General features: G+C 66.6%; 59 protein-coding genes (1 of these 59 only partly in view). 20 read left to right on the top strand and 39 right to left on the bottom strand.

The genetic code is table 11. The features are described 5' to 3' along the window. Positions 1–156: 156 nt before the first annotated feature. From BW996_RS01580 to BW996_RS01555, 6 genes are read right to left on the bottom strand one after another with little or no spacing between them, the layout of a single operon-like run. Positions 157–645, bottom strand: coding sequence for a hypothetical protein (locus tag BW996_RS01580; RefSeq protein ID WP_037482199.1), 489 nt, complete (start codon positions 643–645; stop codon positions 157–159). Further along, entirely contained in the window at positions 642–1,409 is a 768-nt protein-coding gene (locus BW996_RS01575) for a hypothetical protein (protein WP_051631944.1), read from the bottom strand. Before BW996_RS01575 ends, BW996_RS01580 begins: the two co-directional genes overlap by 4 nt. Beyond that, positions 1,406–2,287: a hypothetical protein gene (locus BW996_RS01570; RefSeq protein ID WP_051631943.1), complete on the bottom strand. Its 882-nt coding sequence runs from the start codon at positions 2,285–2,287 to the stop codon at positions 1,406–1,408. Before BW996_RS01570 ends, BW996_RS01575 begins: the two co-directional genes overlap by 4 nt. A gap of 10 nt (positions 2,288–2,297) precedes the next feature. Continuing rightward, positions 2,298–5,948 carry a glycoside hydrolase family 16 protein gene (locus BW996_RS21180; protein ID WP_139330695.1) on the bottom strand — a complete coding sequence of 1,217 codons (3,651 nt, stop codon included), beginning with the start codon at positions 5,946–5,948 and terminating at the stop codon, positions 2,298–2,300. Between the two features lies 1 nt (position 5,949). After that, positions 5,950–7,398, bottom strand: a complete 1,449-nt coding sequence (locus BW996_RS01560) for a hypothetical protein (protein WP_037482193.1) — start codon at positions 7,396–7,398, stop codon at positions 5,950–5,952. Then, a complete protein-coding gene (locus BW996_RS01555; RefSeq protein WP_051631942.1) occupies positions 7,398–7,685 on the bottom strand; it encodes a hypothetical protein in 288 nt (95 codons plus the stop codon). Before BW996_RS01555 ends, BW996_RS01560 begins: the two co-directional genes overlap by 1 nt. Before the next feature lie 272 nt (positions 7,686–7,957). On the opposite strand from BW996_RS01555, the gene BW996_RS21975 reads away from it, so the two are divergent. Next, positions 7,958–10,870: a class I SAM-dependent DNA methyltransferase gene (locus BW996_RS21975; RefSeq protein WP_037482190.1), complete on the top strand. Its 2,913-nt coding sequence runs from the start codon at positions 7,958–7,960 to the stop codon at positions 10,868–10,870. Positions 10,871–10,970: 100 nt separating this feature from the next. Here BW996_RS21975 and BW996_RS01545 read toward each other — a convergent pair whose 3' ends face one another. From BW996_RS01545 to BW996_RS01445, 22 genes are all read right to left on the bottom strand, one after another. After that, complete coding sequence (locus BW996_RS01545) at positions 10,971–11,339, bottom strand: hypothetical protein (protein ID WP_037482188.1); 369 nt, start codon at positions 11,337–11,339, stop codon at positions 10,971–10,973. A 1-nt stretch (position 11,340) separates the two neighbouring features. Further along, the gene (locus tag BW996_RS01540; protein WP_037482186.1) at positions 11,341–11,721 is read right to left on the bottom strand and encodes a hypothetical protein; all 381 of its coding nucleotides are present in this window, start codon (positions 11,719–11,721) and stop codon (positions 11,341–11,343) included. Positions 11,722–11,730: 9 nt separating this feature from the next. Next, the gene (locus BW996_RS01535; RefSeq protein WP_037482183.1) at positions 11,731–12,174 is read right to left on the bottom strand and encodes a hypothetical protein; all 444 of its coding nucleotides are present in this window, start codon (positions 12,172–12,174) and stop codon (positions 11,731–11,733) included. An 8-nt stretch (positions 12,175–12,182) separates the two neighbouring features. Beyond that, entirely contained in the window at positions 12,183–12,452 is a 270-nt protein-coding gene (locus BW996_RS01530) for a hypothetical protein (protein WP_037482182.1), read from the bottom strand. An 11-nt stretch (positions 12,453–12,463) separates the two neighbouring features. Beyond that, positions 12,464–13,108, bottom strand: coding sequence for a hypothetical protein (locus BW996_RS01525; protein ID WP_037482179.1), 645 nt, complete (start codon positions 13,106–13,108; stop codon positions 12,464–12,466). Beyond that, positions 13,105–13,476 (bottom strand): hypothetical protein, encoded by a 372-nt coding sequence (locus tag BW996_RS01520; RefSeq protein WP_037482176.1) that lies wholly within the window; start codon positions 13,474–13,476, stop codon positions 13,105–13,107. The genes BW996_RS01525 and BW996_RS01520 overlap by 4 nt, the downstream gene beginning before the upstream one ends. Then, complete coding sequence (locus tag BW996_RS01515; RefSeq protein ID WP_241461973.1) at positions 13,466–13,780, bottom strand: hypothetical protein; 315 nt, start codon at positions 13,778–13,780, stop codon at positions 13,466–13,468. The genes BW996_RS01520 and BW996_RS01515 overlap by 11 nt, the downstream gene beginning before the upstream one ends. Next, a complete protein-coding gene (locus BW996_RS01510; RefSeq protein WP_037482173.1) occupies positions 13,777–14,451 on the bottom strand; it encodes a hypothetical protein in 675 nt (224 codons plus the stop codon). Before BW996_RS01510 ends, BW996_RS01515 begins: the two co-directional genes overlap by 4 nt. Next, on the bottom strand, positions 14,451–14,993 hold the full coding sequence (locus BW996_RS01505; RefSeq protein WP_037482171.1) for a hypothetical protein: 543 nt from the start codon (positions 14,991–14,993) through the stop codon (positions 14,451–14,453). The genes BW996_RS01510 and BW996_RS01505 overlap by 1 nt, the downstream gene beginning before the upstream one ends. 39 nt (positions 14,994–15,032) lie before the next feature. Then, entirely contained in the window at positions 15,033–15,413 is a 381-nt protein-coding gene (locus tag BW996_RS01500) for a hypothetical protein (RefSeq protein ID WP_037482169.1), read from the bottom strand. Beyond that, positions 15,410–15,673: a hypothetical protein gene (locus BW996_RS01495; protein ID WP_037482166.1), complete on the bottom strand. Its 264-nt coding sequence runs from the start codon at positions 15,671–15,673 to the stop codon at positions 15,410–15,412. The genes BW996_RS01500 and BW996_RS01495 overlap by 4 nt, the downstream gene beginning before the upstream one ends. Positions 15,674–15,720: 47 nt before the next feature. Beyond that, the gene (locus tag BW996_RS01490; protein WP_051631941.1) at positions 15,721–16,443 is read right to left on the bottom strand and encodes a DUF6011 domain-containing protein; all 723 of its coding nucleotides are present in this window, start codon (positions 16,441–16,443) and stop codon (positions 15,721–15,723) included. Positions 16,444–16,547: 104 nt separating this feature from the next. Continuing rightward, positions 16,548–18,158 carry a hypothetical protein gene (locus BW996_RS01485; RefSeq protein ID WP_037482164.1) on the bottom strand — a complete coding sequence of 537 codons (1,611 nt, stop codon included), beginning with the start codon at positions 18,156–18,158 and terminating at the stop codon, positions 16,548–16,550. Next, a complete protein-coding gene (locus tag BW996_RS01480) occupies positions 18,151–19,047 on the bottom strand; it encodes a terminase small subunit (RefSeq protein WP_051631940.1) in 897 nt (298 codons plus the stop codon). Before BW996_RS01480 ends, BW996_RS01485 begins: the two co-directional genes overlap by 8 nt. 912 nt (positions 19,048–19,959) lie before the next feature. Then, positions 19,960–20,217, bottom strand: coding sequence for a hypothetical protein (locus tag BW996_RS21175; RefSeq protein WP_139330694.1), 258 nt, complete (start codon positions 20,215–20,217; stop codon positions 19,960–19,962). 54 nt (positions 20,218–20,271) lie between these two features. Next, a complete protein-coding gene (locus BW996_RS01475) occupies positions 20,272–20,922 on the bottom strand; it encodes a helix-turn-helix domain-containing protein (protein ID WP_037482163.1) in 651 nt (216 codons plus the stop codon). Then, on the bottom strand, positions 20,912–21,241 hold the full coding sequence (locus BW996_RS01470) for a hypothetical protein (protein WP_162177976.1): 330 nt from the start codon (positions 21,239–21,241) through the stop codon (positions 20,912–20,914). The genes BW996_RS01475 and BW996_RS01470 overlap by 11 nt, the downstream gene beginning before the upstream one ends. A 2-nt stretch (positions 21,242–21,243) precedes the next feature. After that, a complete protein-coding gene (locus tag BW996_RS01465) occupies positions 21,244–21,765 on the bottom strand; it encodes a DUF1367 family protein (RefSeq protein ID WP_037482159.1) in 522 nt (173 codons plus the stop codon). A gap of 159 nt (positions 21,766–21,924) precedes the next feature. Then, positions 21,925–22,251: a hypothetical protein gene (locus BW996_RS01460; protein WP_241461971.1), complete on the bottom strand. Its 327-nt coding sequence runs from the start codon at positions 22,249–22,251 to the stop codon at positions 21,925–21,927. Between the two features lie 153 nt (positions 22,252–22,404). Continuing rightward, positions 22,405–23,235 (bottom strand): hypothetical protein, encoded by an 831-nt coding sequence (locus BW996_RS01455; RefSeq protein ID WP_139330692.1) that lies wholly within the window; start codon positions 23,233–23,235, stop codon positions 22,405–22,407. Continuing rightward, positions 23,228–24,451 (bottom strand): helix-turn-helix domain-containing protein, encoded by a 1,224-nt coding sequence (locus BW996_RS21170; RefSeq protein WP_139330691.1) that lies wholly within the window; start codon positions 24,449–24,451, stop codon positions 23,228–23,230. The genes BW996_RS01455 and BW996_RS21170 overlap by 8 nt, the downstream gene beginning before the upstream one ends. Further along, positions 24,448–24,771: a hypothetical protein gene (locus BW996_RS01445; protein ID WP_139330690.1), complete on the bottom strand. Its 324-nt coding sequence runs from the start codon at positions 24,769–24,771 to the stop codon at positions 24,448–24,450. Before BW996_RS01445 ends, BW996_RS21170 begins: the two co-directional genes overlap by 4 nt. A gap of 288 nt (positions 24,772–25,059) precedes the next feature. On the opposite strand from BW996_RS01445, the gene BW996_RS01440 reads away from it, so the two are divergent. The 7 genes from BW996_RS01440 (at position 25,060) to BW996_RS01410 (ending at position 29,878) form a co-directional block, all read left to right on the top strand. After that, positions 25,060–25,512 carry a hypothetical protein gene (locus BW996_RS01440; RefSeq protein WP_037485354.1) on the top strand — a complete coding sequence of 151 codons (453 nt, stop codon included), beginning with the start codon at positions 25,060–25,062 and terminating at the stop codon, positions 25,510–25,512. 249 nt (positions 25,513–25,761) lie between these two features. Next, positions 25,762–26,670, top strand: coding sequence for a recombinase family protein (locus BW996_RS01435; protein WP_051632255.1), 909 nt, complete (start codon positions 25,762–25,764; stop codon positions 26,668–26,670). Beyond that, complete coding sequence (locus BW996_RS01430) at positions 26,664–27,254, top strand: hypothetical protein (RefSeq protein ID WP_037485358.1); 591 nt, start codon at positions 26,664–26,666, stop codon at positions 27,252–27,254. Before BW996_RS01435 ends, BW996_RS01430 begins: the two co-directional genes overlap by 7 nt. Beyond that, a complete protein-coding gene (locus BW996_RS01425) occupies positions 27,227–28,198 on the top strand; it encodes a coiled-coil domain-containing protein (protein ID WP_156027888.1) in 972 nt (323 codons plus the stop codon). The genes BW996_RS01430 and BW996_RS01425 overlap by 28 nt, the downstream gene beginning before the upstream one ends. Beyond that, positions 28,195–28,698, top strand: coding sequence for a hypothetical protein (locus tag BW996_RS21570; RefSeq protein WP_037485362.1), 504 nt, complete (start codon positions 28,195–28,197; stop codon positions 28,696–28,698). Before BW996_RS01425 ends, BW996_RS21570 begins: the two co-directional genes overlap by 4 nt. Next, a complete protein-coding gene (locus tag BW996_RS01415) occupies positions 28,695–29,612 on the top strand; it encodes a recombination-associated protein RdgC (protein WP_037485365.1) in 918 nt (305 codons plus the stop codon). The genes BW996_RS21570 and BW996_RS01415 overlap by 4 nt, the downstream gene beginning before the upstream one ends. Before the next feature lie 23 nt (positions 29,613–29,635). Then, a complete protein-coding gene (locus BW996_RS01410) occupies positions 29,636–29,878 on the top strand; it encodes a helix-turn-helix transcriptional regulator (protein ID WP_076458478.1) in 243 nt (80 codons plus the stop codon). Here BW996_RS01410 and BW996_RS01405 read toward each other — a convergent pair. Beyond that, a complete protein-coding gene (locus BW996_RS01405) occupies positions 29,875–30,054 on the bottom strand; it encodes a phage antirepressor N-terminal domain-containing protein (protein WP_076458476.1) in 180 nt (59 codons plus the stop codon). The genes BW996_RS01410 and BW996_RS01405 overlap by 4 nt on opposite strands. 376 nt (positions 30,055–30,430) lie before the next feature. Here BW996_RS01405 and BW996_RS21165 point away from each other — a divergent pair, with 376 nt between their 5' ends. Further along, positions 30,431–30,658: a hypothetical protein gene (locus BW996_RS21165; RefSeq protein WP_139330689.1), complete on the top strand. Its 228-nt coding sequence runs from the start codon at positions 30,431–30,433 to the stop codon at positions 30,656–30,658. Beyond that, on the top strand, positions 30,655–32,049 hold the full coding sequence (locus BW996_RS01400; protein WP_051632256.1) for a phage antirepressor N-terminal domain-containing protein: 1,395 nt from the start codon (positions 30,655–30,657) through the stop codon (positions 32,047–32,049). The genes BW996_RS21165 and BW996_RS01400 overlap by 4 nt, the downstream gene beginning before the upstream one ends. A gap of 56 nt (positions 32,050–32,105) precedes the next feature. On the opposite strand, the gene BW996_RS01395 is transcribed toward BW996_RS01400, so the two are convergent. Continuing rightward, positions 32,106–33,449, bottom strand: a complete 1,344-nt coding sequence (locus tag BW996_RS01395; RefSeq protein WP_037485371.1) for a tyrosine-type recombinase/integrase — start codon at positions 33,447–33,449, stop codon at positions 32,106–32,108. Positions 33,450–33,778: 329 nt separating this feature from the next. Here BW996_RS01395 and mutS point away from each other — a divergent pair, with 329 nt between their 5' ends. Genes mutS through BW996_RS01380 form a run of 3 tightly spaced genes read left to right on the top strand, consistent with a single transcriptional unit; the run spans position 33,779 to position 38,090 of the window. After that, positions 33,779–36,388: a DNA mismatch repair protein MutS gene (gene mutS / locus BW996_RS01390; RefSeq protein WP_139330688.1), complete on the top strand. Its 2,610-nt coding sequence runs from the start codon at positions 33,779–33,781 to the stop codon at positions 36,386–36,388. Continuing rightward, on the top strand, positions 36,385–37,218 hold the full coding sequence (locus tag BW996_RS01385; protein ID WP_037485377.1) for a proteasome-type protease: 834 nt from the start codon (positions 36,385–36,387) through the stop codon (positions 37,216–37,218). Before mutS ends, BW996_RS01385 begins: the two co-directional genes overlap by 4 nt. A gap of 5 nt (positions 37,219–37,223) precedes the next feature. After that, positions 37,224–38,090 (top strand): alpha/beta fold hydrolase, encoded by an 867-nt coding sequence (locus BW996_RS01380; RefSeq protein ID WP_051632257.1) that lies wholly within the window; start codon positions 37,224–37,226, stop codon positions 38,088–38,090. Here the strand turns inward: BW996_RS01380 and BW996_RS01375 are convergent. After that, positions 38,066–40,399, bottom strand: coding sequence for an HzsA-related protein (locus BW996_RS01375; RefSeq protein WP_139330687.1), 2,334 nt, complete (start codon positions 40,397–40,399; stop codon positions 38,066–38,068). The genes BW996_RS01380 and BW996_RS01375 overlap by 25 nt on opposite strands. A gap of 35 nt (positions 40,400–40,434) precedes the next feature. Here BW996_RS01375 and BW996_RS21160 point away from each other — a divergent pair, with 35 nt between their 5' ends. Beyond that, the gene (locus BW996_RS21160; protein ID WP_139330686.1) at positions 40,435–40,620 is read left to right on the top strand and encodes a hypothetical protein; all 186 of its coding nucleotides are present in this window, start codon (positions 40,435–40,437) and stop codon (positions 40,618–40,620) included. Positions 40,621–40,821: 201 nt separating this feature from the next. Here the strand turns inward: BW996_RS21160 and BW996_RS01370 are convergent, their stop codons facing one another. Further along, positions 40,822–41,439, bottom strand: a complete 618-nt coding sequence (locus BW996_RS01370) for a DUF938 domain-containing protein (RefSeq protein WP_037485383.1) — start codon at positions 41,437–41,439, stop codon at positions 40,822–40,824. 138 nt (positions 41,440–41,577) lie between these two features. On the opposite strand from BW996_RS01370, the gene panB reads away from it, so the two are divergent. The 6 genes from panB (at position 41,578) to ftsB (ending at position 47,744) form a co-directional block, all read left to right on the top strand. Next, positions 41,578–42,435 carry a 3-methyl-2-oxobutanoate hydroxymethyltransferase gene (gene panB, locus BW996_RS01365; protein WP_037485385.1) on the top strand — a complete coding sequence of 286 codons (858 nt, stop codon included), beginning with the start codon at positions 41,578–41,580 and terminating at the stop codon, positions 42,433–42,435. A 39-nt stretch (positions 42,436–42,474) separates the two neighbouring features. Then, positions 42,475–43,326, top strand: coding sequence for a pantoate--beta-alanine ligase (gene panC / locus BW996_RS01360; protein ID WP_037485388.1), 852 nt, complete (start codon positions 42,475–42,477; stop codon positions 43,324–43,326). A 160-nt stretch (positions 43,327–43,486) separates the two neighbouring features. After that, positions 43,487–45,139, top strand: a complete 1,653-nt coding sequence (gene pyrG / locus BW996_RS01355) for a CTP synthase (RefSeq protein ID WP_037485390.1) — start codon at positions 43,487–43,489, stop codon at positions 45,137–45,139. 35 nt (positions 45,140–45,174) lie between these two features. Then, on the top strand, positions 45,175–46,032 hold the full coding sequence (gene kdsA, locus BW996_RS01350) for a 3-deoxy-8-phosphooctulonate synthase (RefSeq protein WP_037485392.1): 858 nt from the start codon (positions 45,175–45,177) through the stop codon (positions 46,030–46,032). A gap of 118 nt (positions 46,033–46,150) precedes the next feature. After that, positions 46,151–47,434 (top strand): phosphopyruvate hydratase, encoded by a 1,284-nt coding sequence (gene eno, locus BW996_RS01345; RefSeq protein ID WP_037485395.1) that lies wholly within the window; start codon positions 46,151–46,153, stop codon positions 47,432–47,434. A 16-nt stretch (positions 47,435–47,450) separates the two neighbouring features. Then, positions 47,451–47,744 (top strand): cell division protein FtsB, encoded by a 294-nt coding sequence (gene ftsB, locus BW996_RS01340; RefSeq protein WP_037485397.1) that lies wholly within the window; start codon positions 47,451–47,453, stop codon positions 47,742–47,744. A gap of 44 nt (positions 47,745–47,788) precedes the next feature. On the opposite strand, the gene BW996_RS01335 is transcribed toward ftsB, so the two are convergent. The 7 genes from BW996_RS01335 to BW996_RS01305 all read right to left on the bottom strand — a co-directional run. After that, positions 47,789–47,998: a hypothetical protein gene (locus BW996_RS01335; protein WP_139330685.1), complete on the bottom strand. Its 210-nt coding sequence runs from the start codon at positions 47,996–47,998 to the stop codon at positions 47,789–47,791. Positions 47,999–48,081: 83 nt separating this feature from the next. Next, complete coding sequence (locus BW996_RS01330; protein WP_037485401.1) at positions 48,082–48,429, bottom strand: DUF190 domain-containing protein; 348 nt, start codon at positions 48,427–48,429, stop codon at positions 48,082–48,084. 32 nt (positions 48,430–48,461) lie between these two features. Then, positions 48,462–49,553: an HlyD family secretion protein gene (locus BW996_RS01325; RefSeq protein ID WP_037485403.1), complete on the bottom strand. Its 1,092-nt coding sequence runs from the start codon at positions 49,551–49,553 to the stop codon at positions 48,462–48,464. 56 nt (positions 49,554–49,609) lie between these two features. Continuing rightward, the gene (locus BW996_RS01320; RefSeq protein ID WP_081838287.1) at positions 49,610–51,184 is read right to left on the bottom strand and encodes an MFS transporter; all 1,575 of its coding nucleotides are present in this window, start codon (positions 51,182–51,184) and stop codon (positions 49,610–49,612) included. After that, on the bottom strand, positions 51,181–52,728 hold the full coding sequence (locus tag BW996_RS01315) for an efflux transporter outer membrane subunit (RefSeq protein WP_241462053.1): 1,548 nt from the start codon (positions 52,726–52,728) through the stop codon (positions 51,181–51,183). Before BW996_RS01315 ends, BW996_RS01320 begins: the two co-directional genes overlap by 4 nt. A gap of 50 nt (positions 52,729–52,778) precedes the next feature. Continuing rightward, complete coding sequence (locus BW996_RS01310) at positions 52,779–53,840, bottom strand: alkene reductase (protein WP_051632259.1); 1,062 nt, start codon at positions 53,838–53,840, stop codon at positions 52,779–52,781. A gap of 105 nt (positions 53,841–53,945) precedes the next feature. After that, positions 53,946–54,813, bottom strand: the 3' portion of a protein-coding gene (locus BW996_RS01305) for a LysR family transcriptional regulator (protein ID WP_037485407.1). The gene runs 32 nt beyond the window's last position; only the last 868 of its 900 coding nucleotides appear in the window; the start codon falls outside the window, past its right edge; its stop codon occupies positions 53,946–53,948.

Below are 54,813 nucleotides of genomic sequence, written 5' to 3'. Positions count from 1 at the left end.
AAGGACATCGCCAGGGGCGGGCAGAACGGGGGCGAGGATGGCGCCAGATGCGGCGCCTCTTGAGCGTTTTCTCATTCGTGCTTCAGCGTGCTTGTTTGGTCTTTTGCGATCTTATCGGCGCGACTGTCACAGGTCAACACGATGCACGAATAAGACTCACGCGATCACTGCATCAACTCCACCGCCGTCCCCCCAGGAATCCACGCCAGTCATGAAGGCGATCGAGTCTGAGACACTGACCTGCATCCGCGCGAACCAGCACGCGGCCAAGACTGCGATCTGCTTGTTTCCGCAGTCAGACTTGATGCGGTACTTGGTCCCCCTCTCGTCGATGCCGTCGGCCTCGATCTTCGAGCGCGGGTCAGCTCGCACCGCCTTGCTGGCCAGGCTGACCAGGCCGACCGAATCCATGTCGAAGAATGCTGCGATGGCATCCCGCAGCATGTCTCGCCGGAAGAAGGCATCCGCGCTCTCGTCAGACGAGCTGTTCGTGATCAGCAGCCACCCAGGACGCCCCCCAGGCTCAATCTCCCGATCGTCAGAAACGCGGAGCATCCCGGTTGCGGTATCGAGGGCGCACAGCAGTGACGCGGGCTCGCCCCCATAGCCGATGATGTTCACCCGGATGAAGGTCGGTGTGGTCATGCGCTGGACCTCACCCAGGTGGTCACGTCCCCCTGCCCTTGGACTCGGACCAAGTGGGCGTATCCGCTGGGGTCCATCAGGTCGTTCGTGCCCTGCCCGTCGGCATCGGCGTCACTCATCCGTGGCGCACGCAGGAGCGGGATGGTGGCCCGCAGTTGCATGTCGGCTGCCAGGATCGTGATGTTGCCGGCACCCGTCGGCGTGCGCACGGCGATGATGTCCGGCGACTCGATCTGCACTGGCCACGACTCGACCATGCCGGCCAGCATGTACTTCGCCCGGAAGTACCGGTTTGGCGTCTCAGACAGGAACAGGTGCAGCTGCATCGCCAGACTCTGCGCAGTCATCGGGTCGGCAGCGCAGATGGCGATCTGCGCACGCACGTCGGCCTGAACCGCGCGCAGCTCGAACACCCGGCGCTTCGGGTCGCTGGGGATGATGACTTCAACCGGATCGGCCACAGGGCGCCCACCTGCATCGGCAGACACAGGGGAGTAGTCCGCGCCGATCGCCACCACGAGCACAGGCAGGGAGTCGGCGCCACTGGTGCCGGTGCCAGAGTCGTTCGTGCGCCAGGCGCTCAGCATGGACTCGATCTGGTCGATCATCCGGCTGGGCGCGTAGAGCGCAGCGCGCCGGAACTCCCGGTCACGGAACTCGACCAGAGCGGGCGTGTCGGCCTGCAGTTGCCGGTGGAAGCGCCCGATGAACTCGCCCAGCGCGATCCGAATCGGCATGACCAGCGCATGCGGCAGCGCGATCATCGCGCACTCCAGACGTTGCGCCGAGACCGCCGCAGCGACTCTTCCGGCGAAAGTGGCCTGTCTGCCCCGTGGTCGCGAGCCGGAGCGAACACGGCCAGGTCGGCGGTGTTGACGTGCCGGAACTGATCAAGGCAGGCCTGTCGAAAGGTCCGCGTGCCGGACACGGAGTCCATCACCGGGACTGGGGCCGCGCCCATTGACTGCCGGGCGAGGCGATCGATCAGAGCATCGTTCTCTTCCCGAAGGGCCGCCATGGCTTCGGTCATCTGATCGACATGCCCGAGCATGGATCTGATCAGCTGGGATGCCTCGCGCGACTGCCGGGACGAGAACGCCGCGATGGAGTCCAGGACCATGATCGCCTCATCGGCATCTTCACCTTGGACAGAATCCAGCACGGCACGGGCATACCCGCGGTTCTCATCGTAGTTCGGCTCGGTCACGTAGTCGTACCCGAAGAAGCCGAGCGCGACGTATGGGAACGTGCGTGGCTTGGCGGTCATGAACGAAGAGAACCCGCCCACTCGAAGCCGGTCGGCGCGCTCAGCAACCTCGCCGGGCTCGGTGTCCAGGAACTCGGCTACATGGTGCACCGTGCCATCGCTGTCGGCCTTCAGCTTCAGCGTGCGAACAGCGTGATCGATGGTCACGTACTTGCCACCGACCAGACCGCCCATCACCGGCCGGCAGGTGTTGAACAGCGTCCGAGGCAGGTGCTCCAGATACCCCAGCATGTCCCCCTTCTCGACCATCTCCTGAGTCGCTGGCGAGTTGATGACTCGCACAGCGGACTGCATGTCCCAGTCTCGGCTGCTGCCGACCGCGGTGCGCCCGCGGTCGGCCAGGTTGTAGGTGATCTCTCCAGTCACGCGCCCCATGTCACTCTCACTACGGCATCAGTGCGCCGACATCTGCAACCGACGATCGGGCGGCGAGGCCATTCCCCGACACCAGCGGCTGCCGATCGATGACGGCAAGTTCTGGCTGGAAGGATGCTGGCAATCCCGAGACTGTCCGCACCGCTTTTCCGACCAGCGCGCTGGTCGCCAGTGGCCGGAAGTCCCCGGTGCTTGGCGCGACCAAGCCAAGCGAGCCGAGCCCGAGCAACGCAGCGTTCGTCACGCTGTAGCGCTCCGCGATCGCCGAGTCTCTGGCGTCATAGATCCGGTTGAACGAAACGCTCAAGCGAGATCCGCCCATGTGGTTGACGCGCCCAGCCCATTCGACCTTGCTGTAGCGCGTGGCGCCCTCGCAGTAGTAGGCGTTGTCCCACTCGAACACCTGCGTGGCGCCTTGCGTCGTGCCCAGGCCGGACAGACTCAGATCGAACAGGCTGATCCGGTACGCCAGCGTGGCGCTTGATCGATGGATGAAGGTGTTGCCGCGGGCGAAAAGCCGGCCGATGTAGACGCGCAGCATCTTGTCAGATGGTCCGGTCATCAGGGCGTCAGTCATGAGACCCCCGCCTTCGTCCTCGCCCATGTTGTCGCCGCCGACATGGATCGGCGCGATCGAGCCCAGCGCAGCAGGAGACCGCAGGAAGTCATTGATGATGACGCATCCGATCAGGTAGGCATCCCCGTAGCCTGGTGCGATCTGCACGCCGTACCAAGAGTCTTCCGAGTGGACGAAATCGACCGCGCGTGCGCTCGCCCAGATCGTGCTGAACCTGACCACCGGCCTCGATGCGCGGATCTTCAAGCTGCTGCCCAGCGCACCCTTGCGGGTCTGCCCGATGAAGCAGCCTTCGATGATCGGATCAATGCCTTGGATGTACAGGCAGTGCTCGGTGTAGCGGCCAACCATGCCGCAGTCCGCCACGTAGCACCCTTGGATGCGCAGTCGCGTCACAGCCCACTTCGGGCCGGCGTCCTTGGTCTGGGAGAAGATGCCGAAGTCGGAGAGCGTCACGCGACAGTTCCGGATCGTGATGTCTTCGCCCTCCTGAACGCGGATTCCGCTGGACTGATCCCACTTTCGCGCGACACCACGGGCATCTGTGAAGCCGTACCCAGCGCCAGTGTTCACCACCTCGATGTTCTGCACCCGAATCCAGCGCGGCCGGTACTCCGACCATGAGTCACGCAGGCCAGGCGCGATCACGATCAATCCGAGCGCCTCGTGGTACTGCCATGACTGGGAGTCGGTGCCATGGAAGACATCCGAACTCGATCCCGTAGGCATGCACCCGCCGGCCACGGAAGCGCCGTTGCCATCAAAGACCGGCCGACGGCCAGCGCTGTCAGTGACCCCGTTGATGACGATCGGACGATCCTGCGAGCCCTGCCCTCTCAGGCAGATCAGCCGCCGGTACGGCGTGCCGTCGGACTTGGCCAGGATGTTGACGACATCTCCACCGACGAGATCCTTGAACGGAACGGCATCAAGCTGCTCGTCCGTCCTGACAACCCAGGTTCGCACACCGAGGATTCCGTGGCACACGGGATTCGATGTCGGCTGCAGGTAGGCAGCAGGATCCGCGTCCAAGACATAGGTGAGCGACCCGTCGGGCACAGGACTTGGTGCAGGTGCAGGAGTCGGTGCCGGCGCAGGCGCGGGGGTCGGCGCGGGGGTCGGCGCGGGGGTCGGCGCAGGAGTCGGTGCCGGTGCCGGAGCCGGTTCGGGCGCAGGCGCGGGGGTCGGCGCCGGTGCGGGTGCTGGCGTCGGCGCAGGCGCAGGCTCAGGAGCCGGCGCAGGCTCGGGGGCAGGCGCAGGCTCGGGGGCAGGCGCAGGCGCAGGGGCCGGTGCGGGTGCGGGCTCAGGCGCTGGTGCTGGCGTCGGTGCCGGTGCCGGTGCCGGAGCCGGCGCGGGCTCAGGGGCCGGCGCAGGCGCAGGCGCAGGCGCAGGCGCAGGCGCAGGCGCGGGCTCTGGCGCCGGAGCGGGTGCAGGCGTTGGTTCTGGCGCAGGGGCTGGTGTAGGCGCAGGGGCCGGCGTGGGAGCAACGAGCCCTGTGAAACAGCGCCAGTGCCTGACCTCGAAGAAGTCGGATGCGCTGAAAGCGGCAGGGACAGCGGGCGACCCGACATTGAATGCGCCGTCGTACCAGAGGCTGAATGCCAGCATCAGCCGTTTCGTGGCGGTAGGCGTCACATGCGGGGCAGCGATCGATCGGCCATCGAAGAAGAATTCGACCGTCTGGGCATCGATGTCCACCATCGCGCCATAGTGGTGGAACCCGTCAGACAGATCTGTGCCGGCATCGTGCTTGGCCTGCACCATCGATCGACCGTACGGCAACGGCTCTCCGGCCAGGATGCCGGTATCGGCGTGAGTCGTCGCCATGTAGCTACGCCAGGCGTACCCGGTGCCGGCGCCAGTCTCCACGATGTCGATTTCCGGCCTGGTAGGCGGCACCGAGCCGGGGCCACTCCAGTTCATGAGCCATGCCGCGGGGAAAAGGCCATCGCCACGCGGCATGCGCGCCAGCACCTCAACGTAGTACCGCCCACTCTCGGGAGTGCGCCAGCTCGGCTCAGTGGTGATCGTCGTCCGGACCTTCTCCCCGGCGGCATTGACCGCAGGCCAGATCCTCAGCGCCCCATCCTCCAGCGAATACGTCGTGACGGAGCCGTCATGGCCGGTATCGACACCCCACCACGGATTGCGCTTGTACCGGGTCATGTCGAGACTGGATGCCCCGAAGTCGTCGCCATCCGAATAGGACCACGACCCGGAGATGCCGAACGGCACCAGTGGCGTCGGCGGCGGGGCGATGAACACGGCCCGTCCGTCGATCCAGTGCAGGCCAGAGAACCCTGCAGACACACCGATGCGCATCCGGCCGGCGGCCTGCCCCTGCGCGTAGGCGACACCAGAGCCGTCGAAGACCTGCAGGGCCGATGCGCCAGCCGCTGCAGCCATCCGGACACCCATGGCGCCATCCGATCGGCCGTAGAACACCCCGGTCCCGTCGAACACCTGGTAGCCGGCCGCCACCGCAGCCGCAGCGAGCTTCCACGCGATGTCCTGCGTCTTCGTCTCGACGTTGATGTCGAGCACGATCCGAGCGGGGACCACGGACATCAGGGCCGGGAGGATGCGCAGAACGTCGGTGTGGTCCATGTCGGACGCACGCAGGATGACCTCCACACGGGATGTCAGGTAGTGGTCCCCGCCATCTTCTCGCGTCAGTGCGGTCGGGTACGGCTTGCCCTTCTCGTGCCACAACTGCGTGCAGGACCAGTCGCCAGGCCACAGCAGCCGCAGGTACATGCGCAGCATGTGCAGCCCGCGGCGGGGGTTCCGACCAGCCCATGCACGGAAGAGGTGCCGCATCGCCTCTTCCTCGTGCCGCCGGTAGATGCCAAGGCCTGACCGCTTCACGGCCTGCTCGAACATCGGCAGCGATGCGATCTGCGGCATGCCCAGCCGCTCCAGATCCGTGAGCCCAGGCCGGAGCCGACTCTCGAACAGGCCAACAAACACAGCCTTCATGGCCGACTCGATCTCGTCGATCTCTTGGGACGAGATGAGCGGCGCCAGGCCCTGAATCGGCTGCTCGCACAGCAGACCCGCACCGCCTTGCGTGTGCCTCAGCATCTCAGACATTCCAGAGCCCCGGACGATGATCGTTCTTGGACACCCCGACAGTCAGGCTGTCATAGGTCACGTACAGGTAGTGCTCGGGCATGATCTCGTCAGGCAGCTCGATCGACACGGCGATGTCCGCGCTGTTGTCGCGCAGCTCCTGCACGGACTCACGCAGCAGCCGATGGATGACCGTCTCGCGGATCTGGTTGCGCAGGCCGACAGACACCATCTCGGCGCCGTCCCCGAACGCACCGAGGATGGTCTTGCGGATGAGCGCTCTCACAGCGTCTTCGTCGTGCACCGCCGGCACAGTGGCAGTGATCGCCATGCGCACTGGGGTGAGCACCGCACTGACATGCTTGATCCGGTATGAGTCGTCGGCACGCTTGATGATCGACTCGACACGCTGGCGCACCTCAGCCTGCGCCATGTCCTTGACCAGGCAGGCCACGAACAAGGTGTTGATGCTGTCCTCGCTCGGGCCGCGAACGGATTCCTCGATCTGCTCGTTCCAGCACGACAGGAAACGCACGCCCGTGCTCAGGTAGCGCCTGATCAGGTACTGGAAGTTCCCCAGATAGACGGCGTTGTGGTCATAGGTAGAGGGGTAGCGGGTCAGCACACGCAGATCACCCATCCCAGGAGCATCAGCGCCAACGTCATCCACCGAGTACAGCCGCATGCTGATGTAGGGATCGACCGTCTCGACCTCCGAATACTCGAACGTGAACACGTCGCCGGCCCTCGCTCCAGTCGCGGCCCCTTCGCAGTCGAAGACGCGGATCTCGAACTGGTCGCCAGGCTGGACCTGATACCCGACAGAGCCGGCCGCGCCGAACCGGATCCATGTGCGCCGCCGCTCATCCACCTCCACCGTGTAGCCGAAGTCGCCGACATCGGTGTTGCAGTAGTCCGGCCGGAACTCGAATGCGTCCCGGCCATCACTGCGCACCCGCCACACCTCCAGCCCGGCGAGCTGCTGCGCAGGCACAGTCGGCACTTCGATGCGCTGGTATCGAGTCGCCGACGATGCGGTGAACGTCACCACGCGCTCGGTGCGCTGTGTTGCCTCAACCAGCCCCGACGCGCCGACATCGATGCTCACCGAGCCCGTGACCACGAACGTGCGCCCCTTCTGGTCGATCAGCCGCCGGCCAGGCGACAGCATGTATCGAGCGCTGCTCCGGTTCGTGACCTCAAGCGTGACCGACGCCGGCCGCGCCAGAGGCAGGATTCCTCGCATGGCAGCGTCAGCCAGGACCGTCGTGTCGCGCGCGCGCTCCGCAGACTCGAACAGGCATAGGTCCATCTGCTGAGACAGCATCGCCAACATGATGGCGTTCGCCCGCATGCCAGCCAGGACTCGGGGATCTCCGACCTGAATGCGACGTGCCAGGCCGGGGTACTCCGCGGCGGCCTGCAGCGCAGCGGCCTCGAATTCTGTGTAGTGGATTGCCATCAGTAGGGGATCTCAAGCCGGCCACCAACATCAACGACCAGTACCCGGCCGGACGGCGGGAGGTCGTGCTGGTACAGGTCAACGGTCTCGGCATCGAAGTACGGGATGTCCCGGCGCAGCTTCGCAATCTGGTGGTTGGCCATCGTCCCGGCCAGCAGCATGGGCGCGTGCACCACTTCGGGCAGCGCATTGCCGTAGCGCTGCCCCAGGTATCCGTTCTCAGGAGTCCCCAGCCAGTGCTGCAGCATCTCCCGCACGTCGTCGTCCGTGATCTCGTCTTGTGCCATCGGCAGATTCTCGATTCCGCCCCCACGGGGCAAGGCCGGTCTTTCCGATGCACCCTGCGCGTAGAATCCGCCTCCCGCAGCGCCGCCCTTGTGCGTGCTTCCAGCTTCGCGCCGCGGACTCGCCCCGGTCCGACCTTTCGGACGGGGCTTTTTTTCGCCCCATGTCGGCCAGTAGCACCGGCAATCGTGCATATGTCACGAAAAGCACGGCTCAACCTCAGGACTGACCAGCGACCAAACCACAATTCGTCGCAGCAACAGGACTGAGAACCATGAACCCCAGGGACTTCATCACCAAGTGGTCGGCCGGCGGGCCAGCCTTCAAGCTCAACGAGCGCCAAGGCGCACAGGCGCACTTCATCGATCTGTGCCGCCTCCTTGACGTGGAAGAACCCGGCGATGCGGACCGCTACTGCTTCGAGCGCGGTCTGACCAAGACGGGCGCGGCCAAGCAGGGCTATGCGGATGTCTGGCTGCGTGGCCACTTCGCATGGGAGTACAAGGCGCCCGGCAAGGATCTGGGCGGCGCGCTGCAGCAGCTGATGATGTACGCGCTCCCTCTGGAGAATCCGCCCTTGCTGGTGGTCAGCGACCGGCTGCGCATCGAGGTGCACACGCACTTCACCGGCACGCCCAGCGAGCGCCACGTCTTCCCGATCGAGGATCTGGCGCGCGACGAGGTTCGGGCGCGGCTCAAGCAGCTCTGGAGCGCGCCGGAGCGCTTCAAGCCCGGCCGCACCAGCCGCGAGATCACCGAGGAGGCCGCGCAAGCCTTCGCCGGCACCGCCAAGCGCCTGCGCGATGCCGGGATCGAGCCGGCCAAGGTGAGCCACTTCCTGACGCAGTGCCTGTTCTGCTTCTTCTCGGAGGATGTGGGGCTGCTGCCCTCGCGGCTGTTCGAGCGCCTGGTGGGCGTGCGCATCGCGCCGGACCGGCTTCGCACGCAGCTTCAGTCGCTGCTGGAAACCATGCGCGACGGCGGCCTGTTCGGCGTCGATGACATCCCGTGGTTCAACGGTGGGCTGTTCAAGGATGTGGAGGTACCGCCCCTGTCCACCGAGGATGTCGCCGCGCTGCAGAAGGCCAGCAGCCTGGACTGGAGCGCGATCGACCCGAGCATCTTCGGCACGCTGTTCGAGCGCGGCCTGGACCCCAGCAAGCGCAGCCAGCTCGGCGCCCACTACACCGACCCGGCCACGATCCTGCGGCTGGTCGATCCGGTCGTGAAGCAGCCGCTGCTGTCCGAGTGGGGCACGGTGCGCGACACCATCGCCGCTGCGCTGGCGCGCAGCAAGAAGCACGGCGACAAGGCCTACCGTGACGCGCAGGCCGCCTTCATCGGCTTCCTGGAGCGCCTGCGCACCTTCCGCGCGCTCGATCCGGCCTGCGGCAGCGGCAACTTCCTGTACCTGACGCTGAAGACGCTCAAGGACGTGGAGCATCAGGTGAACCTGGAGGCCGAGGCGCTGGGCCTGGAGCGTCAGCACGACGTGACCGGCCCGCACAACGTGCTGGGCGTCGAGATCAACGAGTACGCGGCCGAGCTGGCGCGAGTCACGGTCTGGATCGGCGAGCTGCAGTGGCGCATCCAGCACGGCTATGCCTTCAACACCGACCCGGTGCTGCAGACGCTCCACCACATCGAATGCCGTGACGCGCTGATCAACGCCGACGGCAGCGAAACGGCGTGGCCGGCGGCCGAGGCCATCATCGGCAACCCGCCTTTCGTCGGCGACAAGAAGATGCGCGCCGAGCTGGGGGGCGAGTACACCGAGCGCCTGCGCGCGCTCTACAAGGGCCGCGTGCCGGGCGGCGCCGATCTGGTGTGCTACTGGTTCGAGAAGGCGCGCGCGCTGATCGAGGCGGGCACGCTGCAGCGCGCGGGCTTCGTCTCCACCAACTCGGTGCGCGGAGGCAAGAACCGCGAGGTGCTCGACCGCATCTGCACGACGACCCGCATCTTCGCCGCGTGGGCGGATGAGGAATGGGTGAACAACGGCGCGGCCGTGCGGGTGTCGCTGACGGCCTTCGGTCATGCTCAGGGCGAATGCCGGCTTGATGGCCAAGGGGTCGAGGCCATCACGGCAGACTTGTCGGCCAGCACGGGCAGCGCTGATGCCCTGGATTTGACTCAGGCCCGTGCCTTGGCAGAAAACACGCTCGGCGCTTTCAATGGCATCCAGAAGACGGGGCCGTTTGATGTGCCAGGGGAGCAGGCTCGGCAATGGCTTTCACTGCCATCCAATCCGAACGGCAAATCCAATGCTGCCGTTCTGGCGCCCTACCGTAATGGCATGGACACGACCCGTCGCAGCCGCGACATGTGGGTCATTGACTTCGGATGGGAGATGCCGGAAGCAGACGCTGCGCTGTTCGAGGCACCCTTTGAGTACGCCGAGCACACGATCAAGCCCGTTCGCCAGGAAAACACCGTGGAGGCGCTGCGCCGCGACTGGTGGCGCCTGTGGCGACCACGCCCTGAAATGCGCCGCCGCATTGACGGGTCGTCCCGCTACCTCGTGACGCCAGAAGTTTCAAAACATCGGGTCTTTGCTTGGCTGGTGCCGCCTGTTCTGCCGGACAAGAACTTGGTCGTCATGCCCCGCTCCGACGATGCCACCTTCGGCATCCTGCACAGCCGATTCCATGAGCTGTGGTCGCTCAAGCTCTGCACCTGGATGGGTAAGGGCAACGACCCGCGCTACACGCCCAGCACGACGTTCGAGACCTTCCCATTCCCCGCCGGCCTGACGCCTGCCGACACCGCGCACCAGCGCACCGAGACGCTGGCCGACGGCACGGTGATCCCGGCCGACCTGCCGGCCGAGGTGCGCCCGCGGGCCGAGGCCATCGCGCGCGCCGCCAAGCGGCTCAACGACCTGCGCGAGCGCTGGCTGAACCCGCCCGAGTGGTGCGACCGCGTGCCCGAGGTGACGCCGCTGGGCATGGCGCACTCGCCGTACCCCGACCGAATCGTCGCCAAGCCCGGCCACGAGAAGGAGCTGGCCAAGCGCACGCTGACCCACCTCTACAACGCCCCGCCGGCCTGGTTGACGAAGGCGCATGCGGATCTGGATGCGGCCGTGGCCACGGCCTACGGCTGGACGGATGGCGCGACGCTGACCGATGACGAGATCCTGCGCCGGCTGCTGGTGCTGAACCGCGAGCGCACCGCGAAGGTGTGAGGCTGAAACGGCACAGGGGGGTTTTCATTTTCTTTCATGAAAACCCCCCTGAGGCTCAGAAGCCACCGGGCAAGCCTAGACCTGCCCGACATCCATCGACTCAATCAGCGTCCGGCGGCGAAAAGTCCCACGGCACCGTAGTGCCAGGCGGCGGTGACTTCGTGGTGGCAGCGATGGCGTACCACGCATGACATGGTTCCCCGCGCTTGTCGTGCTGATGACAGAGGAACGGCACTCGCTCGATCAGAGCCTTCGTCAGGTCGGCCATCGTCACGAGACAACCGTTCGGCACCGTGCCGCGGCGCCCAGCGCAGCTCTTGCAGCGCTCGTCATCTGGCTCGCCCTGATCTGCCAGGATCGCCTGAGCCCGATCGAAGCGGTCGGCGATCATCTCGCCGATCTTGCGGCCCTCAGGCGACACCCGACTGTGATCCTTCGTCGGATCGACGTGATCGTGAAGCGCAGCCATGTCAGATCCGCATCATCGCCGCCCGCATCGCCGCCCGCATGTCCTCCCGCGTCTTGGCCATGCTGTAGTGATGCAGTGCAGATCCTGACGCCCTCAGGACTGCATCGATTCGCGCGTCTACCTCAGCGTCATCCGGAACCGCCGCAGGGCGGATGACCGCCTCAAGAGCCGCACGCTCGACAAACATCTCGGCCGATGCCAACGCACCATGGCTCGTCTCGCTGACGGGCTCGATTATGGCGGCCACCTCACGAACGCGGCCGGGCTTCAGGATGCCGGTGTCCTGCCATTCAACGACCTCCACTGCGCACTCGACCAGGTGCTGTGCAGCATGATCCTTGGCGGCCTGCAATGTCGCCTTGAGCTTGGATTGATAGGACATCACGCCTCCTCAATGCAGGGTTTCAGAGCCATCTCGGCCCATGGCTTCTGGAGCGGCGGCGTCGGGCGCGCTGAGAGGCCCAAGCGTGGCGCCGAACAGGGTGGCGAGCAGATGCCGTGCTTCATCGGATTCGACATCGATCTTTCCGTGATCGCGCTCCATGGCATCCGCTGCAGCCAGGAGAAAGCCTGTCTGAATCTGCCGCATGGCCTCGTTCGGGTAGCCGCCCAGCTCTCGCCTTCCAATCGCGACGGCGGCATTGACGATGGCCTGACGAATGGACGCGAACACGCGCAGGTTCAGCTCTTCGTAGATCCCTCGGCCGATGTCCACGGCGTTGTGCTGCCCATTCGGGGCGACTCGCAGTTGCTCCAGGCCAGTCACCACGACTGCACTTGTCGTATCGGCGCCAGCGGCACCGTCGGTCTTCTCTTCGGTCTTCTCGTTGCTCATGTTCGCTCTCACTCCGCAATGCCCAGCGCGCGGCGCAGGTTCTCTTTGCACAGGCTGTACCCGTGCACCTTTCCCGACTCGAAGCCGGCGCTGTAGGCGCGCACAGCAGCCAGGATCGTGTTCGCCGTCATCCCCTCGCCTGGGACGGTGGCGTAGACCACCTTCCCGTCACGGCTCACGATGTCCACGTCATCACCTCGGCGGATCAGGTACGCCTCACAGCCCAAGTCCTCGGCATCGGCCTCCAACCGGGCATCAGCCGCGATGACTGCATCCATTTCCGACTCACTCACTTGATGTCTCCGATCTCGGTCAAAAGCTCGTCTCGGGCTCGGCTCCAGTCCAGCGCACTCCAGCCGGATGAGCCCCGGCCACCGTCCCACTTCAGCATCTCCCTTGCGGCGCTCACGATGCGCTGGCACAGGCTGGATGACGCCGCCAGGGCGTCCTGACCAGCCACGACGGCGCGGCGCATCTGGTGCACCTCCGCGGCATGCCGACGACGCTCGATGCGCACCGCAGCGCCCTCGCAGAACCGCTGGCACGGAGCCGGGTGAATCCCGGCCTCTTGCATGGCCTGCCGGTCAGGCCGCGGCGAGACCATCTCATCCGACCAGGCGATGACCGATCCTGTCTGCACCAGCTCGCACTCGAAGGCGGGCAGCGGGGTGTCACCGGAGTACAGCCGTCGCGACACCTCCACCCACGGGATCCCCGGATAGCCCGGATGAGTCGGGTTCGAGACAGGCCCCGCGAAAAGCATCACCCACACCGATCGAGCGCTGTCGGGCATGGCCTCATGCCGGCCGTACCAGACAGGCGCAGCAACACCCTTCGGCGCAGGCACCGCACGCTGCGGCTGTCGGCCGTAGATCGCCGCGTTCAAGTCCGCCAGCTCTTCGCCGGCCAGCTTGGTATCCGGCCGCACGCTCATACATCCCCCCGAAGGGTGTTCCGGATCTCCACCAGCTCGCCCCGGACCTCGGCGACCAGATCCTTGGCGGGCAGCGCCAGGAACCCGTCAAGCTCCTCAGCCAGCATCCGCAGGTGCTCGGACACGACGCGACCACGCCGGGCTACATCGACCGGGATCAGCTCAGACGCCAGCACCCCGCGCTGGCGCCGCTTCGCGCGAGCCAACCGATCAAGCAGGTCATCAGCCTCATCACTCAGGTCGGACCCGCCGAACTCGCGCAAGCGAGTCACCATCCGCCGCAACATGCCGGCGAGTTCATCGACCCCGACGGGGGGATCGATCTCTGCGACACCCTTCCGGCGGCGCACCGCACGCTCAGTCGCCATGCCGCACCTCCTGACCAGCCTCGGCACGCATGACGCTGCGGCCGGTGAAGATGCATTCCAGCTTCTCGTTCACGTAGTCCACGCTGAAGCCCGGCATTGGCAGGGACACGCCGCTGTGGGTGTTGCACTCCGAGAAGTCGATGCCGGCGTCGTGCGCCTCATGGGCGCACTTGATGTACTCGTTCATGACCCCGGTGAACTCGATGAACGGGTGCACGCCGATCCTGATCGCATGCTGGTAGAAGGCGTCGCTCAGCTCTCGCATCTTCTGGAGCGCGACCTCACGCTCTGCTGCCGTCATCATCGCTGCGCCCTCCCCACACGGTCCCGGCGCTTCTGCAGCTCCACCATCAGCGTGTCGGTCCGACCGATCAGGCTCTCGCGGGCAGCGCGACGCCCCCCGTGCCGCAGCGCCGCGGCAGATCGAACCAGGGCAGACCAGACCACGTTTCGCGCCCGGAACCTCGCCAGGCCGATCACCATGTCTGCAGCGACCAGCGGATCAGCAGCAAGCGCATGACTCCACCGCATGCCCCCCTTGTGCATCGCCATCAGGGCATCAAGCGATCCGGTCAGCGCCCGATCGATGTCGGGCTCTTCTTCGGCTGAGACTTCCAGGCCCTCAGCACACGAGACGGCCAGGCCACACACACGCAGCATCTGCCCGACCAGGTAGTCATCTCGCTCGCCATCTGCAGTGCTCAAGGCACGGCACGCAGCCGTGACCGCGCAATCGACGGCGAAAGTGACAGGGCAGATCACGATGCGACCAGCCACAGACCGACCATGCCGGCGGACCGATCTGATCCGCAGGCGCAGGCGCTGCAGCCACTCCTTGCGCTGGCCAAAGTACCGAGCCTGAGCCACTTTCGCGGCAACCCATTCGGGCGTGCTCGGCCGCTGGTATGCCGACAGGCTGACAGGCACACGGCTCTGCCGCCGCAGCTGCTCGTGAGTCATGATCGACACCGACATCACGCAGCCCTCCGGTGATCGCCGACCAGCGTGGCCACGTCGTCAACGTCCCAGTACGCCATGACATCGGTGATCGGATGCGCCAGGCCAGCAGCCCAGGCGCAGGCCTCTTGCATGGCCTCACCACGACCGAGCGGGTTCAGGAGGTAGCGGCCGTTCCTGAAGACCGAATAGGTCTTGCCGAAGCGCGCGACACGCACACCCTGATCCAACAGCACGATCTCGGACTTGGCCCGGCTCACGACCGCCTCGCCGATGACCAGGCGCGGGTGAATCGTCAGGCGAGCACGATCGAGCTGGCGACTGCCGAAGTCGATGTGGTGGAAGACGGTGCCGCGGTGCCGCCCCTTGTCGTCATGCAGCAGGTCGGTCTGAGAGCGGAACGGGCCGGGCCGGATCGACCAGCCTGCGGGCGCTTCAACGGCGACGAACAGAGGGTCATCCCAGACCTCGCCGATCTTGAATCCGATCTTGGTCAGGTCTTGCAGGGCGCAGCCCAGGACGACCCGCGGGAGCTTCTTGATGGAGTTGAAACCGAACATGTGCGTGCTTCCTTTGTCTTGTTGGTGCTTAAACGGTCTTTATTGGGGCGCGCGAACTTGGAAGAGGACCGACACCTGATCGGGCGTCACCTCATCACCCAGGAGCGCGACAGCCTCGCCAGCGATGCGCTTCCACAGCTCATCCGGCAGCACAGCACGCGCGACCGAAGCGAACGACTCGAACGCACTCATGGCGGGCGCACCCGCATCCACGCGAATGGAGCGCCGCGCCAGCTCGGCCTCCAGCTTGTTCACCAGCATGCGGCTGTTGCGGTAGCGCGAACGGATCGCGTCACGCTCAGACTCAGGGGCGACCGTCAGGGCCACCGAATGCCGCGAGATCGCTTGGATGACGCGCTCACGCATGCGCACGATTGCAGCGGTGCTCATCTCAGCCGGGCTGATCTTCTGCTTGGTCACGCCAGCACCTCCAGCGCCATGTCAGCAGCCAAAGCAAGCCGATCCACAGCCTCCCTCACCTCGTCCGACTCGCCATAGGCCAGCACGGGCCAGGGCTTGATCGTCACGCGCGGCACCAGCACGCCGGCATCGATCGCCAGAACGCACAGGCTCGCCTCATCGACCGGACCGGCATCGCCGCGGCCATCCATCCTGCCGCGCATCGCACGCAGCACCATCGCGCCGAAACAGGCCAGAGCCTGATCGGTCTGCACATTCACAGGAGACATGGTGTCCTCTCATCAGGGTGCGCCAGCGGCGCACCGGGTCAAGCGCTGAAGCCGAACTTCTCAGCGCAGATAGGTCCGATACCGGCGTCGATCGATGCCGGGTCGGTCAACTGGAGGCCGCAGATCGAGCACCGGCCAGTGCGCATGCCGTAGGCGCGCGCCTCCTCAGCCGGGTTCGATGCAACCCGAATCACTTCCTCACGTTGCTCATCCGAGCAGTCACGGGACGCAGAGAACTTCCCGCCCAGCACCTTGCCGAGGTACGTGCCGTCCGAGGACTTCACATACAGGCCGCCCGCGTTGCGACTGTTCTCCCCCGCGGGAGAGAACTTGATGCCCTCCCCCAGCGTCATGCGAAGGCGGATGAGGCCAGCGCTGCGGGCAGACTCGAATGCAGCCTCAATCCGGCTCACGTCGATCGGTGCAGATCGATCCGGCGCCGGACTGGCCTGCCGCTGCATCGCCGACCGTGCTGCAGCGACCTGCCGCTCGGTCAGTGAGCCGTACCGCGCCAGGCCGGCACGCAGACTCGCAGCGAACTGGTTGTCCTCCGCAGCGGCATCGAGCCACGCGGCGACATCCGCATGATCCGCGCGCCACTCCTGCTCAGGCGTGAGCACCGCCGCGTACGTGACCAGCTCCGGCATCCGCTCGGCAACCGTCGGTTCCACGCCCTTCCGGATCATCTCGGCCAGCAGCCGGCGACCCGTCGGGGAGTCACGGCGGACGCGCAGTCCGTTCGGGGCAATGATTCGTTCCATGTCGAAAATCTTACCCCGCTTTTCGCATTAAAAGCAAGATTCAACATCATGAATTGTTCTTTATTGGTCTTGTTTGCGGCAAGCAAGAACCAAAAAGATCGCTGTCAGATCTCGACCATCTCGCCATCTTCGCCGGGCACTCGCGAGTCAGCAGCCGCCAGCAGCCGATCCAGCTCGTTGATCTGCTCCTGACGCCTCGCAGAGGCACCACAAGAATCTCGCGCGATGTAGACGGCATCCTCAAGGAACGCGAACGACATCGCGTCGATCACATCAGGGGACTTGATGCCTACCGCGGCCATGTCCTCTTTCGAGGCCATCTGGTACTTCAACCCGCCTCTCTCGACAAAGTGGTACGGGAGACGACTGCCCTGAGAAATGATCTTCTGCCGCATCTTCCGCGACAGCCCATGAGGGAACCGCACTCGACCAGAGCGCACCGCATCACGCATCCGGACCTGTGCGCAGGCACGCTGATTCACGTAGCGGTCCTGGTACTCGCGCTTGAAGCAGGGCTTGCCCCACATCACGTAGACGACCGGGATGCCCTCTCGCTCCAACAGCTTGCAGACCGCATGCCCAGCACCACCCGCATCGACGTAGAGCATCGGCCGATCGACAGACCGGAACAGCGCAGCTAGGTCGCCCGTGAAGTCGATTTCGTCCCTGCCGTTCGTGCACAGCGGGATCGCGTAGAACTCGACACGCCGAGCGTCTGGCCCATCGTCGTCATTGCCACAGACGCGAGCGAAGACAGCGACGGAATCGTCTCGGTACTCGCCGAGGCCAACGTCGCTCAGCAGCATGATGCCGTAGGGCTCGTCGTCGCCGATGATGCGCGACGGATCGAAGCATGCTTCCAGCTGCACGCTCGTCATCAGGTACTCGCTCTCATTGACGGCGAACTCGCCGCGGACCCGAACCCGGTACTCGACGCTATCCGGCCCGCCCGACTCATGCGCTCGGGCCGCCAGCCAGTCCCGCGTGACGAATGGGGATCGCTCCGACGAGAAGGTCAGCGCCTCCCACGTCCCGCCATCACCCCGCGAGATGTCGTGATGCGTCCGGTAGAAGTAGCCCGCGGCACGGACCCCCTGACTGGCCAACAGCGTGCAGTTCCACTCCTGGGTCTGAGTGCCCTCGATCACGTCAAAGTGCGCGTCATCGACGCCGGCCGCCTCGTCAACGATGATGAGCTGGTGCATCCGGTGCTTGCCCGCGATGCCGATCGACTGGCCTTTCTCCATCGCGACCTGAGCAACGAACCACTGAGCATCGAACCCGTTCACGAACATCCGTGTCTTGGTGATCGTGTAGTAGTCGCGCAGCCAGGAGAACGGCCCGGCGGCAATCGCGATGTCCGCATCGCTGGCCTCCTTCCAGACGCCATCCGCGACCTGCTGCAGCCGCGCGGCGCCGACGTATGCGTTGGAGCCGATCTCGACCTTGCCGTCGTAGTACGCATAGGGCCGGCACAGCAGATGCCAGAGCACGATGCGCCCGAAAGTCGCGGTCTTGCCAGTGCCGGTGCCCGACACCACCGAGACCTTGGAGCCTGGGCTTGCGATCTCGATCAGCAGGTCAGTCTGATCTTCGCTGGGGATCATCCCGCAGACCTCCACCGCGAACGCGAGTGCGTCCGCGTAGTAGCGCGCGACGAAGGCGTCATAGCGCGGGTCGCTGAGCAGCGTGGCCTTCGATCGCCGCTTAGCCATCTCGACCCTCGCGCAGCTTGCGCCGCTCTTCGCGCAACGCCTCCTGTCGTCGGACCGACTCGCTGATCGATGCAGCGAAGCGCGCATCAAGATCCGCAGCATCGAACGAGACCACAGGCCCCTGTTCGTTGTCCTCCTTGTAGAAGCCGACGTGCCGGGCCACATGGCTGAGCGCCACCATCCGATCGGCCATCAGGACTTCGATGCCGTCCTTCGAGACCTTCACGCCCTCATACAGGGCCGCCTCGTTGACGCCCAGCCCGTCGGTGTCGTGCACGACGACTCTGCCTCGCCCGTCCCCGAAGCACTCGGGACAGTCCGGATTCGGCTGGCGCTTCGGGTTGTAGCCGACACCGCCCTTGGGATCGAAGTCTGGCAGGGCCGGGTTCTTCTGCTGCTTGGCCTGGTGCTCAAGCTGCGCATCCTCGAACTCGGCCGGCGTGAACTGGTATCTGTGCCCCTTGCCGTAGCAGTGCCGACACGCGCCGCGCCGGTACGACACCAGCCTTCGCGGGTCAGCCTGGAGCACCCGCATGTACTGCCTGAGCACCCCCTCAGCGGTCGCGCCAGCGGCCCTCGCTGCCGCACTCATGATCTCAGACACCCTTAGTGCCACCTTAGCACTTGCCGCCAAGCGGGCCGCTGCAACGTGGATCGCCTGAGGGGTCCACCGGGACGCCTTGTCCGGGTATGCCGCCCTGTAGGCCTCCGACCGGTTCCCCGTCTCCGCGAGCTTCTGGGCGAACACCTCCATCGCCGATGTGAGCACTCCGCTCTCGTGCGCCGTCTCAATCACGCTCCCGCCGTACCCGCGCTTCGGCTTCGGCTTGACCTTCTTGGCCGGGGCATCGTTGGCGGTCTTCTTCCCGGTCTTCTGCTGCTTGCTCATGATGCAGCGATGTTCCCGCCTACCCCCGTGAGCACACCGCCAGTTTTCCGGCTCACAGAGCTACATGTCGAAACAACGCACCACCGGCTGCGGGGATTGATCAGCCTCAGGTCTGCGCTCACTCTGTCTCTGTCGCAGCTCAAGGAACTCAGCCGCCATGCCCCCGCGATCAGGGGGGCGAATCTTTGCCATGTCACCGCAGTGACAGCAAAGCAACCTACGCACATTTCGCGTAATGCGTGGCAATCAAGATTCGCCCACCAATGCACGGGCGAAAAAAAACGCCCCGACTAGGGGCGTCAAGTCACCGGACCGGCGACGCTCAACAACTGTTTCATGCTTCCATCTGGAGGGGACACGAGAATGCCACCTCCAGATGGCGGGATCTCTCCCGGTCTGGTCCGTCTCTCCGGATGCCACACCACTGCGCAGGTGTCTCGCCCCTCAAGCATCCCCGCAACCCATCCAAGCCGAGAAGAGAGTCGCCACTATAGCCGGGAAGTGCTTTTTCGTCGAATCAAGTCGGCTTTACGCCCAGAATCCTGCGAATGTCTGCGACACGCCAGCGACATCGCTTCTTCCCCACACCTTCCTTGACTGTCGGCACGATCGGCCCTACCCCTGCACGCGCCCAGTGTCGAAGCGCTGCAGCGGTCTTCCCGAAATACCTGGCTGCCACCTCAGTGCTCACGTCGATTCGACGATCGGCCGCCAGCTCTGCACGGATCCGCGTCTCGACGCAATCGGAACGCTCCCGCCGCTCTCCCTCCATTAGCGCCAACGCCTCGTTCAGCCCATGGATACGCCCAAGCTCGAATCGGTCCGCGGTGACGCCCGCGGCTCCAACCTCAAGAGAACCAACCAAGTCCCTCAGGCTGACGACCCTGGCCTTCAAGCTATGCCCGACGGACATCAGCCCTCCCGCTTGGCCGGCACGATCTTCCAGTGATCCCCGTCGGGGACGCGCACGCCCATGGTGCAGTCGGGCCGCACTTCGCAGCACGGTGCAAGCATGCGCAGATCGCAGCAGCATTCACCTGAAGCACTGAAAAGACCGTCCGCACCTGCGTTCCTGATCGCCAAAGAGATGACCCCATACGCACTCATCTCATGGAAAGATGCTGCATCTTTGTCAGAAAAACCACCCAGGCGGACATCATGTTGATTCATGTCAATTCGTCTTTTTTGTTCACGAAGAATGCGAATTTTATGTCTTTCATGCAATTATTGGCGAATCCTTAACACTGCAGCCTCTACGGCTTTCTTCATTTCTGGGTCTCCAGCAGCCCGCCTTGGCAGATCTGCAACCACATCCGCAATCCCCTCAATGGCGGCCACGAGTCGCGCGCCACCCCGCATGTCAATGAAAGATTCGGCATTCAGTTCTCGGAACCTCGCGGTCGCCTCAGTCAGCTCGACGAGCGCAGGCAGCATCGCCTCCCAGCCCTCGCGGATGGGCTGCGCAGCCTGGATCTCGACATAGACGGCATCGACGATCGAGTTCACGGCCGCATCGACACGCGAGAGCACGGATTTCGCCACCTGCATGCGCGCAGCGACTCGCGTGTCTCGGTCGGACTCCGCCGTCAGGCACAGCAGGTAGTCCGTCGGAACGTCATAGATCGCCGAGAGCATCACGATGGGCAGCAGCGGCGGCATGCGCGCCCCTCGCTCCCACAGAGACAGCTGAGTGCCGTTCGCGTGGCCGATCATTCGGGCGACAGTGGCACCGTCCATGCCGTTGATCTCGCGGGCCAGCTGCAGCCTCTGTCCCAGCACCACCCGGAGGTCTGCCGCGGTTTCGATGCCAGGCCCGTACATCAGCTTGAGTGCGGAACGCTGGCCGTCGGTCAAGGGGCGGTCATCATCGGCCACGAGCGATCCCCCGCACGCCGACCAGCAAGGCGAATCGGACCAGCGTCTCGCCCAGCAGGTCGATCTCATCGACGCCCCTCAGCGCCGCGAAGGCGCGAGTCCCCATGCCGTGAATCCCCTCAATGCCCTGGTGGCATGGCCGACACAGCGGAATCCCGCAGAGGTGCGGGGCACGCCGGCCAGCGCCGGCACCTTCACGGATGTGGTGCCACTCATCCGAAGGCGTGTCCAAGCCACGCTCGAAACACGACGCGCAGGAAAGGCGCATCGCGAGACTCACCCATGCCGATTCAACGGCATTCATCGGTTCTGCTGCCATGGTCAGGAGATGAAGTTGACGATCCGAAGTACCTGCTCATCCACGTCGTCAACCGTCATCCCCCTGAGTGCGGCTACTCGCGTCAGGGCAATGTCGATCACGCGGCCGTAGAGCTGCTCGAATTCCGCTTGGTCCATGCACTCATAGGAGAGGGATCCGGGCTCCAGAGTGAACGAGCCATCCGGCCGGAAGACTTGCCTGTAGTGGCCTGCCAGCACCGTCAGATGCTGCCGAAACGCTGTTCTGCTGCGCTTGATCGGCACACCGTCGTCGGTCTGGTCGGCGCCGGGCTCCCAGAGGTCGTACAGGTACCCGAACAGCGCGAACAGCTTTCGATGCGCAGCAAGAACACGCTCCTGCTTGACCTGAACCGCGACGATCCCGCGCAGCCGCATCTCCTGCAGCGCAGCGGCTTGAGTCGTGTCGGCAGGGATCAGTGCCGTCCTGGACGGGTGAACGCGCATCAGGATCACGCCAAGATCACTCATGAAGGCCTCCTTGCACACGGTCAGCGCACTGACCATCGGCAGAGATGTCCGGAGACAGCCAGGCAGCGGGATCAGCGGCTGGCGCACACCGACGCAGGGCACAGGTCACGCACTGGGGATGTGTCTTGAGCGAGCCTCGCCGCACAGAGACAACGCGCCCCCAGCAGCTCAGATCGACCGGGCTAGGCGGGGACTTCACGCGATCCGGCATGCAGCCTCCTCGACATCGAATCCGCCGCCGCTGGACTTGCTCCGCGAGAAGGCCACGAAGAAGTGGAACATCGGGAATGCCGAAGCAGCCACCTTGAACTTCACCTTGGCGTCATCCTCGAAGATGGCGCGCGAGCCTTTGACCTCGTGGAACTGGATCTCCCGATCACTCGTCATCACCATGAAGTCGGGCGTGTAGCGCACACCACCGCCAATGGCCAGCGTCACCGACTCAAACTGCCAGCTAAGGACATCCCCAGCCAGGCGGCGCTCTTCCAGTGATGCGGCATAGGCGGCTTCGGTCTTGTTCATCTCCCCAGCCTTGAGTCGCCCCAAGGCCTTCAGGCCCGATTGAGCGCTAAAATTTCGGTCTTTTCTGTGCATGAATCTTCCAGAGATCGACATTTTATACATTTTTGACTTTTTTGACGTTCTTTTTCCGTCTTTCTTCGGACGCGAAAAAACTCACGGTTCTTGCGCGGATCCGCTCCGCAGGTAGCTCTGAACCTTCTGATCCATGAGCCGCTTGCGCTCACGCATTCGCCTCGCCTCCAGCCGCGGTCTGAGCCGGGAGAGCCGCTCATCTCGCTCAGCCTGAGCACGCACACGCTTCAGGCTGGCCTCAAGCACCGGCCGCCACTTGGCAGGCGCCTTGGCCAACAGCCCCCCGACAGCATCAGCCACACCGGCACCCGCACTCCGCGGCCCCTCCAGCGCGAGCTGTGACGCAGCGCCAGGCAGCGGCGTGAGCCGAGACGGTGACGGCATCACCTGCAGCGCCGCATTGCGCCCAATGAGGCGCGCAGACTGCCTCAGCACCGCTTCACGCCGAGCGGGATCAGTCCCAGCAGACACCACCCAGACCACGGGCAGGCAGCGGGATCGCGCATCGGTGACGATTCGGTTGTAGGTGTCGCGGAAGACCATGCGCGCACCAACGGGATCACGCCGGTAGACGGTCTTGGCCGCTCCCCAGGCTTCCGCCGTCTCGGTGGACCACACGAAGGTGCTGGTCTCGTCACCCGCGAACTTCGATGCCGTCGCCCATGCCTCTTCAGCCGTCGGCCGGCCGTCCATCCGATCGATGTGGCGTTTGATGTCTGCCGGCGTGACCGGGTAGTTGCCGCGCTCCGAATCCAGCGTGTGCGCACGAATGGCCGCGGTGACGACCTCCACCGGGTACGGGCGAAAGATGTCGAACACCGCACGGACACGATGCTCAGTCGGAACCTTGTCGAGGAAGTCCAGTGCCTCGCAGTACGCATCCGCGAACGCGATCAGGTCATCATCAGTCACAGAGGCCTCCATCTCGCGCTTCCCCCTCAATCACATCGCCCATGTGCTTGGCCGGCACGGAGCCGGACAGCTTCGCCATCAGCTCAGCACGGCGATCCACGCTGCCACCAGCACCGCGGCGCCCCTCGGGCCGCACAGGGTCTTCACGTCTTTCACGTTCGATCCATGAGGCCTTGAACCCGCACCAGGAGCGCGAGTTGCACTCTCGGACGACCTGCCCAGCATCCATGCCCAGCTTTGCGCCATCTGCCTTGATCGAGTTCCATGCCGATGCAGTGAGCGGCAGTCTGCGAGTGGCCCTCAGCATCAGCCAGTCCGCGGCCTGCTGCCGATCAACGCCGTCTGCGACCAACCCGTCCGTGTCGATGACAACGCCCTTGCCCTTCGGAGCCGGCGGCTCATCCTTCGGATCGGCGGGATTCAGCTTGTCCTTCGCCTTCGCCTTGGCCTTGGTCTTGCCCTTGGCCTTGTCCTTGGCCTTGTCCTCTGGATCCGGCTTGGAGTCCTGCGCACCCGCTTTGTCCTCGGGATCCGGCTTGACCCCTGGATCGTTTTTCTGAAGTTGCCTGTACTGCTGACGGTTCAACTGGTGGATATATGGTGGATATATGGTGTATTGACTCCCACCCATGGGAGGGGTAGAGGGACATCCATGGGAGGGGTAGAGGGACATCCATGGGAGGGGTAGAGGGACACCCATGGGAGGGGTGACACCGGCGGGAGGGGTGACATCCACGGGAGGGGTGACACCGGCGGGAGGGGTGACATCCACGGGAGGGGTGACACCGGCGGGAGGGGTGACATCCACGGGAGGGGTGACACCGGCGAGGGCATCTAAGTCCGAGGTCGAGTCGAATTCATCGGTCTCGCCCGCGTCATCATCGACCGGGCGCTGATGGACCGTGGGCCGCTTGATCTCCGACAGGCGGCGGGCAGCCATGCCCTGCAGCATCTCGACATCCAACCGCCAGCGTCTCGTGCCACTGCCGCCCGTCGCCCTGCTGACGCACTGGATGAGGCCTCGCTCGGCGAGCTTGTGCAGCGTCCGACGCGCCTGTTTTTCACTACAGCGGATCTTCAGCGCCACTGTCCTGATGGACGGGAACAAGCTGCCGCCCGTGTCATCACACCAGTCGGCGAGCGCCAGAAGGCAGAGCATTTCTGTACCACCAACGTCCATCCCATCCCAGACCAGAGACATGACGCGAATGCTCATGCAGCACCACCCTTCGGTGCCACGAGGCCTGCCTGCTCGGGAGAGACGGTGCGGTAGACACAGCGCCGCTTGCTCATGTCAGAGCCGCTGGGCGAGACCCGGCCGTAGAGCGACTCCGCCAGCAGGCCGAAGTTGCGCAGGCGCGCGATGGCGGTGCGAATCGCGTGATGGGTCAGGTACGGCATGGTGCCCTGAAGGCTGTCGATGTTCGGGTGGAACCAGGCGCCGCCACTCTGCAGGCGCAGGTGCTCGAAGACCACAGCCTCGCTAAGACCGACGCGGTGCGCCACGCGAACGTCTATCGTGATCTTGTCAGTCATTGATGATCCCTTGGATGAAGAACAAACAAGAACAATCTTATGCGAAACATTGGAACATGTCGCTATGTTTTTCGCTTTCGCGTGCTTGTTTGTAGCCGAACACCCCCATTGGTACCATGCACAGGCATCGACAAGGCATGCCTCCAAAAGACATCAAAGCTCAAATAGGGGGTGTCTTTTACAGTCGCTTATGTGGTATGACGGTCTTTTTTATGCGAAACTTCGCATTCTCGCGGGCGTAGGGCATGACTCATGCCCATAGCGCTTCGCAAACATGACGAGGCAGCAATGAACAAGATCGAGGCGATCCGCCGAGCCAACCTGCAGCACCTGGTCTGGACTGAGGCCGAGGGCAACGCGACGAAGTTCGCATCGAAGTACGGCATGCATCAGTCGCATGTCAACCGATACGCAGCCGAGCACTGCGAGTCATCCAAGCCGATGGGCAACCTGGCCGCCCGGAACTTCGAGCGGCGCATCGGGCTTGAACAGGGAGCCCTGGACAGGCTCCTGCCCGGCGCCAAGCTGGGCAACGACAACACTGACGCTGTGCGCACAGTGCTGTCTGACCCTGAGCTGATCGCCCAAGTCATCGGGCGGGCGATCGTCGTGATCCCTGATCACCAGATGGAGATGTTCGAGGCACTGCTGCGAATGATCCGAGCCAACCCGAAGGACGGCAGCTCGATGGGTTTCCTGAGCAGCATGATTCGCAACGCGCCATCCCCGGCGCTGCCGTGATGCCTCTCCGCCGGCCTGGGCGGACCTGATCCGTTCGAGCCGCGCGCGCCCCTTGCCCGCTCCATGCCGGGTGAGCCCACGGGGCTGATGTTCTGTTCGGCCAGCTGCGCCATTCGCAGATGTGCGAAAAGCTATTGCACAAGCACGAACAAGAACATAAGATCTCTACATCTTGCACAAGGCAGGCAGATCATGCGGTCTGCCGCTTTTTCTCGCCCTCAAAAAGACCTTTTAAGAAGGAAAATTCACATGGAAGCACGCCAACAACCCAATCAAACGCTTGCCGCTGCGATGCGCCGCTCTGGGCACGTCGTCACCGAGGAGGAGGCGGTCGCGCTGCTGACTGCAGCCATGGGGCCGGCATCGGTGGAAGAGCTGGTGCGCGCGGCCGATCTGGCTGTGCGCGTGGGCGTCCCGCCCGACTCCGGCCTGGTGCGGATCGGGGCAGATGGTGCCCCCTACATCCCGCTGGATGGCTGGATGGACATCATCAACAGGAACCCGTCTCTCGACGGCATCGAGTTCGACTACTCCGACAGCCGGATCATGGTCGGCAGCAGGCAGGCGCATGAGTGGATCTCCTGCACGATCTGGCGCAAAGATCGCACTCGACCGACGGTAATCCGGGAGTACATCGAAGACTGCTATGAGGCCGGCGGTGCCGGGTGGTCGATGCCGAACCGGATGCTGCGTCATCGTGCGCTGGTGCAATGCGCTCGCGTGGCTCTGGGCCTGCCCTGCGGTGTTGATGAGGTCGCACGGTCTGCCGCGGAAGGCGATGCGCAGCCGGCGGCGCCTCAGATGCCGGCTCCGACCTCAGATCGCGATTACCGCGCGGCACACCAGCCGCAGGCAGAGACTCCGCCGGCAGAGCAGCGCCCGCGCCGTCGTCGCGCCGCCGCCGCTGCAGCGCCGGGCGAGGATCAGCCCGCGCAGGCACCCGCCGCACCGCATGAGCCGGTGACGATCGTCCGAACTGACGACGGGCCTGCCGCCTCCGATCGCGCAGTGCAGATGCTGCAGGCGAAGCTCGACGCCATGGTGGAGGACGAAGCAGAGCGCGCAGCGATCCTGGTGCGTTGCGGCGTTCAGGTGGTGGAGATCGGCATGAGCGCGGCAGCGGTTGATCGGATCAACGATGCGCTGATGTCGTGCTGACGCTCAACCCCAGTGGGCTGGTCTTCGACGAAGACCAGCACGAGTACAGGATGGATGGCCGCCTGGTCGAAAGCGTGACGCGAGTCCTGTCGGTTGCTCACAGCTTCGACGGCGTGCCGAAGTCGATTCTGGAGCCCGCCCAGCAGCGCGGAACGGCGGCGCACCTCGCATGCGAGTTCGACGATCAGGGCGACCTCGACGAGGAATCCCTGTCGCCGCAGATCGATGCGCTGCTGCAGGGGTGGCGCAAGTTCCGAAAGGACTTCCGCCCCAGGTGGCTGGGAATCGAATCCCGCCTATACCACCGCACCCTCGGCTATGCCGGGACAGCCGACAGATTCGCGGACATCGGCGGGAAGGTCTGGTGCATCGACATCAAGACCTCCAAGGTGGCACACCCCAGCTGGGGGATGCAGACAGCCGCGTACTCGCATGCCGCAGGCGTGCCGGACGCAGCACGGATGACGGTCAGGCTGACCCCCGGCGGCTATCACGTAGACCAATGGTCGGACCCTGACGACTGGGATGCCTTCAGAGGGCTTCTGGCGTACGGGCGATGGGAACGAAAGAGAAGGAAATCATGAGTGCAGTCAAGAAGGTTCAGGCGCAACAGCAGCAGCCGATGCAGTACCCCGAAGCGGACGCCACACTCAAGCGCGTGCAGGGCCTGCTGAAGCTGGTCAACACGGCATCGATCTCGTCGGACGAGGATCTGTCGTACTGGCAAGCCGAGCTTGTCGCGGTCCGTCGCGCAGGCAAGCAGCTCACCACGACCCTCAAGGGCTACACCGATCCGCTCCGAGCGGCCGAGAAGCAGGTGCGCGAGCGATTCAAGCCGGCATCGACGACGCTCGAACAGATCGACCAGTCGCTGACCAAGCTGATCGAGTCGTACATGACGGCTCGCCGGCAGGCCCAGATGGCTCTGGAGGCAGAACAGAAGCGTCTGGCTGACATCCGCCAGGCCGCGGCACGATCTGTCGAAGAGAAGGCAGCAAGCGAAGCGCGAGCCTCATCTGAGGCGATCACGGCCAAGGCCGATGACGAAGCTGCAGCCGCTCAGCGAGACGCTGAAGACGAGTCGCGGCGCGCAACCCAACTGACGATCGCCGCCGAAACAGCGTCACGCGAGGGGCGCGCAGACGACGCGACCGAACTGGCCCGCCAAGCCCAGGAGGCACTGCAGCGCCAGGCCGAGCACATGGCTCGCTCGGCTGCAGTGCGCCAGGCAGCGACAGATCGCGCCCAGCAGATCGAAGAGTCCGCAGGACTGGCATCAATGGGGATCGCAGTCACTGCAACGGCAGCACCTGATCCGGTGAAAGGCGTTTCGAGCCGAGAAGGCTGGGACTTCACCGTTCACGATGTCGTCGCCCTGTGCAAGTTCGTGTCGGAGAACCCCAGCATGGCGGATCTGATCGCCCCTGTCCGGGGAGAAATCAAGCGCTTGGTTGACCAGTACGGCGAGAAGACGGAACTCCCCGGTGTGACCGTCTACCCCGTCACGAAGCTCTACGTCCGGACATGACGCACCTGCAGCCGAAGGATGCAACGCGAGACGAAGCCGGTCGGCTGAATCTGTCGGAAGTGCAGGCAATCCTCGGCTGCCACTCGCTCAGCACGCCGGCTGCGTACTTCGCGACGAACGGGGGCCGCCGCGCAGCTCATGTGGCGTTCGAGCGGGCACTGGCCGCCGGAACGCCGCCGCCAGTGCAGAAAGATGACTTTGGCGTGCTGTGGGCCGATGAGGCGGTGGCCATCGGCTACGCGATGTGGGCGAGCCAGGATTTCGCACTGCACGTCATCCGGATCTATCAGGGCCACTGCGCACGGGTCGGATGCGAAGGCATGGACCTGTGGGAGCTGATCTCGACCGAGATCCGGGCGCTGAACGAGATCAGCGACGTGGCCAGCACCAGCGGACGGCACCTGGTCAGAGTCAGAGAACTGAAGAAGGCCGCTCGAATGCGCATGGAGCGCATGACGAGCGAGCTACAGCAAGAACTACTTGGAAGCACGGAATCATGAAGAACCCGAAGTTCAACCCCAAGGCCATCACGGTGTGGATGCTCGACAGCCTGCCGAGCATCGAGCAGATCAACGCGGCGGCGCAAGAGTTCGTCGCCAAAGGGTGCCAGGGGCTTGCGACGGAATCGATCGGCCTGACGAAAGTGCCAGGGGTGGTCTGCAACCTGGTCGAAGACATCTCGGGCGTGTGGCTGATGCACGCACGCAAGGAACGCCGGATCCTGCCGGGCTCGGTGGTGCAGGCGCGGGCAGACGAGATGGCTGAGAAGTTCGAGCGCGAGACCGGAATGAAGCCGGGCAAGAAGATGCGCAAGAGCCTGAAAGACGATGCGCTCGCGGAACTCATCCCCAAGGCGTTCGTGCGCGCTTCGGTGATCCCGATGTGGATCTCCGTCAAGCATCGGATGCTGTTCATCGCAACGACATCCTCCAAGCTCTCTGATGAGCTGCTGACGATCCTGTCGGGCTGCATGCCTGGGGTGCGGATGAAGCAGATGAGTCACGCTGTCGCCCCGCACAAGGTCGCAGCACTCATGGCCGACATGATGGGAGGCGAATCCCCCGCCAACCTGGTCGCGGATCGCTGCTGCCAGTTGTCGGGCACGGTCGGCGACAAGGTGAGCGTCGTGACGATCAAGGACGCAGCCCTTTCGAGCGAGCCGATCACCGACCTGCTCTCCGCTGGGCAGCACCCCACCAGACTGAAGATGACGTGGAACGAGCGCCTGACGTTCACGCTGACGAACGACCTGAAGCTCACCGGGTTGAAGATGTCCGGCGTCATCCCTTCGGACATCGATCCGAAGGACATCGCCGGGTACCTGACCATCATCAACGCAGAGCTGGCGCAGGCCGTAGCGGATCTCTCTGCAGCGCTCGGGTTCGAGCTGGACAGCATCTATCCGGAGGCCTGACATAGCCGCCAGGGCCTCTCAACATGAGCACAAAGAAAAGCCAGAACAAGCAGACTCGCCCGATCACTCCGCTGTCGGTGCGCCGGGAAGAAGCTGCCGCGATGATCGGGGTCGGCCTCAGTTCCTTCGAGCGGTATGTGGCCGCCGGCCTGCTGCCTCAGGCGCGACAGCTTGGCGGCAGCGCCCTGTGGCTGGTCGAAGAGCTGGCAGACTGCCTGCGCAACCTGCCGACCAGCAGCCTCCTGCCCCCGCCGACAGGCTCCTAGCACTCGCGCCGGCACCAGACCAGCCGCTCGCGCAGCTCTTCGCAAACACGGGCCACGTCCACGCCGAACAGCCAGCCGTTCAGGCGGTCGAGGGGAAGGCACGGCATCCGGTACTGCTTGCCGTCGGAGCCAGTCGAGTGCATGACACGCGCGATGATGCCGCCCGGCGTCAGCATCACGATCAAAAAAGACTATCCCAACATTCTTTTATGGCGAAAATTCGCCTAAACTGCCCGTCGGCATCGCGTTGCAAGTTCCAACGAAGATCGTTGACACATCTGCGCCAATCGGGCTAAATTCTCGCCGTCACTGCAAAAAACAGTGATACGGGATTGGCGTCCCGGTAGAAATGGCGCAGCAGCCGCGCCCGACGCGGCTTTTTCACGTCCTGATGGCGTGATGCTGTGCTGCATGGTTCCGTCTATGGCGGGCCGTGTGGGGGCATCTTCGGATGCGCCGGTCCCATTTCCCGGTACGCCAACCCCACACGGTCTGCCGCCCCTCATTGGCGTGAGTGGCGGCAGGTTCAACACCCGTAGAAATGGAACCGTCATGGCTGACACCACCACCGCGCCCGCATCGGGCCGCATCACGCTGCGCCTTCCTGCGCAACCCACCCCCCGCCCTGCCCCTGTTGCCGAGTACGCTCGTGCCTATGCCCTGCGGCTGGCTCGCAAGCTTGCCGAGCGCAACGCTGCCCGCCGGGCTGCACGTCGTGCCGAGCTGAAGGCCCGCGCCTTCGAGCTGATCACCTCTGACCGTACCGGGGGTGCGCAATGAACGGCGTCATCCAGACCATCCCCTTCCACGACATGAGCCTGTCGGCCGTCCTGGTCAACGGGGCGCCCTTCGTGGCGATCCGTCCCATCTGCGAGGCGCTGGGCTTGGACTGGCCCAGTCAGCGCAAGCGCATTCACCGTGACCCCGAGCTGATGAGCTGCGTGGTCATGATGACCACGCAGCTCCCCAGTGACGCCCAAACTCGCAGGATTGTTTTTCTTCCCCTCGACCGCCTGAACGGCTGGCTGTTCGGCGTGGACGTGGCCCGTGTTCGCGAAGAGCTGCGCGAGCGGATGAACTGGTACAGGCGCGAGTGCTACGCGGTGCTGGCGCGTCACTTCGGCCTGAGCCGGCCCGAGGCCGAACAGGGCGTCCTGCAGCTGGTCCCGCCAGAACAGACGGTGGAGGGATCGGAGCGCACCGCGCACGCCGATTCGCCGGCCATCACGATCATTGGCATCAGCGTCCGCCAGGACGGGCACGGCCGCTACTCCCTGAACGACCTGCACAAGGTCGCCATGGCTGACGGATGCGCCACCGAGGCACACCGGCCCAGCAGCTTTCTTCGTGCTGCAGAGACTCAGGCGTTTGTCGCGGCTCTGGACCGCGGAGCGCGTGGTGAGCCCCAAGCGATCTGCGCAGTTCACACTCAGCAGGGCCGAGCCGGCGGGTCATACGGTTCCCGTCTCGTTGCCCTGCGCTACGCGGCGTGGATTGACCTTCGCTTCGGGGCGCAGGTCCACAAGTTGTTCGGCGACATGGATGCCGCGATGGCGCACGAGGCCGTCATGCAGGCCAGTCCGGCGCCTGAGGGCACGACGCAGTACATCGCCACCCTGTCCAAGGTGTTCGGCTCGGGCCAGGCCACCATGTCCAGCGTGGAGATCCGCGACCTGACGGGCAAGCGTCACGACTACATCATGCGGGACATCCGGCTGATGCTGATCGAGCTGTACGGGCCGCTGGCCCCCTCCAGATTCGAGGACACCCACTACTACCCGGAGAACAGCCAGGTTCACAAGATCTACCGGCTGCCCCAGCGCGAGTGCATGATCCTGTTCGCGGGCTACGACACCAAGGCCCGTGCAGAGATCGTTGACCGTTGGATGGGTCGGGGGCAGTCTGCAGTGAACCCGCCGAGCCCTGCACCGGCAGCGCCGCCATCTGTGGCGCTGCCCCCGGCTGCGCGGCCGTCCAAGGGCATCAACCATGGGGAGGCGATCAACTTGTCCCTGGGGTACCTGCGGGATGCTGTGACGCTGCTGTCCGCTGCAACGCGCCCCGACATGCCGGCCGGGATCACGCACGACCTCGCGGCGATGGCGCACTCGGCGGTCATCTCTGGTGCCGACGAGATTGAGCGGCTGGCCGCGAACCAGACCCGCAGCTAAGCGGATCACGGGATGGGGGCGCTGCCGGCGCCCCCACCACCCTCAAGCGAGGGCGATCAGGCCGCAGGCCGCGCCATCACGGCATCTGGGTCTGCCTCGTGCCGCTCGAACTCGGCGACGAGCTTGGTGAGCCACTCTCGACGACTCTCGCTGTAGTCGTGCCGATCGTAGACCGCCTCATCACCGCCGGGCAGGTGGCCAAGGACCGCCTCTGCAACATCACTGCTGCATCCGATCGATGACAGGCAGGTCCGGACGGTGCGCCTGAGATCGTGGGGCGCCCAGTCGTCAACCGACCACCGCATGCGCTCCAGCTCAGGCCTGATCCTGCAGCGCTTGGCGTGGTTGTAGACCGCGACACCCACGTTCTTCTGGGCGACGTGCCCGATCCGAGCCCCTGGGCGGGCCGGGAACAGGTAGCCCTGCCCGTACTGCTCAACGCGCGCCACGACGATTTCGCACGCGCGCCCGATCAGCGGCACGCGAAGGTCCATCGCCAGCGGGTTCCGGGCCATCTTGATCTTGGCCCGCGGGATGACCCACCACAGCGCCCCGCGCTCATCGCGGGAGATCTCTGCGCCCTCCATCTGGACGATCTCTGCGCCCCGACACCCTGTCCACAGGTAGAGCGTCAGCAGGTCGCGGATGACTGGGGAGATGAATCGCATTTCGCGCAGGATGGTCCCGACCTCGCGGAACGAAAGCGCCCGCTTCACTGGTGCGCCTTGGTGCACGCCGTCGATCACCCTGCCCTTGCTTGAGATCTTCCCTTTCAGGACGATGCGCCACCAGTTCGGCGTGTCTTCGGGAAGCCTGCCGCTGTCGATGGCCCACTCCCAGGTTGACCCGAGTTCGCGGCGCAGCGACATGGCCAACACCGGCCGCTCCTTGGAGTGCCGATCGATCAGATCGAAGGCAATGCCGCGAGTGACTTCGGTCGGCTCAAGCATCCCGACATCACCAAGCAGGCTGTTCACGAGCCTGACCAGCTCCTTGTAGCCCTTCTCCTTGCGCCGCGGCTTGGCGTACAGCTCGGCGTACTGCAAGGCCAGTCCCAGCACGGTCACAGCTACGCCAGGCCGCGCAGGAGTGCCAGGCTGTCGGGCAGACTGGCGAGCCAGCTTCTCTTGGGCGCGCGCCTCCTTGCGGCGCTTCGCCAGGTCGATTCCTGCCTCGCGCTGCTGGCGGGCATCGTCCCACAGTGCCATGGCGCGTGCGATCGGCATTGCCGGCCACTCGCCCAGCTTGATCTGCCGCATCCGCCCGTCCTCAGGCGAGCGGTAGCGGTAGATCCAGCTCTTGCGACTCTCAGTCGCAACCAGTCGCAGACCCGGACACTCCGGGACTACGATGTGCTCTCCGTGCGCAAGCATCTTCGCGGCACGGGCGTCGAACACCATAATCGTCCTCCTTCAATCGGCGTGAAGTTTCGCGGTCGATTGTAGGACGCCGAAAAGCTACGCACCGGCAAGAACGAGCCGCGTAGCTTCCAAATTCATCGCATCCATTACCTACGCAGAGGCCAAAGGCGCAGTGAGGCGCATTGGTGGATTTTTGTTCTTATGCATGCTGATTTGTTCTTTGACGACCCTAGAGGCAAAGCCACAGATCGCCACCATCGCACAGCTATGCGATTGGGGTGTTCTCCAATGAGATTGTCAGAACAGCTCGAAAAATCTACGCAATAAGAAAAACGACGATGAATGTTCTTTCAAATTCTCATACTCCTATGATGCAGCAGTACCTGCGCATCAAGGCCGATTTCCCCGACACGCTGGTGTTCTACCGCATGGGGGACTTCTACGAGCTGTTCTACGACGACGCGCGCCGCGCCAACCAGCTGCTGGACGTGACGCTCACCACCCGCGGCCAGAGCGCGGGCGAGCCGGTGGTGATGGCCGGCGTGCCGGTGCATGCGGTCGAGAACTATCTGGCGCGGCTGATCCGCCTGGGCGAGGCGGTGGCGATCGCCGAGCAGGTCGGCGAGGTGGGCGCGAGCAAGGGGCCGGTCGAGCGCAAGGTGGTGCGCGTGGTCACGCCGGGCACGGTGACCGACACCGAGCTGCTCGACGAGCGCCGCGACACCCGGCTGCTGGCGCTGGCGGTGCGCGGACCGGCCGCGCAGCCGGTCTACGGCCTGGCATGGCTGGCGCTGGCCAGCGGCCAGCTCGGCCTGACCGAATGCGGCGAGCGCGAGCTGGCGGCCTGGCTGTCGCGGCTGGCGCCGGCCGAGGTGCTCGTCAGCGGCGAGCTGCACGAGGAGCGCCAGCCGCTGGCGCTGCGCCAGGCCGGCGTGCCGCTGACCTCGCGGCCGCACTGGCAGTTCGATCCGGCGCTGGGCGAGCGCAAGCTGCGCGAGCAGCTCAAGGTCGCGCACCTGGCCGGCTTCAACGCGCAGGACCTGCACGCCGCGCACGCCGCCGCCTCCGCGCTGCTGGGCTATGCCGAGCACACCCAGGGCCGGGCGCTGTCGCATGTCAGCACGCTGACGGTCGAGCGCGCGCACGCGCTGCTGGAGCTGCCGCCAGCGACGCTGCGCAACCTCGAGATCCTCCAGACGCTCAAAGGCGAGACCGCACCAACGCTGCTGAGCCTGCTCGACAGCTGCCGCACCGGCATGGGCAGCCGCATGCTGCGCCAGTGGCTGACGCACCCGCCGCGCGAGCGCGAGCCGGCGCGCCGGCGCCATGAGGCCATCGAGGTGCTGCAGGCCACGCACGCGGTCGAGCCGCTGCGCGAGGCGCTGCGCCAGGTCAGCGACGTGCAGCGCACCAGCGCGCGCGCCGCGCTGCGCCAGGTGCGCCCGCGCGAGCTCGCCGGCCTGCGCGAGACGCTGGCGGTGCTGCCCGAGCTGCGCCGCCAGGTGCCCGAGGACGGCGCGCTGCTGGCCGAGCTGCACGCCGCGCTCACGCCCGACGCGGCCATCGCCGAGCTGCTGCACCGCGCCGTCGCGCCGGAGCCGGCGGTGCTGCTGCGCGACGGCGGCGTGATCGCCGCCGGCTTCGACCCGGACCTGGACGAGCTGCGCGCCATCTCGTCCAACTGCGACGCCTTCCTGCTGGAGATGGAGGCGCGCGAGCGGCTGCGCACCGGCATCCCGAACCTGCGCGTGCAGTACAACAAGGTGCACGGCTTCTACATCGAGGTCACCACCGGGCAGGTGGACAAGGTGCCGCTGAACTACCAGCGCCGCCAGACGCTGAAGAACGCCGAGCGCTACATCACGCCCGAGCTCAAGGCCTTCGAGGACAAGGCGCTCTCGGCGCAGGAGCGGGCGCTGGCGCGCGAGAAGTGGCTGTGGGAGCAGCTGCTCGACGCGCTGCAGCCGCACCTGGCGGCGCTAGCCGAGCTGGGCCGCGCGCTGGCCTCGCTGGACGTGCTCGCCGCCCTGGCCGAGCGCGCGCGCACGCTCGACTGGTGCCGGCCGGACTTCGTGCCGCAGCCCTGCATCGAGATCGAGCGCGGCCGCCATCCGGTGGTCGAGGCGCGGCTGGCCGAGTCGGGCGCGGGCAGCTTCATCCCCAACGACTGCCGGCTCGACGCGGCGCGGCGCATGCTGGTCATCACCGGGCCGAACATGGGCGGCAAGAGCACCTTCATGCGCCAGGTGGCGCTGACGGTGCTGCTGGCGGCGATCGGCTCCTTCGTGCCGGCCGCGCGCTGCCGGCTCGGGCCGGTGGACGCGATCCACACCCGCATCGGCGCCGCCGACGACCTGGCCAACGCCCAGTCCACCTTCATGATGGAGATGACCGAGGCCGCCGCCATCCTGCACGGCGCCACCGAGCACTCGCTGGTGCTGATGGACGAGATCGGCCGCGGCACCTCGACCTTCGACGGTCTGGCGCTGGCCGGCGCGATCGCCAGCCACCTGCACGACCGCAACCGCGCCTTCGCGCTGTTCGCCACCCATTACTTCGAGCTGACCGAGTTCCCGGCCACGCACCGCCAGGCGCTGAACATGCACGTCTCGGCGGCCGAGTCGGGCGACGACATCGTCTTCCTGCACGCGATCGAGCCGGGGCCGGCGAGCCGCAGCTACGGCGTGCAGGTGGCGCGGCTGGCGGGCATGCCGCCGGCGGTGCTGCGCCAGGCGCGCCAGACGCTGGAGCAGCTCGAAGCGCAGAAGCACGCCCACGAGACGCAGATCGATCTGTTCGCCACCCCGCCGGAGCCCGAGCCGGAGCCTGCGCCGGCGGCCACCGCCCCGCCCCCGGACCCGCTCGCGGCCGAGGTGCTGCAGGCGCTGCGCGCGCTCGACCCTGATACCCTCACTCCCCGTTCCGCGCTCGACGCGCTCTATCAACTCCGGGCCCTGGCCGCCCGCACCCCGTCATGACCTACTGTGTCGGCATCCGGCTCAACGCCGGCCTCGTCTTCCTCTCCGATTCGCGCACCAACGCCGGACTCGACGCGATCAGCACCTTCCGCAAGATGATGGTCTACGAGAAGGCCGGCGACCGCTGCATGGTGCTGCTGTCGGCAGGCAACCTGTCGATCTCGCAGTCGGTGCGAGAGATCCTGCAGGTCGAGAAGATCCCGGCGGCCGACGGCGGCGAGCCGATCACCATCTGGAACGCCAAGAGCATGTTCGACGCCACCCGGGTGCTGGGCGCGGCGGTGCGCCGGGTCTACGAGACCGACGGCCCGGCGCTGCGCGCGGCCGGCATCGACTTCAACTGCTCGATGATCTTCGGCGGCCAGATCGGCGAGGAAGGCATGCGCCTGTTCCTGGTCTACTCGGCCGGCAACTTCATCGAGGCCACCCGCGAGACCTGCTTCTTCCAGGTGGGCGAATCGAAGTACGGCAAGCCGATCCTGGACCGCGTGCTCACGCCCAGCACGCCGCTGGACGAGGCGGCCAAGTGCGCGCTGGTGTCGATGGACTCGACGCTGAAGTCCAACCTGTCGGTCGGCCTGCCGCTGGACCTGCTGGTCTACCGCAACGGCGACCTGAAGGCCGAGCGCATCGTCTGCATCGACGAGAAGAATCCGTACTTCAAGATGATCCACGACACCTGGGGCCAGCGCCTGCGCGAGGTGTTCGAGGGCATCGAGCACCCGGCCTGGAACGGCGACGGCACCACGGCCGAGTTCCCGCTGATGGTCGAGTCCGAGCGCTACGAGACGATGCGCAAGATCACCCACCCGGGCGAGAAGATCGTCTGAGCGCGATGGAAGCGCCCGGCACGATCATCTTCAGCCACGGCAACGGCTTTCCCGCCGGCACCTACCGCCAGATGCTCGAGGTCTGGCGCGAGGCCGGCTGGCGGGTCGAGGCGCTGCCGATGTACGGCCACGATCCGGCGCATCCGGTCAGCAGCAACTGGCCGCGGCTGCGCGACCAGCTGATCGGCTTCGCCAGCGGCCTGCCGGTCACGCCAGGACCGCGGGTGCTGATCGGGCACTCGATGGGCGGGCTGCTCAGCCTGAAGGCCGCCCTGCATCGCCCGGATCTGGCCGACGCGGTGCTGCTGCTGGACGCGCCGGTGGTCGGCGGCTGGCGCGCGCAGAGCGTGCGGCTGGCCAAGGCGACCCGGCTGATCGCGCGGGTCTCGCCGGGGCGCATCGCCGCACGACGGCGCATGCACTGGCCCTCGGTGGATGCCGCGCGGGCGCATTTCGGCGCCAAGTCGATCTTCGCGCGCTGGGCGCCGGGCGTGCTCGACGACTACCTGGCCTGCGGCCTGGTGGCGGCCGGCCGCACCGACGCGGACGGCGTGCGGCTGGCCTTCGACCGCCAGATCGAGGCGCGCATCTACGACACGCTGCCCCACACGCTGGAGCGGCTGCTGTCGCGCCACCCGCCGCGCTGCCCGATCGCCTTCCTGGCCGGCACCGAATCGCGCGAGCTGCGCCAGGCCGGACTGGCCGCCACCCGCCGGCTGGTGGGCGAGCGGCTGCAGTGGATCGAGGGCAGCCATCTATTCCCCATGGAAAAGCCGGGCGAGGCCGCCCGGCGGGTGCTGGAGATGCTGGCGGGCCTGCCGGGCCGGCAGGCCACGGCCGCGGACGCTCACTTGGGCAGCGTGTTCCAGTAGCGCACCAGCGCACGCAGCGCCTCGGGCTTGTTGACCGGCGCGGCCAGACCAGCCTGGTCGGCCTTGTTGACGCCGTGGCAGGAGGCGCAGACCCGCACCTCGCCCGGCTGGAAGGTGATCCAGACCCGCTCGCGAACCACCGGCGTGCCGACGGTGTCGGTCGTCTGCCAGGTCACCGCGCGGTTGGCCGGCACGAAGGCCGCGGTCGAGCCATCGGCGGCGATCTTCACGCTGCCGCTCGGGCCGGAGGTGTTGGGCACGTTCTTGCCGGTCACCGTCGCGGGAATCGGCTGCGCGATCGGACGACGCCCCGAGCGGCTGGTGTAGCCACGCACCGAATCGGCCTGCAGGATCTGGTAATGCGCGATGTCGTAGACCTTGCCGGTGTTGCCGACCCGCTTCGTGCCGCCGGGCACCTGCAGGTTGTAGGGCTGCTGCTTGTCGGCGCGGTCGCGCGAGGTCTGGTTGCGGGTGACGATCAGCGCCAGGTTGTTGGTCTTCATCCAGGCGCGCAGCGCGGTCTCGCTGATGCCCTCCTCGGCCAGGATGGCCTTCTCGGGCGCCGACAGGGCCGACTCGGTGCGCATCGTCGGGCGGGTGCGGGCGACGACCTCGACCGGATCGAGCTCCCACAGCGGACCGCTGTAGCTCTTCTTGGTGTCCGGATCCCACCAGCTCACCGTCTTGCTGATGCCGCCGGTCAGCGAGGTGCCCGAGGTGTACTGGGCCGTGGTGGCGTTGTAGCCCAGCAGCCGCACGGTGAAGCGGGCGTTCTGGAAGGCACCCACCGTCACGCTCGGCGCATAGCTGGCCACCATCTGGCCGTCGGCCAGCGGCGTGGGCGAGCGGTAGCGGCCGGTCGCCAGCGTGGAATCGCTGGCATCGGTGAACACCATCTGCTCGGCATTCATGCCGACGCCGCCGGTGAAGCGCACGATCTGGCTCGCGCCCAGCTCGTTGAACTCGCGGCCGTAGATGCCGTAGAAGGTGCCGGGATTGCGCAGATCCTCGCGGATCTGGTAGACGCCGCCGTCATGGCGGATGGTCTTCTTGTTGGCCGCGTAGCCGTCGCTGTAGTAGTCGCGCAGCGCGCTGTCGCTGGAGAAGCTGCGGGTGAACAGCGTCGGCGTCAGCTCGTGGCGGCCGATGTGGTTGAGGGTCTCTTCGCCGGTGCCGTCCTCGTTCATCTGCCAGGGCGAGAACAGATTGAAGTCATGGCCGTTGACCGGGCCGTAGCTGCTGGCGCTGCTGCCCAGCGGCTCGGGGAAGACCTCGCTGGCGCTGGCCAGCTTCGCGGCACCCGAGGCCTCGCTGGCGTAGTTCACCGCACCCAGGCCGCTGGTGTTCTGGTCGCGCTTGAGGTGATCCCAGCGGGTGAAGACGATGCGCCCGGCGCTGTCGATGAAGGGCGTGAAGGCGCCGCTGACCGAGTGGCTCAGCAGCTTGAGCTCCGCCGTGGTGGGGTTCAGGCGCCACACGCCGGTGTTGGTCGGCGTGCTCTCGTACTCGTCGAGCTGCGGATACAGATGCGCCTCGCCACCGCGCGGACGGTCGGAGGTGAACAGGATGCGGTCGTCGGTGCCGTACAGCGGCGAGACATTGTTGTAGGCGGCCGGCTGGTTGGCGACCTTGGTGATCTTGACGGTCGCGCCCTTGGCCAGACCGGTGACCTCGTAGATCTGCCACTTCACGTCGACGTCGTAGTACTGGCGGGTCGGCGCGCCGACCACCATGCTGATCAGCGCCTTGGTGCCGCTCCAGTGCACGCTGGGCTCGCGCACCGCGATCGCCTTGTCGCCCTGCAGGCCGTCCATGCCAAAGCCGGCCTCCTTGGTCAGGTTGCGCAGCGTGCCGTCGGGGTAGCGGATCATCAGGTCGCCGCCACGGGGCGCACGCTGGATCTGCGGGATGTGGTTGGCGAAGGTGCCCAGCCGGGTCGCCATGTCGACCGTGGTGGTGAACGGCACCTGGGTGACGAACAGGATCGGGTTGGTCAGCGTGCCAGTGGCCGCGGCAGCGACCGTGGTGGAGGTGGTCGCCGCAGGCGTGGTGGCGGCAGGCGTCGTCACCGTGGTGCTGGTGCTGACCGGCGTGAGCGTCACGGTGCTGGTGCGGGTCGAGACCGTGCGCACCGCCTGCGCCTGCGCCTCGGGCGCAGCCAGGGTCTCGGCCGTGGCGCTCGACGCGCTGGCCAGGGGGATCTCGTCATCGCCGCTGCCGCCGCCACAGGCGCTCAGCACCGCGATCTGGCAGAGGGTCAGCGCCAGCACGGCAGGACGACGTTGGGACGGGAAAAGAAGGGTGGACATTTCGGGCCTCAGCTCAACTACTGCTGCATGCACGCATGCAATTCCTGCAATCCCGCACCTGGGTGGACAGCGGGCGACAGGGCATCTTCCAGCCGATTGATTTATCGAATCCGGTGAAATTACCGGTGTTTCGGCGCGCCCCATCGGAACTGGAGGGCCGCCGTGATCAGCGAGGCCGGATTCTGGAAAGCATCTGTATCAGCGCTGTAGGCCACTGGTGAGCAGGCAGCGGCAGGTGTGACCGCACGTCTCGACACCGGCGGTAAGCAGTGGCAAGCGGCGTTTCGAGGCGAGAGCGATTCTCACCAGTGCGCCTCAAGTCGAGGACGGTGGCGTGAATTCCTGCGCGTTTGATGTGGATCAGACCGATTCGGCGCAGATCATTGCGGAGGACTTCAGAAATCCCTCAGAAACAGGAAATCTCACAGATCCGTGGCGGCGGGGACGCTGCGCCGCCAGGTGATGCAGCGGTTGTGGGCCGGCATCGCGCGGTCCTCGAGCAGTTCGAGGCCAGCCTCGCGGGCCAGCGCGGCCACCGCCTCGAAGTCGCGCACGCCCCGCAGCGGATCGGCCGCGCGCAGCGCCGCGTCGAAGGCGGCATTGCTGTCGCTGGTGTGCGCGCCGTCATAACGAAACGGGCCGTACACCGTGAAGAGGCCGTCGGCCTCGAGGACAGCCGGCAGATGCTCGAACAGCGCCTGCACCTGGGCCCAGGACAGGATGTGCAGCGTGTTGGCGGTGTAGACCGCGTCGAAGCGGCGCGCCGGCCAGAGGCTGTCGACATCGAGACAGATCGGCGGCGGCGTGTTGGGCAGCATCCGGTCGGCCAGCCACAGGCAGATGCCGGGCAGCTGAGCCTTCAGGTCGGAGGTCTGCCAGCGCAGGTGCGGCAGCGCGGCGGCAAAATGCACCGCGTGCTGTCCGGTGCCGCTGCCGATCTCCAGCACCGAGCGGCGGTCGGCGTACAGGGCGCGCAGCACCGCCAGAATGGGCTCGCGATTGCGGTCGCAGGCGGGCGCATGGGGCTTGTCCACGGTCATGATGGCGGTATCGGTCGGCGGTGATGATCGGTACGGGCCCGGAAAGGTACCACTGCTGCAGCGCAGCACGCCTGACTAGAATGCCGCGGTCCTCGAAAAAGAGGGCCGGTTCTCGCACAATTTCGTCTGGAGACAGATTTGAGTTCCCATGTCCAGCCCACCGCGAACCCCGGTCAGCGCAAGCCGGTGACGCTGCATTCACTGCGCGCGATGCATGCCCGCCGTGAAAAGATCACGATGCTGACCGCCTACGATGCCACTTTCGCGCGTCTGGCCGATGAATCCGGCCTGGACACGCTGCTGGTCGGCGATTCGCTGGGCATGTTGCTGCAGGGCCACAGCAGCACGCTGCCGGTCACGCTGGCCGAGATGGCCTACCACACCCGCTGCGTGGCACGCGGCCTGCAGCACGGCGGCGCGGCCTGGCTGATCGCCGACCTGCCCTTCGGCAGCTACCAGCAGGGCCCGTCGCAGGCCATGGCCTCGGCCGAGATGCTGATGCAGGCCGGCGCGCAGATGGTCAAGCTCGAAGGCGGCGGCTGGACCGCCGAGACGACCCGCTTCCTGGTCGAGCGCGGCGTGCCGGTGTGCGCGCACCTGGGCCTGACGCCGCAGAGCGTGCATGCGCTGGGCGGCTACCGGGTGCAGGGCCGCGACGCCGACGGCGCGGCGGTGCTGCGTCGCCAGGCCAAGGAGCTGGCCGACGCCGGCGCCGCGATGATGGTGCTGGAGCTGATGCCCACCGAGGTCGCCGCCGCGGTGCAGGCCGACAGCCCCGGCCTGATGACCATCGGCATCGGCGCCGGCCCCGACACCGCCGGCCAGGTGCTGGTGATGCACGACATGCTCGGCGCCACCCGTGGCAGACTGCCGCGCTTCGTGCGCAACTTCATGCTCGAGGGCGGCAGCATCGGCGACGCGATGCGGCGCTATGTCGCCGCGGTCAAGGACGGCACCTTCCCCGACCGGGTCGCGCACGCGTATTCCGCCGACTGAAGTCCGGCGCTTCCACCGGCCCACCGAGAACACCGCCCGATGCGCGTCATCCACACCCTCGCCGAGCTGCGCGCCGCGCTGGCCGGCCCCACCGCCCGCCCCGCCTTCGTGCCGACGATGGGCAATCTGCACGACGGCCACCTGAGCCTGATCCGGCAGGCGCGTGCGCAGGTCGGCCCGGCCGTGCCGGTCGTGGCCAGCATCTTCGTCAACCGGCTGCAGTTCGGTCCGAACGAGGACTTCGACCGCTACCCGCGCACGCTGGCGCGCGACTGCGAGCTGCTCGAGGGCGCCGGCTGCGACATCGTCTTCGCGCCCGACGAGGCCGAGCTGTACCCGCAGCCGCAGACCTTCAAGGTGCTGCCCGACCCGGCGCTGGCCGACCTGCTCGAAGGCCACTTCCGCCCCGGCTTCTTCACCGGCGTGTGCACCGTGGTGATGAAGCTGCTGCAGTGCGTGCAGCCGCAGGTGGCGGTCTTCGGCAAGAAGGACTACCAGCAGCTGATGGTGATCCGGCGCATGGTCGAGCAGTTCGCGCTGCCGGTACAGATCGTCGCGGCCGAGACCTCGCGCGCCGGCGACGGCCTGGCGCTGTCGTCGCGCAACGGCTATCTGGGCGAGACCGAGCGGGCCGAATCGGTGCAGCTGTCGCTGGCGCTGCAGGCGATGCGCGAGGCGGTGCGCGCGGGCGATCGCGATCTCGCCGGCATCGAGCGGCGCGCCACCGACGCGCTGGCCGCGCGCGGCTGGCAGCCCGACTACCTGACGCTGCGCCGCCGCGCCGACCTGCTGCCGCCCTCGCCCGAGGACCTGGCCGCCGACGTGCCGCTGGTGGCGCTGGCCGCAGCCCGGCTGGGCACGACGCGGCTGATCGACAACCTCGAGATCTGAGGGCCTGACCGCGCGGCCCCAAGCCCCGGCGCGAAGGACGCCCTTCGCCGGGGCGCGGCCTGCCGCCTATAATCTCGTTTTACCACCACGGCCCTCCTGAAATGTGTCCCCTGCGCCCACCCGCGGCGCCCGCGACGCGCCCAAGGGAGGGCCGCTTCACATGACCAAGTTCGTCTTCGTCACCGGCGGCGTGATGTCCTCGCTCGGCAAGGGCATCGCCGCGGCCTCTCTGGCGGCCATCCTCGAATCACGCGGCCTGAAGGTCACGCTGATCAAGCTCGATCCGTACCTGAACGTCGACCCGGGCACGATGTCGCCGTTCCAGCACGGCGAGGTGTTCGTCACCGATGACGGTGCCGAGACCGACCTCGACCTGGGCCACTACGAGCGCTTCATCACGACGCGCATGCGCAAGTCCAACAACTTCACCAGCGGCCAGATCTACACGGCCGTGCTGGAGAAGGAGCGACGCGGCGACTACCTCGGCAAGACGGTGCAGGTGATCCCGCACGTCACCAATGAGATCCAGGAGTACGTCAAGCGCGGCGCCGGCGTGGGCACGCCCGACGCGGTCGACGTGGCCATCGTCGAGATCGGCGGCACGGTGGGCGACATCGAGTCGCTGCCCTTCCTCGAGGCCGTGCGCCAGATGGCGCTCAAGCTCGGCCCGCAGAACGCCGCCTTCGTGCACCTGACCTACGTGCCCTACATCGCCGCGGCCGGCGAGCTCAAGACCAAGCCGACCCAGCACACGGTGCAGAAGATGCGCGAGATCGGCATCCAGCCCGACGCGCTGCTGTGCCGCGCCGACCGCCCGATTCCCGACGAGGAGCGCGAGAAGATCTCGCTGTTCACCAACGTCGCGCGCCACGGCGTGATCTCGGTGTGGGATGCCGACACCATCTACAAGGTGCCGCGCATGCTCCACGAGCAGGGCCTGGACGAGCTGATCTGCATGAAGCTGCAGCTCTTCACCCGCCCGGCCAACCTCAAGCGCTGGGACCGCCTGGTCAATGAGGTCGAGAACCCGAAGGGCGAGGTCACGATCGCGATGGCGGGAAAGTACACCGAGCTGTCGGACTCGTACAAGTCGCTCAACGAGGCGCTGCGCCACGCCGGCATCCACCACCACGTCAAGGTCAACATCGAGTACGTGGACTCGGAGAAGCTGACGGCCGAGAGCGCCGGCGACCTCGACCGCTACGACGCCATCCTGGTGCCGGGCGGCTTCGGCAAGCGCGGCATCGAGGGCAAGATCCTCGCCGCCCAGCACGCCCGCGAGAACGGCATTCCCTACCTGGGCATCTGCCTCGGCATGCAGGTCGCCACCATCGAGTACGCGCGCCACATGGCGGGCCTGGCGGACGCCAACTCGACCGAGTTCGAGCCCGAGACGCCGCATCCGGTGATCGCACTGATCGACGAGTGGCAGGACGCCGACGGCACCATCCAGAAGCGCGACGCCAACTCCGACCTCGGCGGCACGATGCGTCTGGGCGCGCAGTCCTCCGACGTCAAGCCCGGCACGATCGCGCACGAGATCTACGGCCCGGTCGTCACCGAGCGCCACCGCCACCGCTTCGAGGCCAACGAGAAGTACCTGCAGCGCCTGCAGGACGCCGGCCTGGTGATCTCGGCCATCACCCAGCGCGAGAAGCTCACCGAGATGGTCGAGCTGCCGCGCGAGGTGCATCCGTGGTTCGTCGGCGTGCAGTTCCACCCGGAATTCAAGTCGACGCCCTGGGACGGCCACCCGCTGTTCATCAGCTACATCGAGGCGGCGCTGCAGCACAAGAAGCGCAACGCGAACTGAAACCCGCAATCCGAGGCCAGGCAGGCTCCACCATCATGCAACTCTGCGGATTCGAAGCCGGCCTGGACCGGCCCTTCTTCCTGATCGCCGGCACCTGCTCGATCGAGAGCCTCGCGCTGAGCCTCGAGGTCGCCGGCCAGCTCCAGGAGGCCTGCGCCGCGCTGGGCATCCCGCTGATCTACAAGGGCTCCTTCGACAAGGCCAACCGCTCGTCGGGCACCAGCCGGCGTGGCGTCGGCATCGACGCGGGCCTGAAGATCCTCGACGAGGTGCGCCGCCAGACCGGCCTGCCCGTCATCACCGACGTGCATGACGAGGCGCAGATCCCCGAGGTCGCCAGCGTGGTCGACGTGCTGCAGACGCCGGCCTTCCTGTGCCGGCAGACCGACTTCATCCATGCGGTCGCGCGCAGCGGCAAGCCGGTGAACATCAAGAAGGGCCAGTTCCTCGCGCCCTGGGACATGAAGAACGTCATCGACAAGGCTCGCGCCGCCGCCCGCGAGGCTGGCCTGTCGGAGGACCGCTTCCTGGCCTGCGAGCGCGGCGTGAGCTTCGGCTACAACAACCTGGTGGCCGACATGACCAGCCTGGCCGAGATGCGCAACTCCGGCGCGCCGGTCGTCTTCGACGTCACCCACTCGGTGCAGAAGCCCGGCGGCCTGGGACAGGCCAGCGGCGGCGCGCGCGAGATGGTGCCGGTGCTGGCCCGCGCAGGCGTGGGCGTCGGTGTGGCCGGTCTCTTCATGGAGACGCATCCGCGCCCGGCCGAGGCCTTCTCCGACGGCCCGAACGCGGTGCCGCTCAGGCACATGCGTGTGCTGCTGGAGCAACTGGTGGCGATCGACCGCGTGGTCAAGGCGCAACCTTTGCTCGAAAACGATTTTTCGTGCTGAAGCTGCGGCAGGAATGTTCAGCACGGGTAACGGCGTGCGGGCACCATGCACGCCGTTCCGCTTCCCCGAACTCGATATTCGGTATTCGATATTCGACAGTTGAAACAGGAGTAGACCCATGAGTGCCATCGTAGACATCGTCGGCCGCGAGATCCTCGACAGCCGCGGCAATCCCACCATCGAATGCGACGTGCTGCTGGAAAGCGGCGTGATGGGCCGTGCGGCCGTGCCGAGCGGCGCGTCCACCGGCTCGCGCGAAGCCATCGAGCTGCGCGACGGCGACAAGAGCCGCTACCTGGGCAAGGGCGTGCTCAACGCCGTCCAGAACATCAACACCGAGATCTCGGAAGCGGTGCTGGGCCTGGACGCGGCCGAGCAGGCCTTCCTGGACAAGACCCTGATCGACCTCGACGGCACCGACAACAAGTCGCGCCTGGGCGCCAACGCGATGCTGGCCGTGTCGATGGCCGTGGCCCGCGCCGCCGCCGAGGAATCCGGTCTGCCGCTGTACCGCTACTTCGGCGGCATGGGCGGCGTGCAGCTGCCGGTGCCGATGATGAACGTCATCAACGGCGGCGCCCACGCCAACAACAACCTCGACCTGCAAGAGCTGATGATCATCCCGGTCGGTGCCCCCACCTTCCGTGAAGCCGTCCGCTGGGGCGCCGAGGTCTTCCACGCGCTGAAGAAGATCATCCACGACAAGGGCATGTCCACCGCCGTCGGCGACGAGGGCGGCTTCGCCCCGAGCGTCGAGAGCCATGAGGCCGCCATCCAGCTGATCCTGGAAGCCGTCGAGAAGGCCGGCTACCGCGCCGGCGACCAGATCGCCCTGGGCCTGGACTGCGCCGCCAGCGAGTTCTACAAGGACGGCAAGTACCACCTCGACGGCGAAGGCCTGCAGCTGACGGCCGAGCAGTGGACCGACATGCTGGCCACCTGGTGCGACAAGTACCCGATCATCTCGATCGAGGACGGCATGCACGAGGGCGACTGGGCCGGCTGGGCTCACCTGACCGAGCGTCTGGGCCAGAAGGTCCAGCTGGTCGGCGACGACCTGTTCGTGACCAACACGAAGATCCTGAAGGAAGGCATCGACAAGGGCATCGCCAACTCGATCCTCATCAAGATCAACCAGATCGGCACGCTGTCGGAAACCTTCGCCGCCATCGAGATGGCCAAGCGCGCCGGCTACACCGCCGTGATCTCGCACCGCTCGGGCGAGACCGAGGACTCGACGATCTCCGACATCGCCGTCGGCCTGAACGCCGGCCAGATCAAGACCGGCTCGATGAGCCGTTCGGACCGCATCGCCAAGTACAACCAGCTGCTGCGCATCGAGGAAGACCTGGGCGAGATCGCCGTCTACCCGGGCCGCAGCGCGTTCTACAACCTGCGCTGAACGGTCCCGGCTCGCCATGCGCATCGTGACCGTGACCCTTGTGGCCCTGCTGGGGCTGACCCAGGCCGGACTCTGGTTCGGTGAACACGGCATGCCGCGCGTGGACGAGCTCTCGGCGCTGGTCGCCGAACGGCAGGCCCGCAATGCCGAGGCGCGGGTGCGCAACGAGCAGCTGCGGGCCGAGATCCGCGACCTGCGCGAGGGCACCGAGATCATCGAGGAGCGCGCCCGCCGCGAGCTCGGCATGGTCAAGCCCGACGAGATCCTGGTCCAGTATCCGCAGGGCAGCGCCGCGACGGCCTCGCCCTGAGCCGCCCCGGCGGGGCGGCCCCGATGATGCTGGGCAAGTTCCGACTACCGCACCGAGCGGATACCCGCCGCATAACGCACGAACTCGGTGCTCAGCCTCATCGAGTGGCCCACCAGAGTGTGGATGTCGGGCAGGCGCACCGACTGGTACCGGTCCAGGACCGCGGGCACCGATGACGGATGCGGCTGGGCGGCCAGCAAGCCCGCCAGCGCGGCAGCATCGTCCACGCCAGCGGAGAAACCGTTTCCGGTCATCGCTGGCACAGGCCAGTGCCAGGGTGAGCCCGGCCAGCGAGGCACCGACGATGGCGATGGGGGGTGTGCTGCCCATGACTGGGTCAGCGCTGTGCGCGGGCGCCAGAGGCCTCGGCGGGCATGCCCAGCGTGCCGAACTCGACGGCGCTGCGCATGTAGAAGATCTGCACGCCGCTGGCGGCCAGATGCGCAAACAGCCGCTCATTTTCGGCGTCATTCACGACCATCGTCACCTGCACCGGCTGGTCGCCCAGGTCGAACATCGTGACCGCATGGACATGGCCGTCATGGCCCAGGCCCTGCAACGAGCCGTTGAGGGTAGCGCCCCGGATGCCCAGCGCGCGTGCCTGGGCGAGCAGCCATTGCGCCAGCGGTTCATGGTCATGCACGCGGTCCTGCTGCGTGAAGAAGGTGACTTGGTAGCCTTGCATCGGGCTGCTCCTGTCGTCGTGCCGCAAGGTACTCAGCGCAGGCTCAGACGCATGGCACCCTCGTGCTGTCTGAGACTGTCGGCCTGCGCGGGCGCACGCACATCCACTTCGGGCCGCACCGACATGCCCACACGCAGCAACGCGCGCTGGGGGTTGTTCTCGTCGATCTTGATGCGCACCGGCAGGCGTTGCACGATCTTGGTGAAGTTGCCCGTGGCGTTGTGCGCCGGCAGCGGCGAGAAGCTCAAGCCACTGGCGGGTGCCAAGCTGCTGACCTTGCCGGTAAAAGGAACGCCCGGCAGGGCATCCACCGTCAGCCGCACGGCCTGGCCAGGGCGCATGCGCGCCAGCTGCGTCTCGCGGAAGTTGGCCGTCACGTAGACGTCGCGCAGCGGCACCACGGCCAGCAGCGCCTTGCCGGGCTGCACATAAGCGCCCACGCGCACACTGAACTGAGCCACCACGCCGTCGGCCGGAGCCTTGATCTGTGTGTACGACAGGTTCAGCTCAGCACCCTTGAGCTGGCTTTGGGCGGCCAGCACCGCAGCGCGGGCCTTCTCCACCTCGGCCTGGATCACGGCGCTTTGCTGATCGACACCTTGCAGTGCGGCCTGGTCCTTGTCGTGGTTGGCTTGCTGCACCTGCCATTGCGCATCGGCCTGCTGTTGAGCCTGCAGGGTGCCGGAGCCGTCGCGCGCCATGTTGGCAAAGCGGTGGCGGTTGGCGTCGGCCAGCGCGATGGCGGCCTCGTCGGCTGCCAGGGTGGCGCGGGCCTGGGCCCGCAGGCTGTTCTGGCGCGCCAGCTGGGCCTGCAAGCTGCTCAAGGCCGCCTCGGCACTGAGCACTTGTGCCTTGGCGCTGTCCAGCGCCACGCGTGCATCGCGGTCGTCCAGCACGGCCAGCAGGTCGCCAGCATGCACGGTCTGGTTGTCCGCTACCAGCACCTGGGCCACGGTGCCGGCCAAGCGCGAGGCAACCTGGGTGTAGTCCGCCTCGACATAGGCGTCATCGGTGGCTTGCCAGGCGACCTCAGGGGTGCTGCGGCTGTACACCCAGGCTGCGGAGGCCGTGGCGCTGACGAGCAGGGTTGCGCCAACCAAGCGCGCTGGGAGAGAGAAAGCCATGGGCGTTGTCCAGGAGATCGGGGAGGCGAAGGGTGGAGGCGAAGATCGTGAACGGCTCAGGTGGGCGGCTGACGCACAGCCATCGGCGCGGGGATGTGCTGCAGCATCAGCACCAAGGGCACCAGCAGCAGGGCCAGAACGCCCAGCATGCGGTAGACATCGGCCACCGCCAGCACGCTGGCGTGGTGGCTCAGCAGGGTGCCCAGGCTGCTGGCCTCGGCAGGCTCAAGACCTTGGCCCAGGCGATGGCCCAGCTCGCCGATCAGCACGTCGGCATGGAAGCTGCTGCGCTCGCTCATCTGGCGGCTCACCAGCGCGCTGCCCACCAGGGTGCCAAAGGCACGCAAGGTGTTGACGATGCCCGACACGAAGGGCCCCTCCATGGGCTGGACCACGCTGGTGCTGAGGAACAGCAGCGAGACGACGGCCAGCGGCTGGCCAAGTGCCTGCAGCACCTGGGCGGTGAGGAACTGCGGCGCCATCCAATCAACATCGACGCGGGCCGCCGTCCAGCAGGCTGCGGCGATCAGCACCAGGCCCAGCGCGAAGAGGTGGCGGGCATCCACCCAGCGCTGGTACAGCAGCAGCGCCACCAGCGGACCGAGCACCAGCTGAGGCAGGCCAACGACCAGCCCCAAGGGCACGAGTTGCTCGACCCGGAAGCCATGCTGCTGCGTCAGGTTCAGCGACGGCAGCGCCACGCCGGAGGACATCGCCACCAGCAGCAGAAAGAAAACCACGAAGCCCAGACCCAGGTTGCGCCGAGCCAGCAACTGCAGCTTGATGAACGGGCCGGGGTGGAACCATTCGCTCAGCAGGAACAGGCTGGTCAGCACACCGCCGGCAGCCAGTGCCGCCACGATCAGCGGCGACTGCAGCCAATCGAGCCGCTGGCCTTGGTCCAGGCCCACGCTGAGCAAGGCCAGGCCGGGTATGCCCAGCACCATGCCGGGCCAATTGGCCTGCTTCAGCCGCGGCAGAGCTGGAGGCATCTTCGGGATCCCCCACAGCACCAGCCCCATGGCCACGACCCCGAGGGGAATCAGGTGCCAGTAGGCCCAGCGCCAGTCCTCCAGCCGGTCCAGCCACTGGCTAGCGATCCACAGCGCGACGTTGGGTGCGAAGGTGGCGGTCAACGCATACAGCGCCAGGCCATGCAGCCGAACCGGTGTGGGCAGGAAGCGCAACGCCGCCATCATCAGCATGGGAATCAGCGCGCCGGCGAAAAGGCCGTGCACAAAGCGCAGCGGCAGCAGCCAGTTCAGATCACTGACCAGCGGAATGATGCCGGCCAGCAGCAAGGCCCCGGCCAGCATCCCGCTGTGAAAACGCCGCAGCGACAGGGTGACGGCGAACCAGGTGGCAAAGGGCATGACCGACAACTCGCCCGCGGTGTAGGCCGTGCTCAGCCACGAGGCATCGTCCAGTCCCAGGCCCAGTGCGCCGCGCGTGTCAGGCAGGGCCAGGGCCGGCACGCGCGCGTTCAGGCCCGCCACCATGGCGGCCAGCAGCACGCCAGCCATGCCGACGGCCAGGCGCGGGCCGAAGACCGGGCCGGTCGCTGCGGGGGCAGTCGCGGCAGGACCGGGTGTCCCTTGATTGGCGCCCTGTGGGAGCACTGCGGCGTTCATGGCTGCACCTCGGCCACCTGCCGAGTGGACTGCACCTCCGCCAAGCCGCCGCCCAAAGCGCGGTAGAGCGACACCACGGTCAGGCCCGCGGCGGTGGTCGTGTCGGTCAGGGCTGACTGGGCATTCAGCAAGCTGCGCTGCGCCACCAGCACGGTGGTGAACTCGGCGCTGCCGGCCTTCCAGGCATTGCGGGCACTGTCCAGCGCCTGACTGCTGTGGGCCACGGCCTCCTGCTGCCGGGCCTGCTTGGCTTGCTCGCTGAGGCTGGCGTCCAGCGCCGCACCCACCTCATGCCAAGCGCGCAGCACGGTGGACCGCCAAGCCAGGGCGGCAGAACACTGCCGAGCGTCGGTCAAGACCAGCGTGCGTTGGAGCAGGCCGCCATCGAACAGCGGGAGGTGCACCACCGGACCCACGCTGAATTGGCGCATGTCCCAGTTGCCCAGTTCACTGCTGCGCGCGGTGCTGATGCTCCAACCGGCGTTCAGGCTCACCCTGGGATAGAAGTCTGCCTGTGCGGCTCCCTTGTCGGCGGTGGCCGCCCGCAACTGGGCCTCGGCCTGCAGGATGTCGGGACGCTGGCGCACCAGGTCGCTGGGCACGCCAACAGGCAGCTCGCGCGGCAGGGGCGGCAGCATCGCACCGGCCAACAGGCGCTCATCCAGCGCATGGGGCGGCTGGCCCAGCAGCAGAGCCAGCGCGTTCATCAACACATCGCGTTGCTGGCCCAACTGGATAGTGCGAGCCTCCACCGTGGCTTGTTCGGCACGGGCGGCAGCCAAATCGAAGCGGGTGGCCACGCCGTGGCGTTCACGGCTTTCGGTCAGGCGCAGCAGTTCAGCGGCGATCTGGCGGTGTTCGTCCACCAGGCGCTGCTGAGCCTGCACCCCGCGCAGCAGCAGGTACTGGCGCGCCACCTCGGCGGACAGGCTCACCCGCGCAGCACGGGCGGCCCAATGGGTTGCCTCAAGCTGGGCGCGAGCCGACTCGGTCAGCTGCTGGTGGTGGCCCCACAGGTCGATTTCCCAACTCGCCTGGCCGCCCCACTGGTACTGGTCATGGGGCCGCGTCGGCAGGCCCAGCCGGGCCAGCGGCGAGTCGGCACTGAGGGCCGCGCGGCTGTAGCCGGCATCGACGTTCACGCGCGGCAGGCCGGTGGCCTCGGTCATGCCCAGCCGCGCCTGGCTTTCGGCGATGCGCAGCAGGGCCGCCTGCAGGTCCAGGTTGCCATCGATCGCCTGCGTCTGCAGGGCCGACAGCTGCGGGTCGTCGAACAGCGACCACCAGGTGCCGGGCACGGGCTGCGGGCTCAGGGCCGGCGGGGGGGTGGTGCCGGGCAGAACCGATGGCCCCGGTAGACCGCGCGGTGTGCGCCAGGTCCATCGGGCCTCGCCCGGCTGGGTCGCGGCCTGCAGATCAGGGCCGGCCACCGGCGTGGCGCAGCCCGTCAGGGCCAGCGCCAGCATGGTGACCAGCAGCATCGGGCCGGTTCCGCGCCGCAGGGGCTGCCGCACGGTGGGGCACGGCATGGGGTTCATGGCCATGGTGTGACGGGCTCGGATCGGCGCGCGGTGGGCGCGCGCCGGCGGTGGGCTCAGCCCAGTGCGGGATAGTCGGTGTAGCCCTGGGCACCCGGCGCGAAGAACGTGGCCTTGTCGGGCGCGTTCAGCGGTGCGCCGCGGCGAAAGCGCTCGGGCAGGTCGGGGTTGGCCAGGAAGGCGCTGCCGAACACGGCCGCATCGGCCTGGCCGCTGCCCAGCAGGGCCTCGGCACGGGCCTGGTCCAGGCCGCCACCCACCAGGTAGGCGCCTTTGAAGCGCGGGCGCAGCAGGCCGTGGTAGTCCACCGCGGTGCCGAACAGGGCCACATGCAGGTAGGCCAGATTCAGCGGCGCGATCTGCTCGACGAGGTGCCCATAGGTGTCCTGCGGCGTGGCGTCGACGATGTCGTTGTAGCCCATCTCCGGCGCGATCTTCAGGCCCACGCGGCCGGCGCCGGCCTCGGCCACCATGGCGGCCAACACCTCCAGCACGAAGCGCGCGCGGTTCGCCACCGAGCCGCCATAGGCGTCGGTGCGCTGGTTGCTGCCCGAGGACAGGAACTGCTCGGGCAGATAGCCCGAGGCGGCGTGCAGCTCGACGCCGTCGAAGCCGGCGTCCAGCGCGCGGCGGGTGGCGGCGCGGTACTCAGCCACCACCTGGGCAATCTCGTCGGTGCTCAGCGCATGCGGGGTCACCATGTCCTGCAGGCCCTGGTCGGTCCAGGTCTGGCCCTTGGGCGGGATGGCCGAGGGGGCCACCGGCAGGGCGCCGCCCGGCAACAGCGACGGGTGCGAGATGCGCCCGGCGTGCATCAGCTGCATGACGATGCGGCCGCCCTGGGCGTGCACGGCATCAGCCACCCGCTTCCAGCCGGCCACCTGTGCATCGGTCTCGATGCCCGGCGTGCGCACATAGCCCTTGCCCATGGCACTGGGGAACACGCCCTCGCTGATGATCAGGCCGGCGCTGGCGCGCTGGGCGTAGTACAGGGCGGTGAGTTCACCGGGCACGCCGGCATCGTCGGCGCGCGAGCGCGTCATCGGCGCCATGACCAGGCGGTTGCGCAGGGCGAGATCGCCGACGGTGGCAGGAGTGAACAGGGGACTGGCGCTCATGGTGGGCTCCGACAAGGGGCGGGTGACGATGAGCGGCAGTGTCTGGAAATTCAGCCTTGAGATAAATCCATCTGATTGGAAATCATTGATCCATTGCCGCAGCAATCAGGCCGCTGCCTGACCCAGCTTCTCGCGCAGGAACTCGATGAAACGCTGGGTCTTGGCCGGCAGCAGGCGGGTCTCGGTCATCGCATAGACCGGTATTGGCGGCCCCTGCCAGTCCGGCAGCACGCGTTGCAGCCGGCCGGCGGCCAGGTCGTCCGCGACCACCACATCGGCCAGCAGCGCCACGCCCAGGTCCTGCATGGCCAGGCGCCGCAGCAGGCCCACGCTGTTGAGCTGGAAGCGGCCACCGACCTCGATCTCCACCTCCTCGGCGCTGCCGTTCGTGCGCGACAAGCGCCAGGTGGACCGCCCCCCGCCGGCCTTGAACAGCAGCCCCTCGTGCCGGGCCAGATCGGCGGGCTGGCGCGGCGGGCCCACCCGGCTCACATAGGCCGGTGAGGCGTACAGGTGGGTGTCCAGCGTGGCCAGCAGCCGGGCCACCAGGGTGGAGTCTTGCGACGCGCCCATGCGGATGGCCACGTCAAACGGCTCGCTGACCAGGTCCACCCGCCGCGGCGTGAGGTCGAACTCGAAGCGGATGCCGGGGTGGCGGCGGGCGAATTCGGCGATCAGCGGCGCCAGCGTGCTGTTGGCAAAGTCCACCGGCAGCGAAGCGCGCAGCACGCCGCTGGGCTGGGCCAGCAGCTCGCCCAGCTGCTCGTGCGCCAGCCGCGCCTCCTCGACGATGCGCTTGCAGCGCTCGTAGTAGAGCTGGCCGGCCTCGGTGAGCTCCAGGCGGCGGGTGGTGCGGTGCATCAGGCGCAGGCCGATGGCCTTCTCCAGCGCGCTGACGCGCCGCGACAGCGTGGAGTTGGGCATGCCGAGGGCCTCGGCCGCGCGGCGAAAGCTCATCGCCCGCGCCACTTCC

This window comes from Sphaerotilus natans (assembly GCF_900156335.1).
Lineage (GTDB): Bacteria > Pseudomonadota > Gammaproteobacteria > Burkholderiales > Burkholderiaceae_C > Sphaerotilus > Sphaerotilus natans.
Note: the sequence above shows the minus strand (reverse complement) of the source record. Positions and strands in the feature narration are given on the sequence as shown.

Coding starts and splice junctions, on each gene's coding strand:
- BW996_RS01580 (WP_037482199.1), bottom strand. CDS start 645: ATGACCACACCGACCTTCATCCGGGTGAACATCATCGGCTATGGGGGC.
- BW996_RS01575 (WP_051631944.1), bottom strand. CDS start 1,409: ATGATCGCGCTGCCGCATGCGCTGGTCATGCCGATTCGGATCGCGCTG.
- BW996_RS01570 (WP_051631943.1), bottom strand. CDS start 2,287: ATGGGGCGCGTGACTGGAGAGATCACCTACAACCTGGCCGACCGCGGG.
- BW996_RS21180 (WP_139330695.1), bottom strand. CDS start 5,948: ATGCTGAGGCACACGCAAGGCGGTGCGGGTCTGCTGTGCGAGCAGCCG.
- BW996_RS01560 (WP_037482193.1), bottom strand. CDS start 7,398: ATGGCAATCCACTACACAGAATTCGAGGCCGCTGCGCTGCAGGCCGCC.
- BW996_RS01555 (WP_051631942.1), bottom strand. CDS start 7,685: ATGGCACAAGACGAGATCACGGACGACGACGTGCGGGAGATGCTGCAG.
- BW996_RS21975 (WP_037482190.1), top strand. CDS start 7,958: ATGAACCCCAGGGACTTCATCACCAAGTGGTCGGCCGGCGGGCCAGCC.
- BW996_RS01545 (WP_037482188.1), bottom strand. CDS start 11,339: ATGGCTGCGCTTCACGATCACGTCGATCCGACGAAGGATCACAGTCGG.
- BW996_RS01540 (WP_037482186.1), bottom strand. CDS start 11,721: ATGTCCTATCAATCCAAGCTCAAGGCGACATTGCAGGCCGCCAAGGAT.
- BW996_RS01535 (WP_037482183.1), bottom strand. CDS start 12,174: ATGAGCAACGAGAAGACCGAAGAGAAGACCGACGGTGCCGCTGGCGCC.
- BW996_RS01530 (WP_037482182.1), bottom strand. CDS start 12,452: ATGGATGCAGTCATCGCGGCTGATGCCCGGTTGGAGGCCGATGCCGAG.
- BW996_RS01525 (WP_037482179.1), bottom strand. CDS start 13,108: ATGAGCGTGCGGCCGGATACCAAGCTGGCCGGCGAAGAGCTGGCGGAC.
- BW996_RS01520 (WP_037482176.1), bottom strand. CDS start 13,476: ATGGCGACTGAGCGTGCGGTGCGCCGCCGGAAGGGTGTCGCAGAGATC.
- BW996_RS01515 (WP_241461973.1), bottom strand. CDS start 13,780: ATGATGACGGCAGCAGAGCGTGAGGTCGCGCTCCAGAAGATGCGAGAG.
- BW996_RS01510 (WP_037482173.1), bottom strand. CDS start 14,451: ATGTCGGTGTCGATCATGACTCACGAGCAGCTGCGGCGGCAGAGCCGT.
- BW996_RS01505 (WP_037482171.1), bottom strand. CDS start 14,993: ATGTTCGGTTTCAACTCCATCAAGAAGCTCCCGCGGGTCGTCCTGGGC.
- BW996_RS01490 (WP_051631941.1), bottom strand. CDS start 16,443: ATGGAACGAATCATTGCCCCGAACGGACTGCGCGTCCGCCGTGACTCC.
- BW996_RS01485 (WP_037482164.1), bottom strand. CDS start 18,158: ATGGCTAAGCGGCGATCGAAGGCCACGCTGCTCAGCGACCCGCGCTAT.
- BW996_RS01480 (WP_051631940.1), bottom strand. CDS start 19,047: ATGAGCAAGCAGCAGAAGACCGGGAAGAAGACCGCCAACGATGCCCCG.
- BW996_RS21175 (WP_139330694.1), bottom strand. CDS start 20,217: ATGAATCAACATGATGTCCGCCTGGGTGGTTTTTCTGACAAAGATGCA.
- BW996_RS01470 (WP_162177976.1), bottom strand. CDS start 21,241: ATGGCAGCAGAACCGATGAATGCCGTTGAATCGGCATGGGTGAGTCTC.
- BW996_RS01465 (WP_037482159.1), bottom strand. CDS start 21,765: ATGGTCAGTGCGCTGACCGTGTGCAAGGAGGCCTTCATGAGTGATCTT.
- BW996_RS01460 (WP_241461971.1), bottom strand. CDS start 22,251: ATGAACAAGACCGAAGCCGCCTATGCCGCATCACTGGAAGAGCGCCGC.
- BW996_RS21170 (WP_139330691.1), bottom strand. CDS start 24,451: ATGAGCATTCGCGTCATGTCTCTGGTCTGGGATGGGATGGACGTTGGT.
- BW996_RS01445 (WP_139330690.1), bottom strand. CDS start 24,771: ATGACTGACAAGATCACGATAGACGTTCGCGTGGCGCACCGCGTCGGT.
- BW996_RS01440 (WP_037485354.1), top strand. CDS start 25,060: ATGAACAAGATCGAGGCGATCCGCCGAGCCAACCTGCAGCACCTGGTC.
- BW996_RS01435 (WP_051632255.1), top strand. CDS start 25,762: ATGGAAGCACGCCAACAACCCAATCAAACGCTTGCCGCTGCGATGCGC.
- BW996_RS01425 (WP_156027888.1), top strand. CDS start 27,227: ATGGGAACGAAAGAGAAGGAAATCATGAGTGCAGTCAAGAAGGTTCAG.
- BW996_RS21570 (WP_037485362.1), top strand. CDS start 28,195: ATGACGCACCTGCAGCCGAAGGATGCAACGCGAGACGAAGCCGGTCGG.
- BW996_RS01415 (WP_037485365.1), top strand. CDS start 28,695: ATGAAGAACCCGAAGTTCAACCCCAAGGCCATCACGGTGTGGATGCTC.
- BW996_RS01410 (WP_076458478.1), top strand. CDS start 29,636: ATGAGCACAAAGAAAAGCCAGAACAAGCAGACTCGCCCGATCACTCCG.
- BW996_RS01405 (WP_076458476.1), bottom strand. CDS start 30,054: ATGCTGACGCCGGGCGGCATCATCGCGCGTGTCATGCACTCGACTGGC.
- BW996_RS21165 (WP_139330689.1), top strand. CDS start 30,431: ATGGCTGACACCACCACCGCGCCCGCATCGGGCCGCATCACGCTGCGC.
- BW996_RS01400 (WP_051632256.1), top strand. CDS start 30,655: ATGAACGGCGTCATCCAGACCATCCCCTTCCACGACATGAGCCTGTCG.
- BW996_RS01395 (WP_037485371.1), bottom strand. CDS start 33,449: ATGGTGTTCGACGCCCGTGCCGCGAAGATGCTTGCGCACGGAGAGCAC.
- mutS (WP_139330688.1), top strand. CDS start 33,779: ATGATGCAGCAGTACCTGCGCATCAAGGCCGATTTCCCCGACACGCTG.
- BW996_RS01385 (WP_037485377.1), top strand. CDS start 36,385: ATGACCTACTGTGTCGGCATCCGGCTCAACGCCGGCCTCGTCTTCCTC.
- BW996_RS01380 (WP_051632257.1), top strand. CDS start 37,224: ATGGAAGCGCCCGGCACGATCATCTTCAGCCACGGCAACGGCTTTCCC.
- BW996_RS01375 (WP_139330687.1), bottom strand. CDS start 40,399: ATGTCCACCCTTCTTTTCCCGTCCCAACGTCGTCCTGCCGTGCTGGCG.
- BW996_RS21160 (WP_139330686.1), top strand. CDS start 40,435: ATGCAATTCCTGCAATCCCGCACCTGGGTGGACAGCGGGCGACAGGGC.
- BW996_RS01370 (WP_037485383.1), bottom strand. CDS start 41,439: ATGACCGTGGACAAGCCCCATGCGCCCGCCTGCGACCGCAATCGCGAG.
- panC (WP_037485388.1), top strand. CDS start 42,475: ATGCGCGTCATCCACACCCTCGCCGAGCTGCGCGCCGCGCTGGCCGGC.
- pyrG (WP_037485390.1), top strand. CDS start 43,487: ATGACCAAGTTCGTCTTCGTCACCGGCGGCGTGATGTCCTCGCTCGGC.
- kdsA (WP_037485392.1), top strand. CDS start 45,175: ATGCAACTCTGCGGATTCGAAGCCGGCCTGGACCGGCCCTTCTTCCTG.
- eno (WP_037485395.1), top strand. CDS start 46,151: ATGAGTGCCATCGTAGACATCGTCGGCCGCGAGATCCTCGACAGCCGC.
- ftsB (WP_037485397.1), top strand. CDS start 47,451: ATGCGCATCGTGACCGTGACCCTTGTGGCCCTGCTGGGGCTGACCCAG.
- BW996_RS01335 (WP_139330685.1), bottom strand. CDS start 47,998: ATGACCGGAAACGGTTTCTCCGCTGGCGTGGACGATGCTGCCGCGCTG.
- BW996_RS01330 (WP_037485401.1), bottom strand. CDS start 48,429: ATGCAAGGCTACCAAGTCACCTTCTTCACGCAGCAGGACCGCGTGCAT.
- BW996_RS01325 (WP_037485403.1), bottom strand. CDS start 49,553: ATGGCTTTCTCTCTCCCAGCGCGCTTGGTTGGCGCAACCCTGCTCGTC.
- BW996_RS01320 (WP_081838287.1), bottom strand. CDS start 51,184: ATGAACGCCGCAGTGCTCCCACAGGGCGCCAATCAAGGGACACCCGGT.
- BW996_RS01315 (WP_241462053.1), bottom strand. CDS start 52,728: ATGGCCATGAACCCCATGCCGTGCCCCACCGTGCGGCAGCCCCTGCGG.
- BW996_RS01310 (WP_051632259.1), bottom strand. CDS start 53,840: ATGAGCGCCAGTCCCCTGTTCACTCCTGCCACCGTCGGCGATCTCGCC.